The sequence below is a fragment of the Brachyspira pilosicoli genome, from assembly GCF_008016535.1.
Taxonomy (GTDB): domain Bacteria; phylum Spirochaetota; class Brachyspiria; order Brachyspirales; family Brachyspiraceae; genus Brachyspira; species Brachyspira pilosicoli_A.
Window position 1 is genome coordinate 1 of sequence record NZ_SAXY01000061.1, and the last position, 42676, is coordinate 42676.

37 protein-coding genes, 1 tRNA gene and 3 pseudogenes are annotated in these 42676 nt (G+C 27.7%); 14 read left to right on the forward strand and 27 right to left on the reverse strand.

What is annotated here, in order from left to right:
- The coding region (locus EPJ72_RS09970; RefSeq protein ID WP_439897270.1) for a type IIL restriction-modification enzyme MmeI at window positions 1-790 on the reverse strand (790 nt) is incomplete at its 3' end.
- Window positions 791-919: 129 nt separating this feature from the next.
- Here EPJ72_RS09970 and EPJ72_RS09975 point away from each other — a divergent pair.
- The gene (locus EPJ72_RS09975; RefSeq protein ID WP_147732012.1) at window positions 920-2242 is read left to right on the forward strand and encodes an NfeD family protein; all 1323 of its coding nucleotides are present in this window, start codon (window positions 920-922) and stop codon (window positions 2240-2242) included.
- A gap of 58 nt (window positions 2243-2300) precedes the next feature.
- On the opposite strand, the gene EPJ72_RS09980 is transcribed toward EPJ72_RS09975, so the two are convergent.
- From EPJ72_RS09980 to EPJ72_RS10010, 7 genes and pseudogenes are all read right to left on the reverse strand, one after another.
- On the reverse strand, window positions 2301-2531 hold the full coding sequence (locus tag EPJ72_RS09980) for a hypothetical protein (protein WP_147732013.1): 231 nt from the start codon (window positions 2529-2531) through the stop codon (window positions 2301-2303).
- Between the two features lie 530 nt (window positions 2532-3061).
- Window positions 3062-3544: an SDR family oxidoreductase gene (locus EPJ72_RS09985; protein WP_242004987.1), complete on the reverse strand. Its 483-nt coding sequence runs from the start codon at window positions 3542-3544 to the stop codon at window positions 3062-3064.
- A gap of 241 nt (window positions 3545-3785) precedes the next feature.
- On the reverse strand, window positions 3786-7541 hold the full coding sequence (locus EPJ72_RS09990; RefSeq protein ID WP_147732014.1) for a phosphoribosylformylglycinamidine synthase: 3756 nt from the start codon (window positions 7539-7541) through the stop codon (window positions 3786-3788).
- Between the two features lie 234 nt (window positions 7542-7775).
- On the reverse strand, window positions 7776-8384 hold the full coding sequence (pcp, locus tag EPJ72_RS09995; RefSeq protein ID WP_147732015.1) for a pyroglutamyl-peptidase I: 609 nt from the start codon (window positions 8382-8384) through the stop codon (window positions 7776-7778).
- Between the two features lie 64 nt (window positions 8385-8448).
- Window positions 8449-9366, reverse strand: a complete 918-nt coding sequence (locus EPJ72_RS10000) for a DUF979 domain-containing protein (protein ID WP_199749285.1) — start codon at window positions 9364-9366, stop codon at window positions 8449-8451.
- 26 nt (window positions 9367-9392) lie between these two features.
- Window positions 9393-10076 (reverse strand): DUF969 domain-containing protein, encoded by a 684-nt coding sequence (locus EPJ72_RS10005; RefSeq protein WP_147732016.1) that lies wholly within the window; start codon window positions 10074-10076, stop codon window positions 9393-9395.
- Between the two features lie 132 nt (window positions 10077-10208).
- Window positions 10209-10866, reverse strand: a pseudogene (locus EPJ72_RS10010) (IS1595 family transposase).
- Between the two features lie 31 nt (window positions 10867-10897).
- Here EPJ72_RS10010 and EPJ72_RS10015 point away from each other — a divergent pair.
- Window positions 10898-11404, forward strand: a pseudogene (locus tag EPJ72_RS10015) (SDR family oxidoreductase); the annotation flags it as partial.
- A gap of 98 nt (window positions 11405-11502) precedes the next feature.
- On the opposite strand, the gene EPJ72_RS10020 reads toward EPJ72_RS10015, so the two are convergent.
- Window positions 11503-12408 carry an integrase core domain-containing protein gene (locus EPJ72_RS10020; RefSeq protein WP_147732017.1) on the reverse strand — a complete coding sequence of 302 codons (906 nt, stop codon included), beginning with the start codon at window positions 12406-12408 and terminating at the stop codon, window positions 11503-11505.
- Window positions 12409-12569: 161 nt separating this feature from the next.
- Here EPJ72_RS10020 and EPJ72_RS10025 point away from each other — a divergent pair.
- The 3 genes from EPJ72_RS10025 (at window position 12570) to clpP (ending at window position 14688) form a co-directional block, all read left to right on the forward strand.
- Window positions 12570-12642: transfer RNA gene (locus EPJ72_RS10025), tRNA-Gly, on the forward strand.
- Window positions 12643-12713: 71 nt separating this feature from the next.
- Window positions 12714-14024 carry a trigger factor gene (locus tag EPJ72_RS10030; RefSeq protein ID WP_147732018.1) on the forward strand — a complete coding sequence of 437 codons (1311 nt, stop codon included), beginning with the start codon at window positions 12714-12716 and terminating at the stop codon, window positions 14022-14024.
- A gap of 34 nt (window positions 14025-14058) precedes the next feature.
- Window positions 14059-14688: an ATP-dependent Clp endopeptidase proteolytic subunit ClpP gene (gene clpP, locus EPJ72_RS10035; RefSeq protein WP_013244222.1), complete on the forward strand. Its 630-nt coding sequence runs from the start codon at window positions 14059-14061 to the stop codon at window positions 14686-14688.
- A 122-nt stretch (window positions 14689-14810) separates the two neighbouring features.
- Here the strand turns inward: clpP and EPJ72_RS10040 are convergent, their stop codons facing one another.
- From EPJ72_RS10040 to EPJ72_RS10060, 5 genes are all read right to left on the reverse strand, one after another.
- Window positions 14811-15422, reverse strand: coding sequence for a hypothetical protein (locus EPJ72_RS10040; protein WP_147732019.1), 612 nt, complete (start codon window positions 15420-15422; stop codon window positions 14811-14813).
- Window positions 15423-15502: 80 nt separating this feature from the next.
- Entirely contained in the window at window positions 15503-15865 is a 363-nt protein-coding gene (locus EPJ72_RS10045; RefSeq protein WP_147732020.1) for a YbaN family protein, read from the reverse strand.
- On the reverse strand, window positions 15862-16269 hold the full coding sequence (locus tag EPJ72_RS10050) for a nitrous oxide-stimulated promoter family protein (protein WP_147732021.1): 408 nt from the start codon (window positions 16267-16269) through the stop codon (window positions 15862-15864). Before EPJ72_RS10050 ends, EPJ72_RS10045 begins: the two co-directional genes overlap by 4 nt.
- 97 nt (window positions 16270-16366) lie before the next feature.
- On the reverse strand, window positions 16367-17680 hold the full coding sequence (locus EPJ72_RS10055) for a variable surface protein VspJ (protein WP_147732022.1): 1314 nt from the start codon (window positions 17678-17680) through the stop codon (window positions 16367-16369).
- A gap of 105 nt (window positions 17681-17785) precedes the next feature.
- Window positions 17786-18451: a hypothetical protein gene (locus EPJ72_RS10060; protein ID WP_147732023.1), complete on the reverse strand. Its 666-nt coding sequence runs from the start codon at window positions 18449-18451 to the stop codon at window positions 17786-17788.
- A gap of 268 nt (window positions 18452-18719) precedes the next feature.
- Here EPJ72_RS10060 and purH point away from each other — a divergent pair, with 268 nt between their 5' ends.
- Both purH and ahpC read left to right on the forward strand, forming a co-directional pair.
- Window positions 18720-20249: a bifunctional phosphoribosylaminoimidazolecarboxamide formyltransferase/IMP cyclohydrolase gene (gene purH, locus EPJ72_RS10065; protein ID WP_147732024.1), complete on the forward strand. Its 1530-nt coding sequence runs from the start codon at window positions 18720-18722 to the stop codon at window positions 20247-20249.
- A 111-nt stretch (window positions 20250-20360) separates the two neighbouring features.
- Window positions 20361-20924: an alkyl hydroperoxide reductase subunit C gene (gene ahpC, locus EPJ72_RS10070; RefSeq protein ID WP_147732025.1), complete on the forward strand. Its 564-nt coding sequence runs from the start codon at window positions 20361-20363 to the stop codon at window positions 20922-20924.
- 83 nt (window positions 20925-21007) lie between these two features.
- Here ahpC and fabD read toward each other — a convergent pair whose 3' ends face one another.
- The gene (gene fabD / locus EPJ72_RS10075) at window positions 21008-21916 is read right to left on the reverse strand and encodes an ACP S-malonyltransferase (RefSeq protein ID WP_147732026.1); all 909 of its coding nucleotides are present in this window, start codon (window positions 21914-21916) and stop codon (window positions 21008-21010) included.
- Window positions 21917-22398: 482 nt separating this feature from the next.
- On the opposite strand from fabD, the gene EPJ72_RS10080 reads away from it, so the two are divergent.
- Complete coding sequence (locus tag EPJ72_RS10080; RefSeq protein ID WP_147732027.1) at window positions 22399-23310, forward strand: DUF4340 domain-containing protein; 912 nt, start codon at window positions 22399-22401, stop codon at window positions 23308-23310.
- Here EPJ72_RS10080 and EPJ72_RS10085 read toward each other — a convergent pair.
- From EPJ72_RS10085 to EPJ72_RS13490, 3 genes are all read right to left on the reverse strand, one after another.
- Entirely contained in the window at window positions 23307-24077 is a 771-nt protein-coding gene (locus tag EPJ72_RS10085; protein WP_147732028.1) for a hypothetical protein, read from the reverse strand. The genes EPJ72_RS10080 and EPJ72_RS10085 overlap by 4 nt on opposite strands.
- A gap of 57 nt (window positions 24078-24134) precedes the next feature.
- The gene (locus EPJ72_RS10090; protein WP_147732029.1) at window positions 24135-25379 is read right to left on the reverse strand and encodes a hypothetical protein; all 1245 of its coding nucleotides are present in this window, start codon (window positions 25377-25379) and stop codon (window positions 24135-24137) included.
- A 115-nt stretch (window positions 25380-25494) separates the two neighbouring features.
- Window positions 25495-25899 carry a hypothetical protein gene (locus EPJ72_RS13490; protein ID WP_242004989.1) on the reverse strand — a complete coding sequence of 135 codons (405 nt, stop codon included), beginning with the start codon at window positions 25897-25899 and terminating at the stop codon, window positions 25495-25497.
- A gap of 1104 nt (window positions 25900-27003) precedes the next feature.
- Between EPJ72_RS13490 and EPJ72_RS10100 the strand changes: the two genes are divergently transcribed.
- Window positions 27004-27864 carry a flagellin N-terminal helical domain-containing protein gene (locus EPJ72_RS10100; RefSeq protein WP_147732030.1) on the forward strand — a complete coding sequence of 287 codons (861 nt, stop codon included), beginning with the start codon at window positions 27004-27006 and terminating at the stop codon, window positions 27862-27864.
- A gap of 94 nt (window positions 27865-27958) precedes the next feature.
- Here the strand turns inward: EPJ72_RS10100 and EPJ72_RS10105 are convergent, their stop codons facing one another.
- The 3 genes from EPJ72_RS10105 to EPJ72_RS10115 all read right to left on the reverse strand — a co-directional run bounded on the left by EPJ72_RS10105 (window position 27959) and on the right by EPJ72_RS10115 (window position 30021).
- The gene (locus EPJ72_RS10105; RefSeq protein WP_147732031.1) at window positions 27959-28585 is read right to left on the reverse strand and encodes a queuosine precursor transporter; all 627 of its coding nucleotides are present in this window, start codon (window positions 28583-28585) and stop codon (window positions 27959-27961) included.
- A gap of 125 nt (window positions 28586-28710) precedes the next feature.
- On the reverse strand, window positions 28711-29025 hold the full coding sequence (locus EPJ72_RS10110) for a cell division protein ZapA (RefSeq protein ID WP_147732032.1): 315 nt from the start codon (window positions 29023-29025) through the stop codon (window positions 28711-28713).
- 15 nt (window positions 29026-29040) lie between these two features.
- A complete protein-coding gene (locus tag EPJ72_RS10115) occupies window positions 29041-30021 on the reverse strand; it encodes a viral A-type inclusion protein (protein WP_147732033.1) in 981 nt (326 codons plus the stop codon).
- A 116-nt stretch (window positions 30022-30137) separates the two neighbouring features.
- On the opposite strand from EPJ72_RS10115, the gene EPJ72_RS10120 reads away from it, so the two are divergent.
- Window positions 30138-31292 carry a hypothetical protein gene (locus EPJ72_RS10120; RefSeq protein ID WP_199749286.1) on the forward strand — a complete coding sequence of 385 codons (1155 nt, stop codon included), beginning with the start codon at window positions 30138-30140 and terminating at the stop codon, window positions 31290-31292.
- 263 nt (window positions 31293-31555) lie between these two features.
- On the opposite strand, the gene EPJ72_RS10125 is transcribed toward EPJ72_RS10120, so the two are convergent.
- From EPJ72_RS10125 to EPJ72_RS10135, 3 genes are all read right to left on the reverse strand, one after another.
- On the reverse strand, window positions 31556-32215 hold the full coding sequence (locus tag EPJ72_RS10125) for a DUF3226 domain-containing protein (protein WP_147732034.1): 660 nt from the start codon (window positions 32213-32215) through the stop codon (window positions 31556-31558).
- 4 nt (window positions 32216-32219) lie between these two features.
- Window positions 32220-33278 carry an AAA family ATPase gene (locus EPJ72_RS10130; RefSeq protein ID WP_147732035.1) on the reverse strand — a complete coding sequence of 353 codons (1059 nt, stop codon included), beginning with the start codon at window positions 33276-33278 and terminating at the stop codon, window positions 32220-32222.
- Window positions 33279-33379: 101 nt separating this feature from the next.
- Window positions 33380-34315: a DDE-type integrase/transposase/recombinase gene (locus EPJ72_RS10135; RefSeq protein ID WP_147732036.1), complete on the reverse strand. Its 936-nt coding sequence runs from the start codon at window positions 34313-34315 to the stop codon at window positions 33380-33382.
- Window positions 34316-34485: 170 nt separating this feature from the next.
- Here EPJ72_RS10135 and EPJ72_RS10140 point away from each other — a divergent pair, with 170 nt between their 5' ends.
- The 3 genes and pseudogenes from EPJ72_RS10140 (at window position 34486) to EPJ72_RS10150 (ending at window position 38179) form a co-directional block, all read left to right on the forward strand.
- Entirely contained in the window at window positions 34486-35601 is a 1116-nt protein-coding gene (locus EPJ72_RS10140; RefSeq protein WP_147732037.1) for a DNA-methyltransferase, read from the forward strand.
- A 9-nt stretch (window positions 35602-35610) separates the two neighbouring features.
- Window positions 35611-36255, forward strand: a complete 645-nt coding sequence (locus tag EPJ72_RS10145; protein ID WP_199749287.1) for a hypothetical protein — start codon at window positions 35611-35613, stop codon at window positions 36253-36255.
- Between the two features lie 403 nt (window positions 36256-36658).
- Window positions 36659-38179 (forward strand): annotated as a pseudogene (locus EPJ72_RS10150) (aryl-sulfate sulfotransferase).
- A 206-nt stretch (window positions 38180-38385) separates the two neighbouring features.
- Here the strand turns inward: EPJ72_RS10150 and EPJ72_RS10155 are convergent.
- Window positions 38386-39672: a hypothetical protein gene (locus EPJ72_RS10155; RefSeq protein WP_147732038.1), complete on the reverse strand. Its 1287-nt coding sequence runs from the start codon at window positions 39670-39672 to the stop codon at window positions 38386-38388.
- Between the two features lie 174 nt (window positions 39673-39846).
- On the opposite strand from EPJ72_RS10155, the gene EPJ72_RS10160 reads away from it, so the two are divergent.
- Window positions 39847-40806: an integrase core domain-containing protein gene (locus EPJ72_RS10160; protein ID WP_147732039.1), complete on the forward strand. Its 960-nt coding sequence runs from the start codon at window positions 39847-39849 to the stop codon at window positions 40804-40806.
- 191 nt (window positions 40807-40997) lie between these two features.
- Here the strand turns inward: EPJ72_RS10160 and EPJ72_RS10165 are convergent, their stop codons facing one another.
- Window positions 40998-41981, reverse strand: coding sequence for an AAA family ATPase (locus EPJ72_RS10165; RefSeq protein WP_147732040.1), 984 nt, complete (start codon window positions 41979-41981; stop codon window positions 40998-41000).
- A gap of 12 nt (window positions 41982-41993) precedes the next feature.
- Window positions 41994-42491, reverse strand: a complete 498-nt coding sequence (locus tag EPJ72_RS10170) for a BatD family protein (protein WP_242004990.1) — start codon at window positions 42489-42491, stop codon at window positions 41994-41996.
- Between the last annotated feature and the right edge of the window lie 185 nt (window positions 42492-42676).

The window sequence follows — 42676 nt, forward strand, 5'->3', positions numbered from 1 at the left end:
TCTTAACTGCATTTTCAAATAAAGACCCATTAATATAAGGAAACTCTTTTAATGTTTCATCTAAATTAGTTTGTCTCTCTTCTATTTTTGTATCAAGCACTTCAAATAATTGATGAAGCCATATTCCAGTATCGCTTCCGTCTTCTTTTGTTTTATCTTCTATTAAATATTTAAAATCTTCATTTTTAAATATTCCCGTATCATCAGCAAACAAACAAAAAAGCACCCTCACCAAAAATAATTCCAAATCATGCTGTTTATAATTATTTTTTGCAAGTCTGTCATATAGCTTTCCCATAAGTTCTGAAGCTTTTATGTTGGCAGGCTCTAAATCTTTATAAACTCTTTTCTGATATCCTGCTATAAAGCCGAATAATTTTATATTTTTATAGAAATCTTTAAACTCAAATTTGTATTCTTCATTTTCATCTAAATCAAAAAGTTCAAAATTATTAAAGTCAGAAACTAATATATATCTTGGAAGTTCTCCTTCTTTTAATCCTTCAAAATATTCAAATGCCTGAGCTTTAGCTTCTTGTAAGTTTTTTCCTAAAGATTTATGCTCAACTATTAAAACTCCTTTCCAAAATAAATCTATAAATCCTTGTTTGTTATTTAATTTTTTTACAGGTTCTTCAAAACTAGCAACTCTTCTTCTGCTTAATCCAAAAACTTCAAAAAACTCGTTATAAAAAGTTTGTTTTTCGGCATTTTCTCTTTTTTCATTTTCCCATTTCTTTTGAAAATCCAAAGCTCTGTTTTTTATTTCATTCCAAGATAAATTAGCCATAAATATAAACTCCTAATCTATTCTTTATTATAACATATTTTTATAAATACTAATTCATTTAGCAAGTAATTTTAAAATTTTTTATTTTTAATATATAATATAATAAATAACATAAACGGACGAACAATTATGAAAAAAGTTTTTTATATAGCTATTCTTTTTACTCTTATTTTCTCAAACATATATGCTAAAGATAAAGTGTATGTTATAAAAAAATTAGAGTTTCAGGAGGTAAATAGATGGTACGCCTCATATATAAAAAATGGATTAGAAGAGGCTAAAGAAAATAATGCTTCTTTGATAATACTTGAGATTGATACACCGGGCGGGCTTTTGTCATCTGCATTAGAGATAAAAAATGCATTGATAGAAAGCGATATACCAGTGGCAGCATATATTAACAAAAATGCATTATCTGCGGGAGCTTTAATATCTTTAAGCTGCTTAGAGATTTATATGTCTGACGGAAGTATTATAGGGGCAGCTACTCCTGTATATCTTCAAGGCGGAGAGCCAAAGAAGGCAAGCGAAAAAGAAGTTAGTGCTATGCGTGCTGCTATGAGGGCTTCTGCTGAAAACTCTAAAAAAAATGCAAAAGCTGCTGAGGCTATGGTTGATGAAACTATTGTATTAACTAAAAGAGATGACGGCATTGATTTAGACGATAAAACATTACTTACATTAAGTGCTGATGAGGCTGTTCAAATAAATATTGCAAATAGTAAAGCAAACTCTGTAGAAGAAATCTTAAAAATAAAAAATATTGATGATTATGAGATAATAAATTTTGAAGAAGGTCAGTATGATTTTATTTTAAGATTTTTAAGTAATCCTGCTGTATTAAGCATATTAATATCAATTGCCATAGCTGGTATATATTTAGAGATAAAAACACCTGGTTTTGGTGTAGGCGGTGTGATTGCTATTGTATGTTTCTTTTTGTTTTTTACGGCACAATTTTTTGTTGGTGACAGCGGATTTATTACACCTGCTGTGTTTGTGCTTGGTATAGTTTTACTTGCTTTAGAGATTTTCGTTATACCGGGCTTTGGAGTTACAGGAATTGCTGGAATAATTGCTATATTTGCAAGCATATTTATGTCTTTTGGTATAGCTAATATATCTCAGGCTGTATTTGTAATTTTTGTTTCACTTATAATAGACATTATACTTGTTATATTAATGGCAAGATTTATGACAAAATCTAAAGTGTTTAAAAGTAAAATGTTCTTAGAAACAGATACATCAGGCTATCATTCAAGTGAGTCTTATGATGATTTACTTGGACTTGAAGGAATAGCTTATACACCTTTTAGACCGTCAGGAAACATTTTAATTGATGATAAAAAATATGATGCTATTAGTGAAGGCGAGTTTATACAAAAAGATGCCAAATTAAAAGTAATACTTGTAAATGGAAATAAGATAGTAGTAAAAGAGATAAAAGAATAAAACAATATACAGGCAAGTTTACCTGCATATTGTAATTATATTTTTTGTAATTATATTATTAAGCTAAAGTACTAAAAGCTCTTACTGAAGCTATATCTATTCTAAGCTGAAGTATATATCTTTTACCGTCTCTTCCCATAGCATAAGTATATCTGCTGGAAAGAGGAGACATATTTTGAGCCTGCTGATTAATATTAGTAGGTTTTACTTCTACTATATTAGGTTTAGTATTAAGTGAAGTTGCACTCATTTGCATAACATTGTTAGAAGATATACCGCTTATAGTCATATAATTTCTCCTTAAATTAATTAACTATAATAATTAACGGCAATCTATAAAAAAGTTTAGTATTTTATTTAATTATTTTGCAAAAAAAAATAAATATTGTATTGAATGATGTTTTATGAAGCAAATATTTTTGTATAAACAATCAATTTATTTTTGTTGCATATAGTTGTGTAGTTTTAAAGCTTGTAAATTATTAAAGTTTTGTTTGAAATATATTTTTTATATATAAATTAATAAAAATGTTTTAAATTAAAAAGCCATAGCGTAAAAATATACTATGGCCTATAATTTTATCAGTCTATTTGTTTTGTCTTCGCTATAACTAATTCTCTTACGCATATATCTTGAGGCATATTATAAACGAATTCTATGCAATTAACTATATCAGAAGCATTTAAACCATTTCCTATACTCTTTTTCCATTCAGCATAATCAGCTTTGATATTTTTATCTGTTGTATGCTCTAAAAGATTAGTTTCTACAACTCCGGGTGCTAATACTATAACTCTTACATTTTTATCGGCTACTTCTTATCTAATACTTTCAGTTATGGCATGCACAGCAAATTTACTTCCGCAATACACTCCATGATTTTTAAATGTTTTTATTCCTGCTATTGAACTTATATTTATAATAGTGCCTTCATTTCTTTTTATCATATCTGGAAGTATTATATTTGTAGTTGTTAGTATTCCATTTATATTAATATCTATCATGTTTTTCCATTCTTCATAGCTTTGTTTATCAATATTTCCAATAAGCATTACTCCTGCACAGTTTATAAGCAAATCAGTTTTTCCATATTTATCTTCAGCCATTTCTACTGCTGCTCTTATTTCTTCTAAATTTGTAACATCTGCTTTTACACTTATTGAATCTTTTAAATTTAAATTATCCATTATTTCTTTGCGTCTTGATATTAAAAGTGTAGGGTGTCTATTTGCTGAAAACTTTTTTGCTGTTTCCATTCCTATTCCAGAGCTTGCCCCCGTAATAACCACTAATTTTTTCATAATAAAAAACTCCTTTATAAAAAATAATTATGCCTTATAATATATTAATAAATTGCTTACACAAGAACGGAAATAATTGTTATTAAGTAACAATATTCAATATATTGATAATATTTTAATTTTTTATTGATTGATATTGAAATACTTTAAATTTTACAGCTTTTAACTATTAATATAATAATAAAAGCCATAATCTTTTCATTTAAGACTACAGCTTTATTTTGAATAAGTTTATATATTTTTATTTAAAATAGTTTACACCATTTTCAAATATGTTGTAAATATCTTTTGTAATGATGTTTTTGTATAAATTATCTCCATATCTCTCGCTATGCCCCATCTTTCCAAACACTTTTCCATCTTCTGAAAGTATGCCCTCTATAGCATAAACTGAACCATTAGGGTTAAACCTAAACTCATTAGTAGGCTTTGATTCAAAATTAACATACTGAGTGGCAATCTGACCTTTTTTGATTAACTCTTTTATTATCTCTTCATCAGCAAAGAATCTTCCCTCACCATGAGAAACAGGAACAACTAATTCGCTTCCTACAGGTATATTGTATAACCAAGGAGAATTGTTTGATACTACCTTTGTTGTTACCATTTGTGAAATATGTCTGCCTATTTTATTGAATGTAAGTGTAGGAGATTTTTCTGTAATGTTTCCTATCTTTCCATATGGAAGAAGACCTGATTTTATTAGTGCTTGAAAACCGTTACATATACCAAAAACAAGCCCGTCACGTTCTAACAGTTTATGTATAGAAGTTTTTATTTTTTCATTTGTAAGTATTGCAGAAATAAATTTTCCAGAACCGTCAGGCTCATCTGCCGCACTAAAACCTCCGGGTATCATAAATATTTGAGAGTTATCAATTTTTTTAGACATCTCTTCAATAGATTCTTTTATGTACTCTGGCTTAATGTTTCTAAATACAAAAATATCAGTATTAGCACCAGCATCAGAGAAAGCTTTTTGAGTGTCGTATTCGCAGTTAGTGCCGAGGAACGAAGTTATTAAAACATTAGGTTTAGCTGTTTTATTTTTGCATATAAATGGTGCTTCTCTTTTATATTCTGCTAGCTTGTAAGTTTCTATATCTTCATAAGTTTTATAAGGGAATACTGTTGATAATTTATCAAGCCATAATTTTTCTGCTTCTTCTAAGTCCACTGTTTCCCCGCATACTTTTATTTTGTATTCATTGATAGTTTTTCCTATTAAGATAGCATTTTTATAATTTAACTCTTCTTTAGTTTCTACTATAAATGAAGCAGGCATCAAATTAAAGAAATAAAGCTCATCTTTTATATCAACACCTATTCTGTTACCGAAAGACATTTTTGTTAAAGCTTCAGCAATACCTCCGAATTTAATTGTGTATGCTGATAATATTTTTTTGTCTTTTATGTTTTGATATATAAAGTCAAAGTTCTCTTTTATTTCGGCAATATTAGGCATATAGTTATCAAGCATATTATGCTTTATTAAATACACATAATTATTAGCAGATTTGAACTCTGGAGATATAACATCACTACTGTCAACAGTTGATACTGCAAATGATATCAAAGTGGAAGGCACTGATATATTATTAAAAGTACCGCTCATAGAGTCTTTTCCGCCTATAGCAGGTATATCAAATTCAGTCTGAGCATATATTGTGCCGAGCAATGCAGAATAAACTTTACCCCATTTTTTAGCATCGCTTCCTAATTTCTCAAAATACTCTTGGAATGATAATCTTATCTTTTTGTAATCAGCACCTATAGAAACAAGTTTTGACATTGATTCTATTACAGAATATATTCCTCCGTGAAACTCTGACCATTTCATTATAGAAGGATTATAACCCCAAGATATAGCGGAAGCTGTATTTATTTGTTTTGCATTGTTATCAAATATTGGTATTTTTTGAATGCTTACATCGCTTGGGGTCATTTGATATTTTCCGCCGAAAGGCATGAGTACAGTAGCGGCCCCTATTGATGAGTCAAACATTTCAATTAGTCCCTTTTGAGAAGCAATATTTAAATCTTCTACCATATTAAACCAATGAGAAGTTAGAGAGCAAGCATTTTTTGTGTTGAATGGATTATTGTCAAAGTTAATATCTTTAAGAACTGCATTAGTCTCTTGTTTAGCTCCGTTAGTGTCTAAAAACTTACGGCTTATATCTACAATCTTTTTGCCTTTCAAATACATTACAAGTCTGTTAGTGTCTGTTATAGTAGCAACCTTTGTAGATTCAATGTTTTCTTTGTTGGCAAGCTTTATAAAATTATCTGCATCCTTACTTTCAACAACAACAGCCATTCTCTCCTGAGATTCCGATATTGCTAACTCAGTGCCGTTTAAACCTAAATATTTAACAGGCAACACATCAAGGTTAATATCAATTCCGTCTGATAATTCACCAATTGCAACAGAAACTCCGCCCGCACCAAAGTCATTACATTTCTTTATTAATTTAGTAACCTCTTTATTTCTGAAAAGTCTCTGAATCTTTCTCTCTTCTGGGGCATTACCTTTTTGTACTTCAGCACCGCAAAGTCTTAAAGATGTATCAGTGTGGCTTTTTGATGAACCTGTAGCACCGCCGCAGCCGTCTCTTCCTGTTCTTCCGCCAAGCACTATAACTATGTCTCCTGCCCTTGGTTTTTCTCTGCGTACATAGTCCACAGGAACAGCTCCCACAACAGCACCAACCTCAAGCCTTTTTGCTTTATATCCTTCATCATATATTTCATTAACTAAACAAGTTGTAAGCCCTATTTGGTTGCCGTAAGAAGAATATCCTGCAGCTGCTGTGGTAGTAATTTTCTTTTGAGGAAGTTTTCCAGCTAAAGTATCTTCTAATTTCTCTAGTGGGTTTGCACTTCCTGTAACCCTTATAGCTTGATATACATAACTTCTTCCAGAAAGCGGGTCTCTTATAGCTCCTCCCAAACATGTAGAAGCTCCGCCGAAAGGCTCTATCTCTGTAGGGTGATTATGAGTTTCGTTTTTAAACATCAATAAATATTTTTCTGTTTTGTTTTTCCCGTTTTCATCAACAGCATCAACATCTATATATATTGAACAAGCGTTTATCTCATCAGAAATCTCTAAATCTTCAAGCTTTCCTTTTTTCTTTATATATTTAGCAGCCACTGTTGCCATGTCCATTAAATTAATATCTCTTTTACTGTCAACATCTTCACCGTAAAGCTCTTTTCTCATACTATAATATCTATTAATAGCATTGAGTATCACTTCTGAAAAATTGCTCTTATCATTTTCTAATTTTACATCATTAATCTTTGTCATAAATGTAGTATGCCTGCAATGGTCAGACCAATATGTATCAAGAACTTTTATTTCTGTTTCTGTTGGGTTTCTTTTCTCTTCATTTTTGAAATAATTCTGCACAAACTCTATATCTTTATAAGTCATTGCCAAATCAAGATTATCTCTATATTTATGAAGCTCTTCTGTATTTAAATTAATAAAGTTTTCTACGTCTTTTATATCATCAGCTTTTTGATGAGGCTCTATTTCTAATTTGCTTAAATCTTTTTCTCTGCTTTCTACAGGGTTAATATAGAACTTTTTTATTTTCTCTATGGTGCTGTCATCTACATTACCTATATTTCCGTCAAAAATAACTACTTTTCCGCTTACTATAGTTACTTCTTCAATATCATTATAAATAAGCTTCAAACACTGCAATGCAGAATCAGCCCTCTGGTCAAATTGTCCGGGCAAATATTCTACAGCAAAATGTTTTAAACTATCAAAATCTTTTTTTTCAACTATCCTATCTGTAGGAGGCTCTGAAAATATTACATTAATAGAATTAGCTAATTTACTTTCATCTATATTAAAAATGTCATAAACGTTAAGAAGTCTTACACTGCTTTTTATTTGAAAATTCTCTTTTAATTGGCTTTCTAATCTTTTAGCCTCTAAATCAAAGCCTTCTTTTTTCTCTATAAAGATACGATAGTTCATTGAATATACCTCATCATTTGAATGTAGTTTTTATTAGTAATGATTATATATTATATTATTAGTTTTATAAAGTGATTTTTATTATTAAAAGTTTTTTGTGATAAATTATATTCAATATAGTTTTTATTAATAAAATAGATTTGAAAATATTAATTTTTAAGAATGACTTGCCTGCAAAAATAAATAAAAATAATTATTAATATATTTTCCAGCAAGTCATATTACAATTTTTTATTAATTATTATTTACTGTAGTTTTTATAACTGTTTCAAGAGCTTTTACTATCATTTCTTTTGGCATATAGGCTGTATTAGGCTTATCAAGTATTTGCTCTATTATATAAGGAACATGTATAAATCCGCCTTTGATATTTAAATTATTTTTATTTATATAATATAACAAAGAATACATTATATGATTGCATACAAAAGTCCCCGCTGTGTTTGATACTGCTGCTGGTATAGGGATATTTTTTAATTCATCTCTAATAGCTTTTATAGGAAGTTTAGAGAAATAAGCACTATCTCCGTCACTGAATATTGTTTCATCTATAGGCTGATTTCCTTCATTGTCTTTTATTCTTGCATCATCTATATTTATGGCTACTCTTTCTAATGATATCTCATATCTTCCGCCTGCTTGACCTACGCATATAACTACATCAGGTTTAAGATTTTTTATATTTTCAAAAAGTTTTTCTGCAGATTTTTTAAATACTGTTGGAAGCTGTAATTTTATTATTTCATTGCCTTCTATGTTATTAGGCAAGCTATTAACTGCCTCCCATGAAGGATTAACTTTTTCTTTATCGAATGGGTCAAATCCTGTTATTAATACTTTCATTTTATTAGCTCCTTTTATAAAAATAATTTTTAACAATTTTAATAATTTCTTTAATAATAATTTTTTATCTAAAAGCAAATAAATACATTATAGTTGTGTTTATTACAAGAAGTATTAAAGCTACTGGTATTTGTTCTAATATAACGCCGTTCTTATTTTCCATTTCCAATATAGAAGCAGGTATCATATTAAAATTGGCAGCCATAGGTGTCATTAATGTGCCGCAAAAACCTGCAGTTAAACCTAAAGCAGAAACAATATTCGGATCTCCTCCCAAACCAATAACAAAAGGTATGCCTATTCCAGCAGTTATTACAGCGAAAGCAGCAAAGGCATTTCCCATCACTATAGTAAATACAGCCATAGATACGCAATAACCAATAACCCCAAAAAGTTTATTATCTGCAGGTATAACGCCTTTCATTATATTTGCTACTATCTCACCAACTCCAGCCTCTGCAAATAATCCTCCTAATGAAGCTAATAACTGCGGAAGTATAACGCTTGGCCCCATCTGCTGAAGCATTCTTGATGATTCATAAGGAACAGTTGAAGCTTTTTCTTTTGTTATTATCATACATAAAATTAATGATGACATTGCCCCTATACCTAAGCCTATTAATCCGCCTAATTTTGTAAATTGTGCAACCAAAAATGCTATTAAGCCTATTGATATAGCTGGTATAAAAAGTAAGTTTTTGAATAGCTTTTCTTTTTCTTCTTTGTAGGCATCAGAAACAGGTTTTAAAGATTGTAATGACACATTTTTTGTAGCGGTTAATAATGCTAACACTATTAAAAGTATACCCACAACAAACGAAGGAATAACTTTACCAAAAATAAATATAAACCCCAATATTATCCAAAATAATGCACTTCCTATTCTTTTTTTATTTTCTTTGTTTTTATATGCATATATACCGCATACTAATATTATGATTCCAGAAATTATATATAAAACTTCTAAAAGATTATTTACCATATTTATATTCTCCAAAATTATACTCATTAATTTTTATTTTCTTTTAATGAATCTATTAATTTTTTTAATTTCAAATCAAATAAATAATTTCTTATTACAGAAACTATCATAGCAACTATTGCCATTGGTATGCTTGAGATTGCTATAGAATATGCATCTACATTCTTTATTCCTAATTCTTGCAAAGTGCTTAACACTAACAGTACCCCAGCAGATGCTATAAAAACATTCTGCCCAAAAAAGTTTCCATAGTTTTCAACGCTGTTTGATATTGCCTTCACTTTCTCATCTAATTGCTTATCATAAATACCGTATTTCTCTAAAGCACCCCTTGCCATAGGGTAAATTAAAGGTCTTATAAAATTAACATGCCCTCCTATTCTAATAGATAATGCTGATGCAATAGTTCTTATAATTACATAAAGACTTAATATCTTGCCGCAAGTAGCCCCTCTTATACCCATAATACATTTTGTAGCTCTTTCTCTTAAGCCATTTCTCTCTAATATGCCTATAGTAGCTAAAGTTAAAACTAATAATGTGGCAAATCTGTTAGCAACAAATGCATTGCCCAAAAATGACAATATTTCAATAATGCCCATTCCAGAAACAATACCTGTTATTATTCCAGCAAGTAAAACTATGCTTATAGTATCTAACTTCAAAGCAAAGCCTACTATTATAACTAATATGCCTATAAGTTTAATCATAAGATAACTCCATAACCTATTATATGTAATATTATTATTGGTCTAATATATAATATTTAAATAATAATTGTAACTGTTAATTTATGTTTTTTTATTATTTTTGAATATTTATTTTGGGGCTGTCCTAGATAACTAAAAAAGCTCCTTTTTTGCTAAATTATATATAATTTCCAACTGTTTGTCAACTTTTGTATTATTAAATCTAAATTGACATTCTTTAATAAATAAGTGAAAATGTTCTTTTGGTATTCCATTAAATTTACGAAGATGTCTTTTCGCTTGATTCCAAAAATTCTCTATACCATTAATATGGTTCTTTTCTTCAGCAAACTTTTCACTATGATTAATTCTAAAGTGCTTAAATTCTGATACATCTAATACATCATAACTATGATAATAATCTGAATAAACTATACTATCAGGCTGTACTTTTTGCCTAATAATTGGTATTAAAGTGCTTATTTTAGTATTATTTATCATTTTTACATATACTTTTCCTCCTCTTTTTAACAAACCAAACACTGGTATTTTATATGCAAGCTCCTCTTCCTCTTTTTCCTTTTCTTTTACCGCCAAAATAACTTTCATCTGCTTCTATTTCTCCATTAAAAATTTCTTCTTCTTTTTCTTTCTCATATTCAAATATTAATTCTCGTAAATGATGATAATATAATATTGCTGTTTTACGATTAATTCCAATAAGAGCAGAGGCAGTCCTTGCTGTAGTTCCTGCTACAAAATGCTCTATTAATTTAAATTGTTTTTCTTCACTTAATTTACTGCGTTTCATACTTAAATTTTAACAAATTTAAGTTATCTAGGACAGCCCCATAAATAATGCTTGTTATTCAAATATGGGCTTATTAAGTAATTGCAGCTATGATGACTTTTTAGAGATTTTTAAAGTATCAGTTGCATCTGCTTATCAAATAACAAAAAACTTAATAAACAATTTTAATAAAAATGCATGCATAATAAATATATCTTCCACAAGAGCTTTTATGTCGCAAAAAGACAGTGAAAGCTATAGTGCTTCAAAAGGTGCAATTATGGCTCTTACTCATTCTATGGCCATTAGCTTATCGCATAAAGTTCGCGTAAACTCTATTAGCCCGGGTTGGATAAACACCTCTAATGAATCTAACTTTAGTAAAGAAGATATACTTCAGCATCCATCTGCTAAAATAGGCGAAGTTTCAGACATAGCTACTACCGCTTGGTTTATTTGCAATAACAATTTTATAAATGCTCAAAATATTACAGTAGACGGCGGCATGACAAAATTAATGATATATCATAATGATGAAAATTGGAGTTTAAGTATTTAATAAAAGTATGATTAAATTATTTGTTTTTAGTTATAAATATATGTTTGCTTATAAAATAATTAAACTTCTAAAATGCACGGGTGCCAAACATATTGCAGTTAGGAATTCCTTAATTTATAAAAGTATAGCATAGGTGTATCATAATTTAAAGCAGAATGTATTCGTTTATAATTGAAAAAATGATTATATTTTTGTATGTTTTTATTTGCTTTCTTTAAGGTTAATTCTTTAGTACAAAAATCATAAAATTCTTTTTGGTCTTGTCCTTGTGTACTCTCTACTACTCCATTATACCAAGGTGATGCAATTGGACTATAAACCCTTTTAATATAGTTTTTCTTACAAAATATATCTAATGGATGTTTGGTATTAAATGAATGTTTACGGTAAGTAAATTCTGTACCATTGTCCGTTTGAATACAATGTATTCTAAAAGGAAAATAATCTATAAGCCGTTTCATAAAATCAATGGTACTGTATGGACTTTTTTCATCATATAAATATCTAAAGCTCATTCTTGTTGCTAAATCTACAGCAGTAAACTGATAATAGCGTATTTCACCAAAAAAAGCATATTTGACATCTATTTGTACCTTTTCCCCTGCCTCCTTGATATAAATTGCATGTTTTCCTTTATGCTTTCTCTTAATTTTTTTCTTTTTGCTCCTATACAAATTATTTTCTTTTAGGACAGTTTCTATAGCTGTTGTTCCTACTTTAATGTCTTCTAACTCTAATTGTTTTTTTATTTTTAATTTACCATAACCGTATAATTTTCTTATTTCAATTATTCTTTTAATAATCTTTTTATTTTTCAATTTATTTTTATTAGTTTTAGGTGCAGTAGATTTAGGTTTTATAATAGAATAAGTTTCTAATTGGCTTTTCCAATAATAATATGTTCTAATACTAATCTTATATTTTAAAGCTAATACTTCTTTATTCTTAACTTTATTGATTTTTATAACTATCTTTTTTCTTTGATTTGAAGTATATTCTTTCATAGGTATTCCTTTTGTTTTATTTTAATTAATTAAATTATAAGGAATACCTGCTTTTTTTAAACTAAAAAAACGTGCAATATCTATGGCTCCTAAACAATTAAACTTCTAAAAAAGTATTGACATTTAAATATGTTTATGTTATAATACTTCACAAGTCTAATGCGGGAATAACTCAGTTGGTAGAGTTTCTGCTTGCCATGCAGACTGTCGCGGGTTCGAGTCCCGTTTCCCGCTCATCAGATAACCCTCGATAGAATTATTTCTGTTGAGGGTTTTTTAATTTTTTATATAAAGGTTGTGTATTAATGGAAATTAAAGATTTTAACTTCGAAACTTCTACAGATGATAAGGATTTAGTTACTCTAAAAGTTGTTGTTTCTAAAGACGCTTATAATAAAGAATTAGAAAAACAAATTGAATATTATAAACCTAAAGTTAATATTAAAGGTTTTAGAATTGGACATGCTCCTAACAATATTATACTTTCAAGATATAAAGATGGTTTAGAATCAGCTACTAATGAAGTGATGATAGAAAATGTTTGGAATACTTACAGCGATGAAAAAAATGCTAAATGTATTGCTACTCCTAAATTGTCATATTTAGAAAATAAAGATGACGGGCTTCACCTTACTTATGAATATTATCCGCTTCCTGATATTACTTTGCCTGAACTTTCATCTATAAGTTTAGAAAAAAATAAATATGATGTTGATGACGAGGCTGTTGAAAAAGCATATAAATTATCTTTACAGAGATTTTCTCCTTTTGAAGAGAGCGAATTAAAATCTGAGCTTGGCGATAAAGTATATGTAAAAATTGAGTTTGATGATGAAGAAAACAAAAAATATAATAAAGAATTAACTCTTATAGCTACAGATAATGAAAATGAAACTATATTTGCTAAAAATGCTGTAGATGTTAAAAAAGGCGATAAAAAGCTTTTAACTACTTATGTTAATGACAGAGAAGCTACTTTAATTATGGAAGTATTAAAAGTAGAAAAGCCGAATATTAAAGATGACTCTAAAGAAGAGGAAGTAAAAAAAGTAAAAGAGGGCTTAAAAGAGCATTTAGCTAAAAGAGCAGAAGCTAGAGCAGATTCTGAGCTTATAAATGATGCTATTTTTAATAAAATGTTAGAACTTGTTAAAGTGGATATACCTAAAGGCTATTATGAAATGGAATTAGATAGATCTTTAGAGGACTTTGAAAGACAAGTTTCTGGAAACGGAATGACTAAAACAGATTTCTTTATTTCTGTTGGTAAAAAAGAAGAAGATATCAAAAAAGAATATGAAGAAAATGTTAAAAAACAAATTAGTTTTGATTTGATTATGGCTAAGTTTGCTGATGTTTATAAAGATTCTCTTAACATAAATGAGGATAAAGCTAGAGAATATGCTAACAGACTTTATCAATATCAAAGCTATTTAGGATTATCAAAAAGACCTAAAGAAGAGCAGCAAGACATTATTAATCATATAATGAAAGAAGCAGAAAACAGAGCTGTATCAGAGGCTATATTAGATTATATAAAAGAGCATATCAATATCACAGAAAAAGATGCTGGAAGATTTGTTGCTAATGAAAATGATCTTTGGGCTGGCTATTAATTTTTAGATAATTTATTTTAATAAAGGGTTTATTATGTACAAATTTGACAGAGTTGATAAAAAATATATAGAAAAAAGCTATATGACTATACCTTATGTTATAGAACAAACAAGCAGAGGCGAACGTTCTTATGACATTTACTCAAGACTTTTAAAAGATAGAATTATATTCTTGGGCGGTGAGATTAATGATGATGTTGCTAATGTTGTTATAGCACAGTTATTATTCTTGGAATCTGCTGACCCTGAAAAAGATATTTCTTTATATATAAACAGTCCCGGTGGCGTTGTTACTGCTGCTTTAGGTATGTATGACACTATGCAATATGTAAAACCTGATGTTGCTACTTTATGTGTTGGTCAGGCTGCTTCTGCTGGTGCTTTACTTCTTGCAGGCGGTGCTAGCGGTAAGAGATTTGCTACTGTAAACTCTAGAATTATGATACACCAGCCTTCAGGCGGTTCTAGAGGTATGGTTACTGATATGGAAATACAATTAAGAGAAACTATAAGATTAAAAGCTATATTAAATGACATATTTGTTAAGCATACTGGTCAGGAACTTAAAAAACTTGAAGCTGATATGGATAGAGATTATTTTATGAGTGCTGAAGAGGCTAAAGAATACGGCATCATAGATAAAGTTTTCTCAAGCAGAGAATAATTTTTTATATACAATTAATAAAGTTAAAACTGTTATTTGCTTATATAGCATATAATTTAGAGAAAAAGTTTTATATACGTATTTATTGTTAAAAGTAATTTTTAATAATAAATACGCATTAATTAAAAATAATATCTAGCTCCAATGCTCATTCTTCCAAACCCAGCTTTGTTTATTTTCTCAGGATATCCTAATTCTTTTCCATTTATTACCATATGAAGTCCGCCTCCAAATTCTAATATTATACCCACATGCTCACTTACATTTATATTAAAACCAGCCCCTCCGCCAACTTCAAAATAATATGGAGCACTAAATAAAAACTTTCCGTCTTTATCAGCATCAAAAGATAAAAATCCAAAACTTCCAAAAGCAAACCCATATCTTGATACGCTTATAGTTCCTTTATACTCATCATCGCCTCCAAATATAAACTTTTGCATAAGGCCTAATTGATACATTTGAGGACTGTCATCATATATCTTTGAGCCTACAACAGAAGTGTAGCTTTTTATCTGAAAGTTATTGTATTTCATTAACTTAAAACCAAATTCTATATTAACAGATGTTTTTATCGAATCTGCACTGCTGAATAAACCTATAGAAAAAAATCTATTATCAAGCACAGACTGAAAACCTTTTTTTTCATTATTATTATTATTTTCTTCTTGAGAGTATAATATATCAAACAAAGATAAAAATATTATATTTATTACAAGTATATATTTCACCATAAATTATTTCCCCTAAACAAAATTAAAGTATTTTTGTGTATGTATTTAAAAGTTATTTTTATTTGTTTTTTTATTATTATTTATTCTTTTATTGTTTTTATTTGCGTGAAAAAATACAGATATTTGCCTATAAATAAAATAACTAATAAAATCCTCGCATGCAAATTATTAACAAATATAAATGTAATTATAAGCATACAGCTGACAGGGATAAGTATTGTTAATTTAGATTTTAATGTCATAGCTCTTGAATTAACAAAACTCTCTAAGTGTTTTTTGTATAGTTTTGTAGACATAAACCAATCATGAAACTTTTTAGAGCCTTTTGCAAAAAAGAAAGATGCTAATAACAAAAAAGGCGTTGTTGGTAGTATTGGCACTACTATTCCAATAGCTCCTATAGCCACACAAATAAAACCTAAAATTATTAACAATGTTTTCATATAATGCCTTTAAAATCTAATTTTTTATTTTTTATAAGATTATGTCTTATCATAACAAATACATGCTTTAGTGCTATTATAGGGTGGTAAATCAGCATTATTTTTCCAGAAAAAGACATAATTTGTTTTACTTTATTTTTTATGTTTGTTTTATAACATTGCTTTGGGCAAGCACTGCAGAAAGTTTTAGTTTTTATAAATCTGCAATTGTCTGTTCTCTCTATTGAGTAATTGTATATTTCTTCGCATTCTTTGCATAAGAGCTTGCTTCCAAATGTTTTAGAGCAAATTTTTTGATAATCTTTATGATGATGTTTGCAGTAAAGATTAATCATATAAAACATTACTCTTTTTTCATTTTCTCTTTTTTTATATACTTTGTCGTTTGTTCTTTTAATGCACATTTTTATAACTCTTTTTTATATATTGGGCATCTTTTTTTAAGACACCCAATATACTATTCCCAAAAATCAATATATTATAATAAAATTTTAAAACTTATTAAAACTTCCAAGTGATACCAGTACTTCCATTGAATGCAAGTCCATTGTCAGCACTGTTTCCTATACCATCAACAGTAGTAGCTCCTCCAATTTGTGCCTCAAAATACCATTCCAAATTAGGCATAGGATTGATGTATAATTCTCCATACACTAAATAACCCACAGAATAGAATATAGGAGGTATTCTCACCGGTTTAGCACTGCTTGCATAAGCATTAATTCCTCCAGTAATCATAGAGAATGATACAGCAGGCTCTAAATAAAGTGTTATCAAATCACTTTCAGCAGTAAAACCAACAGGAACAGACACACCTACAAATTGAGGCTTAGTTATATAATATTCTGTGCCTCCTATCTCTATAGCAGCTCCTTCCCCTGTAAAAGCTATGTTGTGAGCAGTAAAATCATAATAAGGAGCCATAGCAAAACCTGTATCGCCCAACTCAAAAGCACCTATAGGGTTTGAAGCATCTATATTATAAAGTCCAAATTCAGCAGCCCCATCTTTAGCGTCCATTCCCGGAGGTGTAACTGTATATGAAGTTCCTTTAAAATCTGCTATAGAACCCTGATATATCACTCTTATTTGAGGCTCTATCAATATAGGGTCGGTTGCCGCTATAAAATATCCTCTAATATCTACACCTATAGAATGTGCTGTAGTATCTTCAGTAAATCCGTATAGTCCATTTTCTCCAACTGTGCCTAAATTCATATTTCCAATATTTAAATTACCGCCATTAGCTAATTCGCCGCTTCTGCTTTCATTTGCTTTTAATTTATACATACCATATTTAAGATTAACTCTTATTCTGCTGAAAATATTATTACCTGTGTAATATTCTATTCTTGTATCTGTTGAAACTGCCATATCTCCGTCATTAACGCTTCCGCTTCCAACTCCTATTGTAACAGGTACATTAATTCTTAAATTCTGATTAAGAAAAGCAGCCGTAAGTATAGGAGTATGTGCCTGCCAACTTCCGCTAACATATTTGAATTGATATCCAGCACCAATAGCAAAACTCTCTGTCTTATACCCAAATCCAGCTAAAGCAGCAGGTCTAAAAGTGCTTATTCCGCCCTTGCTTCCGTTATCTAAATTGTCTAACAAAACTCCAGCAGTCTCACCATTTACCCCAACAACAAAACGTAAATTATCAGTACCCGCTAATACTCCAAATCTATCAAGTCTTACTCTTAATTGATTATCATCAACCAAAAAATCATTAAAATCCTCTACAACTGTGTAGCTAAATACACTATAAGCATTTATTATTAAAGCCGTTAAAATGATATATAAACGTCTCATATTTTTATCCTTTATTATGTTTATTTATTATTCTTTTTGTATTTCTTAATTATTCATACATATATATTTTATATTTTCATTTAAACTGATTAAACTGATATTTTTTTATAAAGGTTTCTTTTCGGTTTTGTTTCTCTCTATGGCCTCCTTTAATAATATCCCATCTTGGTATACACTTCTGCTCATATCAATATATTTTTGATAGTTCTCATCATCTTTTATTTTGAAATAATATTGTGATAACCATACATAAGATAAATATTTTTGGTATTTTTCTTTAGAGTTGTTTAAAGCTCTATTGAAATATTCAAATGCTTTTTTATCGCTTCCTCCTGCTATGGCTGGAGCATGCATATAGCCTATAGCTGTTCCAAGAAGTGCAAAAAAGTTGCTGCTGTCAATTTTTAAAATATTTTGATATATCTCTTTAGATTTTTTACCGTAAGAAATTTTATCAGGAAGTGATGAATAATATGCAATATAATTCATTAACTCTGATATGCTTATCAAATAATCTATATCTTTTGATGTTATATAATCTTTATTTTCATCTATTGCCTTTTTTAAATAATTAAATTTTTCTTTATCGCTTGATATATTTTTTGAAGTTATTAAGTTATATATATTTTTATAAGTTTGAGAATTATTTGCTTTTAATAAATTAATATCATATTTTAAAGAATAGTAATTATTATAAAAATTATTTATTTCTTTTGAGTTGTAGCTATATAGTATGTTTGTTATAACAGCGATTAATATTATATATTTCATAGCAACGCCTTTGTTTATGTTAGTTGATACTTAAATATTGTTAGTATATTCTAACATTTATTTAAAAAATGTCAATATCATACCAAACATTTATTAATATATTCTTAAAAATATTTTATTATTATAAATTATTTATTATATTGTTCTATTTATAGTTATTATATGCAAAAAGAGTATTTATATACTATATTACAATATTTACTCTTTACAATAGCTCTATTTATATTATAATATTTTCATTAAATACTATATTTTATGGAGATTGTTTATGATTAAAAGAGCATTGATATCTGTATTTTATAAAGACGGAATATTGGATTTTGCTAAGTTTTTAACTTCAAAGAATGTGGAAATAGTTTCTACAGGCGGAACTTATAAATATTTAAAAGAGAATAATATTCCTGTAATAGAGGTTGCTGAAGTTACAGGAGCTAAAGAGATGCTTGATGGAAGAGTAAAAACTTTGGACCCTAAAATACATGGTGCAATACTCGCTATAAGAGATAATCCTACTCATATGGAAACTATTAAAGAGAGGGGAATTACTCCTATTGATATGGTTATAGTTAATCTTTATCCTTTCTTTGAGAAGGTGCAAGATGAGAGTTTAAAATTTGAAGAGAAGATAGAGTTTATTGATATAGGCGGACCTACTATGCTTCGTTCTGCTGCCAAGTCTTTTAAAGATGTTGTTGTTATAAGCGATGTAAAAGATTATGATTTGGTAAAAAGTGAAATGGAAAAAGGCGAAGTTAGTTTTGAAACAAAAAAATATTTAGCTTCTAAAGTATTTAATTTAACTTCTGCTTATGATGCTGCAGTGTCTGAGTTTATGTTTAGTTCATTAGAAAACAAAGAAGACAAAAAACTTAATTATTTGAATATGTCTTATGCATTAAAAGAAAAATTAAGATACGGGGAAAATCCTCATCAAAATGCAAGCTATTATGTATCAACTACAGATAAAGGCTCTATGAAAGATTATGAACAGTTAAACGGAAAAGAGCTTTCATTTAACAATATTAGAGATATGGATATAGCTTTAAAAATAGTGTTGGAATTTGATGAATCTAAAAAAGAATATGCATGCTCTGCTATAAAACACTCTACTCCTTGCGGTGCTGCTTTAGGAGGAAGTGTATTTGAGGCTTATAATAGAACTTATAACTGCGACCCTACTTCTATATTCGGCGGAATAGTAGCATTTAACAGCACTGTAGATGAAGATACAGCAAAAGAACTTATAAAAATATTCTTAGAAATTGTTATTGCTAAAGATTTTACTCCAGAGGCTTTAGAAGTATTAAAAACAAAAAAGAATTTAAGAGTTATAAAGTATAAAACTAATACTAATGATAAAATCAATCTTGTTAAAGTAGATGGAGGGTTACTTGTACAGGATGAAGACACTACTCTAATAGAAGATTATAAAGTTGTAACAGATAAAAAGCCTACAGAAGAAGAAATGAAGAATCTAGTATTCGGAATGAAGGTTGTAAAATATGCTAAGTCTAATGCTATAGTAGTTATAAAAGACTTTATGGCTAAGGGTATAGGAAGCGGACAGACTAACAGGATTTGGGCTTGCGAAGATGCTTTAGAGAGAGCAGGAGATGGGGTTGTAATGGCTTCTGATGCTTTCTTCCCATTTAGAGATGTAGTGGACGCTTGTGCTAAATATAATATAAAAGCTATAATTCAGCCAGGAGGCTCTATGAGAGATCAAGAATCAATAGATGCTTGTAATGAACATGGTATTGCTATGGTATTCACTGGCATAAGACATTTTAAGCATTAAAAAATATATATTTTTTAGTAATTTTTACTAATTTGTACATTTTTTTACTTGACAAAATTTATTATTTAATGTATTGTTAGAACATACAAACATAAATAAAAGGAGTTTATAATGAGTTTAATCAATAAAAAACTTATAGATTTCAAAGTTGATGCTTATCAAAATGGAGAGTTTAAAGAAGTTAGCACAAAAGATGTATTAGGTAAATGGAGTGTATTTTTCTTCTATCCTGCAGACTTCACTTTTGTATGTCCTACAGAATTAGAAGATTTAGGTACTGTTTATGATGAACTTAAAAAAATTAACTGTGAAGTATATTCAGTATCTGCAGATACACATTTCGTACATAAAGCTTGGGCAGACGCTTCACCAACTATTAAAAATTTAAAATATACTATGCTTGGAGACCCTACAGGATTATTAGGAAGATTCTTTGAAGTATTTGTAGAAGAAGCTGGACAAGACTTACGCGGAAGCTTTATTGTAAATCCTGAAGGTGAAATTAAGGCTTATGAAGTACATGATATGGGCATTGGTAGAGATGCTAATGAATTAGTTCGTAAAGTACAAGCTGCTCAATATGTAGCTGAGCATGGCGGCGAAGTTTGTCCTGCTAAATGGAAGCCAGGTGCTAAAACTTTAAAACCAGGAATTGATTTAGTTGGAAAAATCTAATTAGTTAAACATTTAAAATATAGTTAAAAAGGAGGCTCAAAAAGCCTCCTTTTTATTTTTATAAATATTAAAAAAATTATTTTTTATTGTACTGAGTTTAGAGAGTCATTATCAAATACGCAAACAGCCTCTATTTCAGGAGCTATCTTTTTAGACATACCAACTAAAACTTTACCGGGTCCGCATTCATATATTTTATTAACTCCTTTGCTTTGAAGATTAATCATACTATCATACCATCTTACAGTAGAGAACATTTGTTTGTAAAGGTTGTCTTTTATATTATCGAAGTTATGTACATCTGCCGTAACATTAGATAAAACTTTATTACCGCTATTATTAAATTGAACATTATCCAAGAATTTTTTAAGTTCATCAGCGGCAGGCTTCATAAAAGGTGAGTGGAAAGCACCAGAAACTTTTAAAGGCATAACCCTTTTAGCACCAGCCTCTTGAAGTTTAGGAGTAACAGTTTCTATAGCACTAAGTAAACCAGATATAACAATTTGGTCTTTTAAGTTATAGTTAGCAGCAACTACTTCTTTGCTTTCAGGCATGCATTTAGAAACGGTGTCATAATCCAAACCAAGCACAGCAGCCATACCATAAGGAGCATCGGCACCGGCTTTTGCCATAAGAAGACCTCTTGTTCTTGCAATCTTTACAGCATCTTCAAAAGAGATGTATCCAGCAGCAGAAAGTGCAGTAATCTCTCCTAAACTATGTCCTGCAAAATAGTCTCCCTTTATTCCTTTAGCTTTTAAAGCCTCATAAACAGCCATACCAACAGTAACCAAAGCAGGCTGAGTGTTTTCTGTTTTCTTTAAATCCTCTTCAGTTCCTTCAAAACATAATGCCTTAATATCTACATCATCTAAAATATTAGCAGCTTTATCAAATATAGCCTTAGACTCTGCTACATTATCATATAAAGATTTACCCATTCCAACAGTTTGAGAGCCTTGTCCCGGAAATAAAAATGCTATTGACATAAGTATTATTCTCCTTCGTTTTTAACTTTATATATTTATAAGTTATATTAACTATATTCAAGATATTAACAATAAATTACGCTTTTATCAAGTAAGTTTTTATAACTCTATTAATAAAACCATTTATATTTTTATCAATAATTTATAAATAATAAAAAATTAATAAAGTTTATATTTCTTATTGTTCTTTTTCCCGCGTACGAGCTGTACCACCTTACCGCACGGTAATGCTATGCTTTAATTATAACTTATTAGTCGTGCGGGGGAGTGCATTTTAATGTACAATTAAATGTTGTAGCTAAAATATAATATTTTTATTCATTTATGGTAATATAGTAAGTACATATATTAATGACAAAGTATAAAATATCAAAATAAATATAATTGTTTAAATAATATATAATGCTATACTTCTAAATGCTTTACAATTTTGTTTATTTTTGTATAATAAATTTTAAATTTAAAAAATGGAGAATAATTTGATGGCAAACATTCAAAAGAAATATATAATACTCTCTTCTATAGTTGTAGTTCTAGCAATAATTTTAATACTCACAATTACATTAAAAAATAAAGGCTATTCTTTGCCTAAATTTAAAACTATTAATACACAATTAAGCGAAATCACTATTACAAGAAACGGTAATGAAACAATTACAATAAAATTTAATGATAATAAATGGATAGTAAATGATAAATATAATGCTGATTTTAATGCAATAGAATCAATAACAAATGCATTTAATAATATACAGCCAGTAGAATTATTATCCAGAGGAAGTGATGAAATATTAGATAAATACAGACTATCAGATAATGAAGCTTTAATTGTAAAAGCAAAAGACATTTCATCTAAAGAAGTGAGAAATATAAGATTTGGTATGAAAGCTAATTTTGGTAATTTAGTATATGCACAAATTAATAATGATAAAAATGTTTATTTGATTGGCAACACACCTATTAATCCTAAAGATATATTTGATAAAACTGAAGATGACTTAATAAATAAAACTATATCATTTGTAAGAATTGATGATATAAATAAAATAACTATATCGTATAATAACAATTCATACACTATAGAAAAAACTGATTCTACTAATTGGACTAAAACTTGGAATAATAAAAATATTGACCAAAATGATATATATACTTCTTTATATTCTATTGCTAATTTAGAAGCAGATGGGCTTATAAAAGATAATACTCAAAAATCTAATTTATTATATAAAATAGAGATATATTTATTAGATAATAAAACAGTAAGTTATAATATATATTCTAAAACTGATAATTATGAAATAGAATTAGTAAATGATAATAATAGATACTATTTATTAGAATCTAGTTTTCAAAACTTAGAAGAGAAAATAAATGATATAATAAACAATTAAATATCATCATCTATTGTTGCACTAGTAACAAAATCTCTATTTAAAAAATATAATGAGATTAATATTTTAAAATAAGTATCAAAGAAATATAGTATTATCATGGATAAAAAATAATATAATACTCCCTCTCTTGTATCCATTGGTGCTGAAGGGAAAGTTATTATAAATGCATTTTGAAATAATACTATAAAAGCAAGCATAGATAATGATTTAAAAAACTTAGGTTTTACCAAAGAAAAAGAATATCTAATAGCATCTATACCCCAAGTATGCCTTAAAGCACATATGTTTGTAGTGAACATAAATAAAATCATAAGCACTATACCGGGAACTATAAAGAAAGAAAGTCCAAAGAAATATATAACTATTGTAATGATAGAAGTCACTAATATTGGAATTATCATTTGAAAAGTTTTAATTATTGCAAAAGAAGCGGTTCTAATTTTATCATAAATTAAGCCTTCTACTAATAATGCAATTGACACTGCCGAAATAATATCTAAAAACCAAGATAAAAATAAATTAATATAAAAACCTTCATTAACCTCATTTTGAAACCAATCAACAACATCTTTAAATGTTTGCATCTTTGTAGGGTCAAACATAGTAGGCGGGAAATATATAGTTGTAATTATTGTCGGCATCGCACATAAAAAACCAACTAATAAAAAATTAACAAAATTATGTCTAAAAAGTGAAAATGCTAAAGTAAATAAGTCTACTACTTCAAAATCTTTTTTTTCTAATGCTTTTCTTAATGACAGCATAATAATCCTTAAATAAAATAATACTACATTATATATTATAAAAAATTAAATACAATTTTATTCTAAGCCGTATATTTTAAAAAACTCACTTAATATTGTATGCATTATTATTCTTTTTTTGTCATAATCCAGATTACGGGTAAGCTCTATACCATATGCATCTATTCCTTTTTCTGCGGCATAGTAGGTTATAGTTGTTGGCATCGGATAATACATTTGTTTGAATTTAAACTTCATAGGCTCTATTCTTGAATTGATATTATCAAGTACTTTTTTTACATTATCATCTAGCTTCCTAGTGTCATATATAATAGAGTCTCCAAAAAACTCTTTAAATCCATTACCCTCATGAAGCGTAAGTACAACATCTATATCATATTCATCAAGCATATCCATATATTTTTGTGCTAATTTATCCGTATCTGTTCTGTTAATCTTTTTATCAAAAAATCTGTTATTAATGTCTTGTCCTTCTATGGCACGAGTATTTAATCTATAAGCCTCAGGAACTGCTATAGGTATTATAGTTAGACTTCCCTTTTTTATAGGCATATTAAGTCTTTCTATTGCAACATCTGTACCAACTCTCTCGCTTCCATGCGGAACTATTAAAAATACATTAGGTCCTTTTTTAGGATGTACTATTCTATATATTGTAGTTTCATTTTTACTGCCTTCTAATATAGTAAAGTTATATCTCTCTATACCCTCGTTTAAATGGTCATTCATCTCTATTTCTAATTGTCTTGATACATTCTCTAATAAAGTCTTTTCGTTTTCATTAATATTATAAGGTCCATTCATAGAAGAGTTTATTAATGTTTTATTAAAAGGCTCTAAATAATATGATATGCCTAGAGATTGAGCAGGCTCTATTTTTACTGCATTATTATGGCTTAATACTGTCATATCATTATTATAAGAAATTATGGCAAATGATTTTCCTTTGAAACCATATGCTTTATTATCTTTAGTTAGTGTGATTTTTACTTCATCATTATGTTTGCTTTTTATATATATATATCCAAAATGAAGTGTAAATTGATTGTTTTGAAATGTTAATTTAGATTCAGGCATTAATATTATCGATTTCTCGCCATTATCTATTACCATATATGAAGATTCTTTTGTTGATATTGAAAAATAATCTTCAGGAAAACTTTTTTTTATATCTATATGAGAATGCTCCTTATTTACAATAACAGAAGCCTCGCCTTGTCTTGATATTACCTTAAAATTATTAGCAAGAAGAGAATTAATACTAATGATAAATATTATAATTATATTTTGTAGTTTTTTCATCTGCTATATACCAACTTTATAATTTAGAGTATCGTTTTTATTGTCGTTTAAAAATAAAAATGCTTTAAATAAAAAGTTTTTATTTAAAGCATTCTTTTTTATATGGCATCAGTAATTATTGTCTAGTATATAACAAATTATCTGGTGATATAGTAGTTATTTTTTTATTGTATTTAGCAGAAATAGGTACTCCATCTTCATTTAATGTTATTTCTAATTTATTATTATAATCCATGTAAATAAAATTTAATTGATTTACAGCTTCATTAATTTTACTGTTGGATGTATCAATAAAAACTACGCTATATAAAGGTCCATAAAATACTGTATAACCTAAATTATTTTTATCATCTCTTGATAGTTCAAGAAAAGATGCTGGTATTTTTACCTTTGCAACTCCATTTTCTAAATATTCTACAAACTCTTTTGTTATGTTTACATTTCTATTATCATTAGCATTGAATGTACCCTGAAAATAATCCTCAATGCCTTCTTTAACACTAGGTGCTTTATCTAGCATTCCAATTATTATTTCTGAAGTTTTTTTATTTGTTACATAAACATATCCAACTGTTTCATCATCATAAATAGGAAAATGTATCTCCCCAACCCAAGTGCCGTCACTTATTATATAACCAAAATATCTATCATAGTATTATTATCCTCTTTTTCTGGTTTGCTGTAAATATTCTCTTTTGCAAAACTTACTATATTTTGTGATTTACCGTTTGATATTACTAAACCGCTTACTCCTCCGTCTTTTATAGTTATATCAACTCCATTGTTTCCTGTTTCATCAGAATTAAAAAATTTCCAAGTTCCGTTATATTTTTCATCTAGACCATTAATTGTATAAGATGTAGTAATAATTTTTGCATTATTATTGTTGTTATTATTGTATATATCATCTTTAGTAGGATTTGTTATGTCATTATTCTTTGAACTACAAGCCGCTATAGTAAAAATGCTAATACAAACCAGTACATATTGTAATTTTTTATCATTTTATATCCTTTTTAGTAAATTACTTTTACAATAACTCTTTATATTGTTCCGTAATTATACAATATAATTATAAAAAAAGCTAGCATTTTTTATTACATACCCCGCCCTTTATATTTATTGCCTAAAATAAAAAATATAGTCTCTATTTTCTTATCAGATAATTAAGAATTATAAGCTGCCCGCCCAAGCTTTTTGAAATTTAAAAGACTCTCAACCGCACGTTAAATTAAACAAAAAACATAATAAAATTTATATTCTAATCTTGTTAATATAGTTTATTTTATACAGCGTGCGGTGAATCATTTACTTATAATAAAAAATTTAAAAAAAATAAAAAAAATGCTAAACCCAATTTAAGTTTATGCCGATAGAGCCGAGAACTAATATATAGAAAAACGAAGGTCCAAAGATTTGGCGGTCTCGAACCTTTCGTTTTTATTATTAATTGATAAACCATATTTAGGTATTTTTATTTGCAGATAAAAATGCCTTGAGAGTTTATGACTTACCAAAAACCTTAATTTGTTTAAAATCTCGGAAAGTCATAAATTCTCTTTAATATTTTTTTGCCAATTAGGCACGGATGCCTTTTTGAATAAATATATCAGGGAGGATGACAATGATCATCAATAATAATATCAGTGCAGTAAATGCACAACGTACTTTAAAATTTAGGAATGTAGACCTTTCTAAAGATATGTCAACTTTAGCTTCTGGTATGAGAATTAACAGAGCTGGAGATGATGCTTCTGGATTAGCAGTATCAGAAAAAATGCGTACACAAATTCGCGGTTTACGTCAAGCTGAAAGAAATACTCAAGATGGTATATCTTTCATTCAAACTACTGAAGGTTACCTTCAAGAAAGTCAAGACATCTTACAAAGAATTCGTGAATTAGCTGTACAATCTGCTAACGGTATCTATACTGATGATGACAGAATGCTCATTCAAGTTGAAGTTTCTCAATTAGTAGATGAAGTTAATCGTATTGCTAGTCAAGCTCAGTTTAACACTCTTAATATGCTTACTGGTAGATTTGCTGATCCTAATGCCGGCGGAAACCCTGCTGCAAGTATGTGGTTTCACATGGGAGCTAATATGGACGAAAGAAGAAGAGTTTATATAGGTACTATGACTGCTGCTGCTTTAGGTTTACAAAATGCTAATGACGGTACTAGCCTTTCTATTTCTTCTATTGACAGTGCTAATACTGCTATAGGTTTATTAGACGAAGCTTTAATGAAAGTTTCTAAACAAAGATCTAATCTTGGTGCTTATCAAAACAGATTAGAGCTTACTGCTCAAGGTTTGATGATAGGTTATGAAAACACTATGGCTTCTGAAAGCAGAATAAGAGATACAGATATGGCTGAAGCTTCTGTTAAATTTGCTAAAGATCAAATACTTAGTCAAACTAACTTAGCTATGCTTGCTCAAGCTAACACTATAACTCAAGGTGTATTACGCTTAGTTCAATGATGATTTTTATTTATTGATTGATTGAAAAAAGAAAAAAGCTGTTCTCAAAAATGGGAGCAGCTTTTTTCTTAATATCTATTTTGTAAATATTTTTTTATTCTTTATTTTCTTTTACTAAATATATCATAGGCACACTTATAATAGTTACTGCATATTTTACAAAGAAGTTAAATACAAATATTCCAACTAAAGCCTCAAAAGGCAATGCTCCGTAAAATGCTATCACTACAAATAATAAATTGTCAACAGGTATACTAAAAGCATTGCTAATTAATACTCTAAGCCATTGATATCTTTTAGTAATTTTTGTTACAAAGAAATGATATATCTCTGTATCAACCAATTCTGCTACTGTAGAGCCAACAATTGAAGCTATTGATATTCTAAGTACTGGGCTTAATGTTAATTGAAAAGCTTCATTAAATTGCCAACTGCTGTCTGCTGGTATATTTGATATTATATAAAAATAAATAGGTGTAAATATATTTATTATAGCCGAAACTAATATAAGTTTTTGAGTATTTTTTTTGCCTATTGTTTTATGCGACATATCTCTTATTGTAAAAGCTAATGGATAGAGAAAAGTACCACCGTCTACAGCTAAATTTAATACATTTGCTATCTTTACGCTTGCTATATTTGATATCATCTGACAAGCTATATAAGAACCAATAATGATTATACTAATAAATGAAATTTGATATTCGTAGTTTTTTTCCATCAATGTTTTTCCTTTTTTTATTATAAAATATATTATAAAATAATAAAATAGATATTTATCCTATATTTTTTTATAAGTTTTTTAGTCAGTTTTTAGAAAGAAAATATTTTTTGATAATTTTTTATTTATTCTTTTAAGGTTACTTCATCTATGAGCTTAATAAGTTCATTAGATCTTGATACTATACTCTCTTTAAAAGCTGATAGAGTATCTTCTCCAGCTTTGGTATTTTTTAATTCTCTTTTAAAGGCATCAGCGATATTAAGACAAGCAAGTATAGCTATAACATCTCTAGGCTGTTTATCGCCGTAAATTTCTGATATCTCTTTCATACTTTCATCAACAAATGATGCTAATTCTTTTAAGTATTCAATATTTTCTTCATCATATTTAATACTCAAATTTCTTCCAAATATATTAACCTCTAAATTACTTCCCATAATATTTCCTAATTATTATTTAGAATCATCATCAAAGAAAAAATCTTCCTCCTCATCATCACCAAACATATACTGATCTTCTTCATTGACGTCAAAATCATAAGAAGAGTTATTATCTTGATGACTTACTTCTTTTTCTTCTTCAATGATACTCTCTGTATTATTATCTTCTATATCTGAGTCCCAACTTGCATCATAAGCACTAGAAAAAGGATCCTCATCTTCATTCACTTTTACATTAGCAACATTACTATAATTTTTTTGAATATTATTATTATATTCCTCTTTAATATCATCTGCCTTAATATTATCTGATTTAGTATTATCTGACACTTCGTTAACAATACTTTCTTCAATAATATTTGATTTTAATTCTTCTAATTGTACCTCTTTGTCTTCTATAGTATTGTCTACAAAAGAGCTATTTTCTATACTTTCTTTAATTTTTTTAATATCTAAATCAGTAATATTATTGTTTACATTTAATTTATCAGAGATATTATCATCTATCATAGCCTTGTCTATTTTGCTAATTAAACTAAATACACTACTTTGAACCTCTTCATTTTCTTTTTTAATATTATCTATATTACTGCTTATTGTTTGAATTTCTTTTTTGAGGTTATCATTTTCCTCCATAAGAGAGAAATAATCTTTTTCAAATCTTTCTACATTTGTTTTAAGGCTGTCTCTTTCTATTTTTGTAGCTTCTAATTCTTTCAATAGATTTTCTTTTTCTCTTAAAATATTATCTCTTTCTTCTTTGAGAGAATTATAATTATCATTAATATTTCTTTTATCTGTTTCTAATATAGTTTTATCTTCTTTTATTGACTGCAATTGAGATTGTAATTCATTTATGCTATTTTGAAGATTTTCTTTTTCTAAGATGAGTTCATTAATATTTTTATACAAAGCATTTTTTTCTGATGAGAGGATTTTCCATTCTTCTAACAAATCTTTTACTTTATTTTCCAATACACTAAATTCTTTCACTTTCAGCCCCCAAAACAATAGTATAAAAAATTATATCACATATAATGCAATTGTCAATTTTTTATTTATATGGTAAAATTAATCAAATAGAATAAAAACTTAATAAAACGTATATAATGAAAAAACTAATATTTATTCTTCTTTTTTTTAATTGTTTAGCACTCTACGCACAATCACCATATTCTGAGAAAGAACAGAGATTACTGAAAGGCGTAATAAATGTTTGGCCGTATATAGGTTTAGAGCCTATTAGACCAACTACATCATATATACCTTATGATTATATACATGAAAGCTATAAAAGAGATAATCCAGACCCTAGAATTTTCTCTTCCAGATTATTATATGAATTATCAACTATAGAGCTTCATATGAATACTGTTATAGGAGTAAATTTAAAAAACGGAAACTTTTCTATGCCTAACATGTATTTTTCTGTGGGAAAAAGTTTTCATTATGATTGGATATTTTCTGCAACTCCTTTTGTAACACTTTCAAGCAAATTAAATGTGTTTAGTGAAAATGGAAAAGTTAAGGCTAATGGAAACATAGAGGTTTATGATGCTGGTATAGAAACTGTAACATTAACAAGGCTTTTATTATCTTTTAGAATGAGAGCTGTTAATGATATTAATGAATCTACTTTTATGCTTTTGCCTTCTGTGGTTGATAGCTCTACTAAAAGTTTTGAAGATGTTCCGCATTGGTATTTACCGAGGATAAACAATGCTATGGGGTTTAGAACTGGGTTTATTGGGCATTATTATGAGATTTCTTATTCTCAAGGATTTACTGAAAACTCTTCTCCTTTGGCTGCGGTTTTTAAAATTAATGGAGATTATTTTAAATTACAATTTTTGTATCAGTACAATAAAAAATCTTCTCTCTCTCCAGAGGCTTTCGATAATAACAATATTAATTATTATAATGATTATACTCATCATATAATACAGCTTTATGCTATGGGAAGAGTGCCTTTCTTAAATAATGAACTATGGCTTAATATGCTTGGAGAGTATACTTGGAGGGACAATGATGCTCATTATTTAAGGTTTGAATTAGGGCTTGAATGGAAAATGCTTAATATTGCAATACGTCCTTTGTTTTATATACCTATTGAACATGATGATGATAACAGAAATAGATTTGATAAAAGTAAGGATTTATTTTGTTTAGAATATAGTGCTTATGTAAAATTTGACCCTATTTACTTTGGTTTTCAAGGCTCAACAGATGGAAGATATTATATAGCTATGAAGGCTTTATTTTAATTTCTAAATTTATAAAAAAAATTCACACCGCACGTTAAACAAAATTTTTTAATTAAATTAGTTAACAATACAAATTTTATTAAATAATAAAGTCCGCTAACCGTGCGTTAAATAGATTTTTTTATTTAATAAAAACTTGGGCGGGAGTTAACATTTCTAAATAAGCAGTAAAACAATTTAAATTAGAATTTCAATAAAACGCTATAGAGAATAAAGGGCGGGACTTCTAAATAATTTTTAAATATATAAAAAATAAAATTAAACTAATTAAATAAATTTTTTAAAAAAACTATAAGTTCATTTAATACTTTTGAATCTAAATAATCATTAAATTCCTGAAATAATCCGCCTATAGTATTTCTTTTTTTACATTTTACAGATATAAATGCAAGTATTTTAGATTTTAATATATGAGCTTCATTATCTCCTTGATTAATATAATTATTGGCACAATCAAAAAAATTATTAACACATTCATTATATAAATCTTTATCTTTTTCTAAAATAATATCTTCAACTAAACATTCTAAACAGCCAGAAGTTTTATCATTAGTCTTTGTTGTTAGAAATAAGCCTTTATTATCATCATAGTATATATTTTGGTTTGCATTATATTCAAGTTTTATAATATCATTAAAAATATTAAATCTTTTTTGAGCATTATCTTCAGCATCTACTAAAATACCGAGTTTTTCTATATTATTATAATTAGGGCTTTTTATAAATGAAGTAATGTTGTTTTTATTATCAACTTCATTAATAGGTATAATATGAACAGTATCATTATCTTCTATAAAAGATTTATCATATTTTCCTGTTATATAGTTTAATCCTAATTTTTTACCAATTAAAAGAGAGCATAAATCTCTTTCATCATTACCCTCAACAAGAAGCACTTTTTTAGCCATAGGATTATTGAGCATTATTTTATCTTACCTCCCAATTATCCATAGCATTATTTAATTCTTCACTATTGTATATAACAGGGTAATATTTTTCTTCTTTGTCAGCTTCTATCCTTATACCTTGAATATCATCATTTGAATTATATTTATTTTTTACTTCGTTATAAACATCATTAAAAGCCTTTATGCATTCATAAGAATGAGTGGTGGCAAAAAGCTGGACATTATTTGTATAGCATACTTTAAATAAAGAAATCCATAAATTACTCAATGAACTGTAATGAAAACCGTTATCAATTTCATCAATAAGTAAAACTCCATCTGGTACGAATAAAGTATTTACAATGTAATTAAATATTTTTAATATTCCATTTCCTAATGCATTTAGAGATAGATATCTATTAAGTCCAATATCTGCCTCGCATATTTTATTAGATGATATTCTAATTGACTGTAAATTTGGTATTATAGGTTTTAAACAATCTACAACTATTTTATCCATTTTTAGATTTTGAATTTTATCAAATCCTTCTATAATATTAATTTTAAATCTATTTTCCTTATAATTAGAATCATTAAAAAAAGAAAAATGAAATAATGGATAATTTACAATTGATGATAGTATTGTTTTATTATTAAGTATGACATTATTATTAATAGACATAAAACTATTATCTAGTTTTCTATTACTATTTATAAGTAATGGAAGTTTTATGGTTTTTCCATCATTATTTTTTACTTGATAGTAAATGCCATCTAATGGAGCAATTTCTAATGATTCTATAGGATATATATTTAATTCTTTCTTTGTAGTTTTTATATTTATTGGTTTACTATAATCAAAATTATGAAATATTAATTCCAAATTATTATTTAAAGGTATATCTCTCTGCAAAAAACTAGCTATAATAGTATTTGAGTTAAACATATCAGAATATATATGTAATGCCTCCAAAAAATTGGTTTTTCCTACGCTGTTTTTCCCAAATATTAAATTAAATCTTTTAAAACTATCTACTTTAAAGTCCTTGAAACATTTAAAATTACTTATGCTTATATTTGGTATTTGAATATTATCCATAAAAAACCCACATCTCTTTATATAAAATAAATAATATATCAATAAACATTTATTGTCAAAATATTTAAATATATATAAATAATAAAAATCTTCAATAAATGTCATGGAGCCATAGATATTGTACTTTTACTTGCTATAATATTTTTGATTCTTTCTTTGATTGTAATATACAATAAAGAAGAAATCAATCTTTGATTGTTATAAAAATGTGTATATTCTTTTAATTTTTCTCTCAATAATTCTACTGTGATATTTTTATTTAATCGTGAATAAAATTCTCTTTCGTCTATGCCGTGTACTCTTTCTACTACGCCATTGTATCTTGGTGTTGCTATAGGAATATATCTCCTCTCTAATTTATTTTTTAAGCAGTATTCATCAAAAATATTTATTTTAGGAGTATTAATACAGCGATAAGTATATTCTATACCATTGTCCGTTTGTATAGCCTGTATCTTAAAAGGTGAAGTTTTTAAGACATATTTTAAGAAAGATAAAGCACTAGAAGGTGTTTTATCTTCATAGATTTCTCTCCAACTATAACGAGTAGCTAAATCTACAGCAGTGAACTGATAAACTCTTTTTCTGCCTAATTTGATATATTTAGTGTCTATTTGAACTATTTTGCCTTCTTTTTGTATTTTAGAGACAAATTTACGCTTATCATATCGCTTCTTTTTCTTTTTTATTTTGTATCTCCAAAGATTATTTCTTTTTAGTACATTCTCTATAGCTGTAACCCCTATCTTAATGCCTTCACGGTTCAAATATGCTTTAATATAATGTTTTCCCCTATACTCTTCAGTATAGAGTTTAATAATTAAATTAATAGCTTTTTGGTTATTAAAGATATTTGGGGAAGTTTTTGGTCTAGTGCTAAAATTGGCGACAGTTCCAGTGTCTTTATATTTTTTAAGCCAAGCATAAAAAGTAGATTTGGGTATTTCTTCTATCTTTAAAAATCTTTTAATATTTTTAGTTTCTAATGCTTCATCCACTATAAATAATTTAAATTCTGTGCTATAATCTTTTTTCATAGTAGTATCCTTTATTTATTTTCTATATCAAAATATTATAACAAGGATACTGCTTTTTTTATACTAAAAAATGTCCAATATCTCATACTCCTAAACAAACAACAAATAATAACATATTGTTTAATATAAATATTATAGTACAATATAAAATATATGTTTTAGGTAATAATATGAAAGAATTTAGAACTATAGAAATAGAAAATATTTATAATGATTCAGATATTAGTGCAGGAATAGAATCATTAAAAACAGCAGGAATAGAAACAATATTAAATAATAATAGCATTATTTTAAATTTTGATATTGTAGATTTAAAATATCTTGAAACTATAAATAACAACAAATTAATAAAAAAAATAATAGAAGAATTATATAAAATTCGTTCATTTTCAAGCAGTAATGGAAAAATAGTTTTTAAAAGCTTTAACAAAGATAAAAAAGTAAAAGACAAAGAAGAAAATAAGAAAAAAAGATTAGCTTATGAATATTATAAAAAAGATTTTCAAAAAGAAAATAATGAAATAGATGAATCATTCATTAATAATATACATTGTTCTGATTCATTAGAATTTCTGCAAAAACTTCCTAATAATTCTATAGATATAGTATTAACTTCTCCGCCATATAATTTTGGTATTAGTTACGAAAACACAAACGATGTAAATATATGGGAAGATTATTTTGATAAACTATTTTGTATATTTAAAGAATGCATAAGAATATTAAAAGATAGCGGAAGAATTATTATAAATGTGCAACCTATGTTTTCAGATTATATACCTACACATCATTTAATAAGTAATTTCTTTATAAATCAAGGTATGATATGGAAAGGGGAAATTATATGGGAAAAAAATAATTATAATTGTAAATATTGTACTTGGGGAAGCTGGAATAGTCCTTCATCTCCATATTTAAAATATTCTTGGGAATTTATTGAAATATTTTGTAAAAATTCTTTAAAAAAAGAAGGAGATAAAAATAATATAGATATAGTAGCAGATGAATTTAAAAAATGGGTATATTCAAAATGGTCAATAGCACCTGAAAGAAATATGAAAAAATACAATCATGATGCTATGTTTCCAGAAGAATTAGTTAGAAGAGCATTAAAACTTTTTTCATATCAAAATGATATTGTATTAGATCCGTTTAATGGTGCTGGCACTACTACAAAAATAGCAAAAGAACTAAATAGAAGATTTATAGGTATTGATATATCAGAAGAATATTGCAAAATAGCTAATGATAGGTTAAAAGAAGCAAACAATTTATTTAATAATTAGGAGTATAATATGTCATCTATAGAAGAACTTATTAATGACTATAATAGTGTTGTAAAAGTAGTTAATAAAAATGCTGCAGAAGATGAGGATAGAGCTTATGGCGGAGTAATAAGATCAGTTAAAGGAAAATTACAAGAACATATCACTGAAGAAATAATAAGAATAGCTTGGAATAATTTAAAAGGTGATATGAATAGATTAGAAATTAATTCAAAAAAAATAAAACTTCCAATAAAAGAAAATTATATAAAATCTATAAAAAATAAAGAAGTTAGAGATTATATATTAAAAAATAAAGACCATTATTATTATGGATTAAGTGTTGATAAACATGTATTTATAGATAATAATTTTGTTATTGGAATAGAATGTAAGGCATACACAGAAAATGCTATGATGAAACGTATATTAATTGATTTTCATTTATTAAAAACTCTTTATCCAAATATATCTTGTTATTTATTTCAATTAGAAAGTCAATTAGGAGGAGATTATTCACAATTACCTGACATCGTTTATGGTTCTAAATCTACACATTCTATAATGAGCTATTTTGAAAATGTAGAATTAAATATATATACATTTTTAAAAGGTGAAAGAGATATAAATAATCCAATTCACAAAAATTTTAAACCATTAAAAAAAATGTATTAGAAAAAGCTGTCAAATTATTAGAAAATGATTTAAAACAGTATTTATAATTTTGAATAAATATAATAAAAATTTTTAAGTTAGTAATTTTTTTATTGTTCTTTTTCCCGCAGCTACACACCTAAAGGTACTTCCTTCGGTCGCCCTGAAGGACTCCTTTCAGTCGCGGTGTGGACTTCGTCAAAGAACGAAAAAGTGCAAGTATTTTAATTTTATACATTTGTATAGGTATTGAATAAATATAATACATATATAAAGGTATAAGAATGCAGTCCTTTTGCTTCTTTGGGTCACCAAAAGAAGTGGGGTGCGGGGCAAAGCCCTGCAAATATTTAAAATTTAAGTTATTAGAAAATAAAAAATTTTTTAGTATATATATTATATTTAGGTGCTGCTTATGAAAAACATGCTATTAACTTTTTTATTTACTTTTTTCTTTATAGTAAACTGTAGTGCAAATGAAAAGGAGTTGGGAGAAAATATTATTGACCCTAATAAACTCACACCATTAGGTACTATAATATTAAATTCTTATGATATAGCTCCATTATCTGCTTCTTATGTTATAAGCAATACTAATAATTACCCAATAACAGTAACTGTTAAAGGGCTATACAATGAACCTGATATAATTCATACCTATCCTGCTAACTACGGAAAAGAGTTTGAAATACATGGGCTTTTCTCAGAAGCTACTAATACAATTATTATCAATGATGCAGGAAGAGAGATTATAGAAAATCATTATATAAAAAAGATTTATCATGATGATGTGTACATTGATTCAAAATATACAGTAGAGATTAATAAACTTACTAACGATGACGGAAATAATCCTGATTTATATTTTATTCAATATTTTAATGGTTGGTATCCTACTGCTACTATAGGTATATCAAAAAATGGTTATGTGAGATATTTTATTAAAGGAGTTACTGCTTCAAAAATCGCTATAGAGGGCAATAAGTTTTTAATATATCCTATGTATGAAGGAAAAATTCATAATATGCTTGGAAAGGAACTTGTAAAATATCCGAGCAATTCTCATCATGACACTATAAAAAAAGATGATAATTATATTTATTTATCTGCAAGTAAATGGGGCGGAAATGATGAGATTACAGAGATTGACTTTTATGGAAATATAGTTAGAAAGATGAGTTTTGCGTCTATTATAAGAGATATAGTGCTTCCTAATAACGATAAAAATGAAATAAGAATATTAAACAGAATTGTGTTTGATAAAGATAATATATTTGCAGATGAAAACAGAGAGCAGAAATCTATAGACTGGTTTCATGCTAATTCGCTTGTTTATGATAAAGAAACTGATATACTTTATATATCTTCAAGGAATTTAGGAGTATTTGCAATTGACTACAGTGATTGGAAATTGATATGATGGTTTGCAGATGAAACCTTAAACACAAGAACAGGAAATGCATATGGTCAGATTCCTTATAAAGATAGCTTAAAAGATTTGCCTTCATTAGATGCTTATAGAGTAAAAGGAGATGCACTCACAGACGGACCAAAAAATCAGCATGCATTAATACTTTTTCCAAATGGTAATTTAGGAATGCTTGATAATCAGGGAGATGCTAACAGAAACTCTAAAGGCTCAAGATATGTAGAATATAGTATTACAGGTGAGCATGGTTCTTATACAGCAATTAAAACAGATGAGTTTAGAGAGGCTTCGCTTTATTCAAGAATTAATTCAGATGCTGACATAAAAGGAAATAACTTGCTTTTAACTTATGGTACTATAAGAACTGTATTGGAAGTGGATAAACAAACAAAAGAAGTTTTATTTAAAAATAAGTTTAATATGCCGAAATCTGAATTATATTATAGAGCAGACAAATTGCCTTTATATTATGAAGAGGGAAGAGAGTACTTTGAAGACGCTAATATAAAGAATTGATTGTTGATATATATTTGAAATTTTTAGATTAGTGATTTTTTTATTGTTTTTTAGGGCTAGCCACCGTACTCCAGTTATTTTACTTTGCACTTTTTGCGGCGGGAAAAAGTTGAATAAAACAAAAATTTATGTAATAAATTATATACTTGAAATTTTTAGGTTATTAATTTTTTAGAAATATAATTGAAATACTCTAGTCTAAAGAATTAATTATCTATACTTATAGATTTTATAGCCTCTATGCATAACTCTTCATTTTCTTTGCCGTTGTATGTAAACCATGCAAGAAGGGCTAACTTTTTTGAAACGGCTACTACAGTAAATACATAATCATCATTGCCCATAGATTTTTTGTATACAGCAGATTTTATATCTTTTATTTTTATATCTGTAAGGTCGCCTTTCTCTTCATTTGTGATGTCCATTTGCTTTATAACATATTCCATTATAGCGTCAATTTCATCGTTTGCAAAAGAATATACCTGCATAGCAATGTAAGTATGTATATTTTTAAACTCTACTAAGGTTTTATCATCTCTGTAAATATTAAAACTCATAGGAAGAGAAATATTAAATCCGCCTGCAATAGAGTATCTTGCATATTCTTTTCTAAATCCAATATCTGTATTAGTCATTTGAATATTATTTTTTTTATTGGATTCTATAAACTTAGCTAAATTATCATCGTCCAAATAGTATGCTATATCAGAAAGTATCTTCCAAGGATATGGCAAATTTTTATCTTTTTTATAAGCCTCTTGAAAACAGTAAATTATTTTTTTGTATGTATCTCTCTCTTTGTCGTCTATAATCTCTCTAAAAGGAAAATAAAGCCATATAATACTATTTAAACTCTTAAACCAAAAATCGGCATTAATCTCTTCATCATTCCAAATAAAAAACTCTCTTGCAAAATTATATTTATCTTCTAAAGGAGCATTAATTAAATTATTAAACCAAGATTTACCCCAATATCCCAAAGGAGAAAGAGCATAATATTCTTTTTCTATCATAGGATAATCATAAGGCATAGATATCATAAAGTTTGTAAACTCTTCATTAGCAAGCAAACTCTCTGAATATTCGTTTAATGCTGCTGCAAAGAAATTTTTTAATTTATCAAAATTTTTTTCTTTAAAATATCCGCTGTAGTCTTTATATGTTTTATCTTCTTCAAATACAATATCTAATCTTGTTGAAATTCTGCCTAATACAGAAATGATAAATCTATGATACCCAGCACCAAAAATACCGCTATTAATAGTTACATATAATGTACCTTCTTTATATTCAAAATACACAGGGTCAGCAGATGGGTGAAAAGAGTATATTAATGTGCTTGATTTCTCTTCATCTAAGATAGAATATTCTGAAAGCATAACAAGTGGATTAATATTTACTTCGTTTAGAGATGATACTATTGATTTAAATAGTCTATCTTTTGTAGGAAGAGCCCTATTAAATTTAGCACTAAGTAAAAATTCAATATTCATAAAAATTATATATAGTATTATAATATTATATATAATAACATTTTTTATTAATATATCAATATACATTTTATACTTGATTGTTTAGGAGTGTGAGATATTGGACATTTTTTAGTATAAAAAAGCAGTATCCCTGTTATAATATTTTGATATAGAAAACAAATAAAGGATACTACTATGAAAAAAGATTATAGCACAGAATTTAAATTATTTATAGTGGATGAAGCATTAAAAACTAAAAATATTAAAAGATTTTTAAAGATGGAAAGAATAAATAAATCCACTTTTTATACTTGGATTAAGAAATATAAAGACACTGGAACTGTCGCCAATTTTAGCACTAGACCAAAAACTTCCCCAAATATCTTTAATAATCAAAAAGCTATTAATTTAATTATTGAACTCTATACTAAAGAATATCGAGGTAAGCATTATATTAAAGCATATTTAAATCGTGAAGGCATTAAGATAGGGGTTACAGCTATAGAGAATGTACTAAAAAGAAATAATCTTTGGAGATACAAAATAAAAAAGAAAAAGAAGCGATATGATAAACGAAAATTTGTCTCTAAAATACAAAAAGAAGGCAAAATAGTTCAAATAGACACTAAATATATCAAATTAGGCAGAAAAAGAGTTTATCAATTCACAGCTGTAGATTTAGCTACTCGCTATAGTTGGAGGCAAATCTATGAGGATAAAACACCTTATAGTGCTTTATCTTTCTTAAAATATGTCTTAAAAACTTCACCTTTTAAGATACAGGCTATACAAACAGCGACCGAAGGAAGTGCCTGTGGTAACAATGGTATAGAATATACTTATCGCTGTATTAATACTCCTAAAATCAATATTTTTGATGAATACTGCTTAAAAAATAAATTAGAGAGGAGATATATTCCTGTAGCTACACCAAGATACAATGGTGTAGTAGAAAGAGTACACGGCATAGACGAAAGAGAATTTTATTCACGATTAAATAAAAATATCACAGTAGAATTATTAAGAGAAAAATTAAAAGAATATACACATTTTTATAACAATCAAAGATTGATTTCTTCGTTAGGTTATATTACAATCAAAGAAAGAATCAAAAATATTATAGCAAGTAAAAGTACAATATCTATGGCTCCATGACATTATTATTTGTTGTTTATGCTGAAAATTTTTAAGTTTGTTACTGTGAGCATAAGCACATTTCCGCACGGATTAGCTTACTCCTGTCGAATGCCCTCTATACATACGGTTTATTGCCTATTATCATACAAAATAAAGAAGTTATTTCATAATTTAAATATAAACTAAAATTTATATATACTTACAATTTTTTAAGGCACATTTATATTTGAAAGAAGCTCTTCTATAATCATATCGCTGCTCACATTCTCAGCTTGTGCCTCGTAACTTACACTAATTCTATGTCTTAAAACCTCATAAGCAACTGCCCTAATATCTTCCGGTATCACAAAACCTCTGCCGTTCATCATAGCATTAGCCTTAGCTGCTTTTGTAAGATATATACCAGCCCTAGGAGAAGCACCATAATCAATATACTCCTCTTTAAGTTTATATTCTATTGGGTTTCTTGTTGCATCTATTATATTAACTATATAATCTAACAACTTATCTTCTATATATATCTGTTTAGCTAATATTCTTAATTTGTTTATTGTTTCTATTGTTGTAATAGGTTTTACTTCCTCTGGTTTTGAAGAAGACATATTTTTTATTATAGTTTTCTCTTCGCTTTTTAGAGGGTATTTAACAATTACCTTTAGCATAAATCTATCAACCTGTGCCTCTGGTAAAGGATAAGTACCTTCTTGCTCTATTGGGTTTTGAGTAGCTAATACTAAAAACACTTCTGGAAGTTTATATGTTTTATCGCCTATTGTAACTTGATGTTCTTCCATAGCCTCAAGTAAAGCAGATTGCACTTTAGCAGGTGAACGGTTTATCTCGTCAGCAAGTATGATGTTGGAAAATATTGGACCTTGCTTTGGTAAGAAAACTGAATTCTTAATATCATATATCTCTGTACCTATAATATCTGCAGGAAGCAAATCTGGCGTAAACTGTATTCTTTTAAAAGTTGCATCTATTGTAGAAGCTAAAGTTTTAACTGTAAGCGTTTTTGCAAGTCCCGGTACTCCTTCAAGCAATACATGCCCATCACATATTATGCCAAGCAAAAGCTTATCTATCATATTCTCTTGCCCAACTATCACTTTTTTAATTTCATCTTTTACTGCATTCACAACATCTAATGCCGCATTGGCTGCTTCTGAAATAGCCTGTAAATCTTTAGTCATAAACTCTCCATTTTAATTTTTATGCTGTTTTTTTATAAATTTATATAATAAGTATACTATAAGAACTATAAGTACCCACTGCCCAATCATTATAATTAAAAATGAATTGCCGAAAACTCTAATGTTATATTCACTTAAAGGCTCTTCATTTGGTATTAAATTGTTTCCCCTCTCAAGTTCATAATAACGAGCTTCTAATTCTGGTATTTTTAATTTGCCTTTATTAATTGGCTTTAATGTATATATTATTTTGTATATAGTTTTAATATCAGTATTTTCTTTATCTATTGTTTCACTTTCTATTCTTTTGTTTATTATCTCAAAATCGCTTATAGAGTTTTCGTCTAAACCTTCAGCCTTAAAACTATTAGCATCTCCTGTAAAAGTTAAAGTATATTTAATATTCTGCCATTTATATATACTCTTTCTATTAACCTTACCTTCAACAGAAACCATAGAAAAAACTGTAGTATTAATAATCATTATAAGCAAAATAATATAATATCTCATAGCTTTTTAGATTATAATAAAAAACAAAAAAGTCAACCTAATTAAGTGTATTATATAGTGTCATGGAGCCATAGATATTGTACTTTTACTTGCTATAATATTTTTGATTCTTTCTTTGATTGTAATATACAATAACGAAGAAATCAATCTTTGATTGTTATAAAAATGTGTATATTCTTTTAATT

Coding starts and splice junctions, on each gene's coding strand:
- EPJ72_RS09975 (WP_147732012.1), top strand. CDS start 920: ATGAAAAAAGTTTTTTATATAGCTATTCTTTTTACTCTTATTTTCTCA.
- EPJ72_RS09980 (WP_147732013.1), bottom strand. CDS start 2,531: ATGACTATAAGCGGTATATCTTCTAACAATGTTATGCAAATGAGTGCA.
- EPJ72_RS09985 (WP_242004987.1), bottom strand. CDS start 3,544: ATGAAAAAATTAGTGGTTATTACGGGGGCAAGCTCTGGAATAGGAATG.
- EPJ72_RS09990 (WP_147732014.1), bottom strand. CDS start 7,541: ATGAACTATCGTATCTTTATAGAGAAAAAAGAAGGCTTTGATTTAGAG.
- pcp (WP_147732015.1), bottom strand. CDS start 8,384: ATGAAAGTATTAATAACAGGATTTGACCCATTCGATAAAGAAAAAGTT.
- EPJ72_RS10000 (WP_199749285.1), bottom strand. CDS start 9,366: ATGGTAAATAATCTTTTAGAAGTTTTATATATAATTTCTGGAATCATA.
- EPJ72_RS10005 (WP_147732016.1), bottom strand. CDS start 10,076: ATGATTAAACTTATAGGCATATTAGTTATAATAGTAGGCTTTGCTTTG.
- EPJ72_RS10020 (WP_147732017.1), bottom strand. CDS start 12,408: ATGAAAGAATATACTTCAAATCAAAGAAAAAAGATAGTTATAAAAATC.
- EPJ72_RS10030 (WP_147732018.1), top strand. CDS start 12,714: ATGGAAATTAAAGATTTTAACTTCGAAACTTCTACAGATGATAAGGAT.
- clpP (WP_013244222.1), top strand. CDS start 14,059: ATGTACAAATTTGACAGAGTTGATAAAAAATATATAGAAAAAAGCTAT.
- EPJ72_RS10040 (WP_147732019.1), bottom strand. CDS start 15,422: ATGGTGAAATATATACTTGTAATAAATATAATATTTTTATCTTTGTTT.
- EPJ72_RS10045 (WP_147732020.1), bottom strand. CDS start 15,865: ATGAAAACATTGTTAATAATTTTAGGTTTTATTTGTGTGGCTATAGGA.
- EPJ72_RS10050 (WP_147732021.1), bottom strand. CDS start 16,269: ATGTGCATTAAAAGAACAAACGACAAAGTATATAAAAAAAGAGAAAAT.
- EPJ72_RS10055 (WP_147732022.1), bottom strand. CDS start 17,680: ATGAGACGTTTATATATCATTTTAACGGCTTTAATAATAAATGCTTAT.
- EPJ72_RS10060 (WP_147732023.1), bottom strand. CDS start 18,451: ATGAAATATATAATATTAATCGCTGTTATAACAAACATACTATATAGC.
- purH (WP_147732024.1), top strand. CDS start 18,720: ATGATTAAAAGAGCATTGATATCTGTATTTTATAAAGACGGAATATTG.
- ahpC (WP_147732025.1), top strand. CDS start 20,361: ATGAGTTTAATCAATAAAAAACTTATAGATTTCAAAGTTGATGCTTAT.
- fabD (WP_147732026.1), bottom strand. CDS start 21,916: ATGTCAATAGCATTTTTATTTCCGGGACAAGGCTCTCAAACTGTTGGA.
- EPJ72_RS10080 (WP_147732027.1), top strand. CDS start 22,399: ATGGCAAACATTCAAAAGAAATATATAATACTCTCTTCTATAGTTGTA.
- EPJ72_RS10085 (WP_147732028.1), bottom strand. CDS start 24,077: ATGCTGTCATTAAGAAAAGCATTAGAAAAAAAAGATTTTGAAGTAGTA.
- EPJ72_RS10090 (WP_147732029.1), bottom strand. CDS start 25,379: ATGAAAAAACTACAAAATATAATTATAATATTTATCATTAGTATTAAT.
- EPJ72_RS13490 (WP_242004989.1), bottom strand. CDS start 25,899: ATGCTAGATAAAGCACCTAGTGTTAAAGAAGGCATTGAGGATTATTTT.
- EPJ72_RS10100 (WP_147732030.1), top strand. CDS start 27,004: ATGATCATCAATAATAATATCAGTGCAGTAAATGCACAACGTACTTTA.
- EPJ72_RS10105 (WP_147732031.1), bottom strand. CDS start 28,585: ATGGAAAAAAACTACGAATATCAAATTTCATTTATTAGTATAATCATT.
- EPJ72_RS10110 (WP_147732032.1), bottom strand. CDS start 29,025: ATGGGAAGTAATTTAGAGGTTAATATATTTGGAAGAAATTTGAGTATT.
- EPJ72_RS10120 (WP_199749286.1), top strand. CDS start 30,138: ATGAAAAAACTAATATTTATTCTTCTTTTTTTTAATTGTTTAGCACTC.
- EPJ72_RS10125 (WP_147732034.1), bottom strand. CDS start 32,215: ATGCTCAATAATCCTATGGCTAAAAAAGTGCTTCTTGTTGAGGGTAAT.
- EPJ72_RS10130 (WP_147732035.1), bottom strand. CDS start 33,278: ATGGATAATATTCAAATACCAAATATAAGCATAAGTAATTTTAAATGT.
- EPJ72_RS10135 (WP_147732036.1), bottom strand. CDS start 34,315: ATGAAAAAAGATTATAGCACAGAATTTAAATTATTTATAGTGGATGAA.
- EPJ72_RS10140 (WP_147732037.1), top strand. CDS start 34,486: ATGAAAGAATTTAGAACTATAGAAATAGAAAATATTTATAATGATTCA.
- EPJ72_RS10145 (WP_199749287.1), top strand. CDS start 35,611: ATGTCATCTATAGAAGAACTTATTAATGACTATAATAGTGTTGTAAAA.
- EPJ72_RS10155 (WP_147732038.1), bottom strand. CDS start 39,672: ATGAATATTGAATTTTTACTTAGTGCTAAATTTAATAGGGCTCTTCCT.
- EPJ72_RS10160 (WP_147732039.1), top strand. CDS start 39,847: ATGAAAAAAGATTATAGCACAGAATTTAAATTATTTATAGTGGATGAA.
- EPJ72_RS10165 (WP_147732040.1), bottom strand. CDS start 41,981: ATGACTAAAGATTTACAGGCTATTTCAGAAGCAGCCAATGCGGCATTA.
- EPJ72_RS10170 (WP_242004990.1), bottom strand. CDS start 42,491: ATGAGATATTATATTATTTTGCTTATAATGATTATTAATACTACAGTT.